Below are 57,671 nucleotides of genomic sequence, written 5' to 3' on the forward strand. Positions count from 1 at the left end.
ACTTCAATAGCGAATATGGCCGCGAGATACCGCAACCGTTCGACCAGCCATGCCTTGCGGTGGGAGAAGTCCCGCAAAGTTAGGGTGTCGAAGCCGTACAGAAACGCTCGGCGGACACACCGGCTGAAGCAGTGATAGACCCCTTCTTGCCCTTCCCGGACGTATTTGCTGCGCGGCAAAGCCATGGTCCACCTCTCTTGACATTACTAACGGCGGACCCATGGAAAGTGCCAAGAAAAAGCCGCAAAAAATTGGGTGTCCAGGTTCTATCCGGGTTCTCCAAGAAAAAGCCGCAAAAAAAAAATGGGTGTCCAGGTTCTTCCGCAAAAAATTGGGTGTCCAGGTTCTATACGGGTTTCAACTCTTGGGATCAAGGGCTCTCATCGAGAAATGGGCGAATATCGAATCCCATGCAGGGCTGGAACGAGAGAAAGGACTTTATCCGAACTGGGCGGAACTGGGCGGCTCCACGGAATTCCGAGGCTATTTGGGAATTTCGCTGACCACGGGAGCAAGCCCGCCTCATTCCTGCCGGAGAGCGACGACCGGCTCGATTCGAGTCGCGCGGCGCGCCGGCAGGTAGCAGGCCAGCATAGTCAGGCTGGCCAGAACGAGCGGCGCTCCGATCATGAGCAAGGGGCCGCTGACGGGCCGATCGAATGTCCGCGCAAGCATGTCGCTGTAAGCAGCAAGAATACGCCACAGCGCGAACGCGCCGCCGAAGCCCAGCGCCGAACCCACGGCCACCAGCGCCGCCCCTTCCCTCAACACCAGCCTTTGTACCTGACTGCCGCGGGCGCCAAGCGCCATCCGAATACCGATCTCTTTGCGCCGTCGCGCCACGGCGTACGCTGTTACGCCTCCCAGGCCAATGCAGGCCAGCAGCATCGCGAATACGCCGAGGATCACGAAGATTGTGGATTGCCAAGCCATGAAAGAGTTCCCGCCGTTAAGGTCCTCTTCGGCCGTGCGGGCGTTAAAGACCGTGAGATCGGGGTGGAACGATGCGAGTTGGCTCCGCACTGCCGCCAGAACGTCGCGGCCCGCCGCGCCGCGCACCAGCACCGTGATGCCCTGCGTCGGATTCTCGCGGAATACAGTTGCCGTAAACGGCAGGAACATTGTGGCTGTTGGTTTCGACTTCAGGGGGGGAGGTGGATTGTCGCGGACAAGGCCCACTACGGTGTAGCTCGTTTCCCTCTCCCGAATAAGGCGGCCAATCGGATTTTCCGAGCCGAACAGCGACCGCGCGGCAGCCTGATTGAGGATCGCCGGTACGGGCGCGCCCTGGTCCGCCGTGTTCCGCTGCTCTCGCGGCTCGAACTCCCGCCCGGCCAGCAGAGGCGCGCGCAGGGTGGCGAAGTAATTGGCGCCGACACGTTTGATGAAGACCGTTTGCATCACTGGCGCGTTCCGCCCTTCGCTGCCGGAAGAGGATACTTGGCCGGCCGGCTGCGCGGCGGCGCTCAAGGAAGCGGCGCGGATTCCGCTGACGCGCGACAACTCTTCCGGCAGGACCTCCACGAGCTTCGCCGCCTGTCCGACCGAGTAACCATCGCGCATCGGATCCAAGGAAACCAGGCCGAGATCCGCCATATCGAAACCCGGGCTGACGCGGGCGGCTTGCAGAAAGGCCGTTGCGACCAGACCGGTGACCAGGACAACCATCAGCGATGCCGCCATTTGACAAACCACGAAGAGATTCCGCAAGCCGAACCGGCCGTAGCCGCGCAGGGGAGCCTGCGAGCCCTCTTTCAGGGCGCGGCCTATATCGGTGCGGACAGAACACAGCGCGGGCGCCAGGCCGGAACCAACGCCCGCAACCATAGCGATGGCCAGCGTCCACCCCAGCGCCGGCAAATCGAGATGGGAATGCAATTGCACCGGAATTGGCAAAGGCGAAGGCATGGACGAGAGTACGCGCATGAAGCAATAGCCCAGCGCGACGCCGATGGCCCCCCCAGTGAAGGACGAAGCACGCTTTCCGTCAGCAACTGGCGCACTAAGCGCGGCCGGCTGGCGCCCAGGGAGACACGCACGGCGATCTCCCTCCGCCTTTCTCCGCCGCGAGCCAGCAGCAGGTTTGCCACGTTTGCGCACACCAGCGCCAGGACCAGCGCCCAAAGAACCACATTGAACGTGTTTATGAACCTTCGCTGCTCGGGAGTGGCGGCCATGAACGTGCCCGCCGGCATAAGCTGCATCACCAGGTCGTGTGCGCGATTCACGCCACGCTCCCGGTCGAAATTGCGGGTCACGGCGTTCATGGCGGCTTCTGCCCTCGGCAGCGTCACACCACGCGCGAGCCGGAATACCACACGGAAAACCTCGCGGTCCGGACTATTGAGCGGATTGCCGGCCAGCTCCGGAGCAAGCGCGACGCCGCATGTCACCGGCACGAACAAGTCTGCCGGGTTTCCGGGCCAGATACCCAGAAAGTCGTTCGGTCCGATGCCGACGATGGTTGCCGGCCGGCCGTTCAGCCGCAGGATGCGGCCCACCGCCTGAGGGTCCGCGGCAAGCTGGGTGCGCCAGAAGCGGTCGCTCACCACTACAACCGGAGACATTCCGGGTTTCTCGGTTTCCGGGCTGAAGAATCGCCCCGCAGCCGGCGTTACGCCCAATGTGGAAAAATACTCCGGCGAAACCAGGTGTCCATAGAACCGCGCTGCTCCTGCGCCTTTATCCGGCGCAAACGCCACGGCGAAAGGCAATGGGCCCATAAGGGCGGTCGCCGCCGCCACTGTTTGGCGCTGATCCCGATAGCGCTCGAAGTAAGGGTATGAGACGGTGCTCCAACGGAAGGTCGCCAGCGCCGCGGGATCGGGCAAGCCTGGAGGGGCACCCACGATGGATTTAATCTCGCTGCGGACTGCGGAGCACATGCCGATGCCGATGGCCACTGAAAGCACGGTCACGGTCGCAAACCCCGGCGACTTGGCAAGTACTCGCAGCGCGTAGAGGACATCCTGGCGAATCTCGGCCAGATACGTGGCGGGCAACCGGATGGCGATGTCGGCGAGCAGCCGGAGCAGTCCCGGCACGCCATACCGCCGCCAGACTTCCGGAATGGCATCTTCGCCCAACCGATCCATGTCCTCCCCATACAGCATTCGGAACTCGTGGGGATACGCGCTCGCCAGACGGCGATAGAGGGCCAGGCAGACGGTCAATGGGATATCCATCAATAAGCCTCCTGCTTGCGCTTTCTCTGCACCATCCGGAGCATCTCTCGCAATCGCTTGCACTCCAGCTCCAGCACGGTTCGTCCGAGCCGCGTTAACTTGTAATAGCGACGGCGCGCGTCGTCCAATTCCGGCGCCGGCCGTTCCTCGGATTCTTCGATCAGTCCCTCGGCGATCATTCGTTGCAGAGCGCCGTAAAGAGTCGCGGGCCAAATGCGCACGGCCCCGTTGGTCCGCTCCAGAACTTCCTGCATGATGCCATAGCCGTGCTGCTCATTCCCAACCAGGGACAGCAGGATGTGGAACCAATTGTTGTGAAGCGGGAGGAAGGCGTCGGGGGTCTTTTCTCTCATTACTAATTTATATATCATGCAATATATATATGCGTCAAGCCCGAGTCTGGATTCGGGAGATCCGAGGACTCCCTGCGAGTAGTCGCCCCGGGCTTAGCGATGCTCCCACCTGGGTTCCGGCCGTATCACGCGCTTATCGTGGAAGCCGAATCCTCAGGGCTCTCCCGAATTCCCTCTTTGGGAACCTCCCGCCCGCCTGACATGGATAATTCTTAATTGACCGTGGCGCCGTCGGAATCCCCCGGCATGATAAGCAGGACGTTCTTGAAGAACATCGGCTCCAGCGCCGCCGCGGCACGGTTGAGCTCCTGCCGGCAGATGCGGGAGTAGCGCTTCATGACCTGCGCCGAGATATGCCCGACCTGGGCGTGGATGGTCCCGTCCGGCAATCCGGCCTCCTCGTCATCCATGCCGGCGGCCAGGACGTTCGCGAGTAAAGCCAGGCCTCGAGATGCGAGAACTTTTTCCTGGGCTCGCGCGGGAAGGCGTTCGCCCAGGTTTCTCTCCAGAGCAATGTGTAGCCGCGGTTCACCGTCTCCGTGTTCTTCCCAATGCACCATCAGCTGGAAAGAGATCATTCCGTTAGGATCCAGAATTCGGGCTCATCTTGCTTGCCGATTGCTTGCCGGTTTGTTTGCTGATTCAGGCGGAAAAGGGCGGAAAAAATGCGGAAAACCTGCATTAGAACCGCGTATCTTGTTGGTTCCATTGATTCTGTACCGAGCTGCTGTCTGGTTTCCAGCTGGTGAGTGAGCGCTACTCCTCGCGAAGCGTGATCGCCGGGTCGAGATGAACCGCGCGCCAGGCGGGCACGAAGCCGGCGGAAAGCGCGATCGCTGCCAGGACGATCGTGGCCGCGGCAACCGTAGGAGGATCCGTCGCCGAGAGACCGAACAGGAATGCGCCGATCGCCCGGCTGGCCGCGACGTACGCTGCCAGGCCGAGCGCCCCGCCGACGAGCGTCAGCACGGCGACCTCCCGGACGACCAGCCACACGATCGACCTGCGCGCGGCTCCGAGCGCCAGCCGGACGCCGATTTCGTGCGAACGGCGGGCAACGCCGAAGCTCGTGAGCCCGAACAGGCCGATCCCCGTCAACACGATGGCGAGGACCGCAAAGAAGACAGACAGGGTGGCCAGCATGCGCTCGCGCAGCAGGCTCTCGGCGATATAGTCGGCCATCGCCCGCGGCTCCGACGAAGCCACCGACGCATCCAGGCGCTTCAACACGCTCCGCACGGTGCCGGCCGACAACGTCTCCCGGCCGGTCATTCGTGCGACGATGTTCATCGTGGCGGGACCCGGTCGCTGGAAGCATGGCAGGTAGATCGTCGGACGCGCCGCGGCGCGCGGCCCGGCTTTCGCATCCTTTGCGATCCCGACGATGCGCGTGTCCGCCGGCATGCCTTCCTCGAACGACACGAACCGCTCGATCGCCTTGCCATCGCCGAACAGTGCGGAGGCCAACGCTTCATTGATCACGGCCACTTTTTCAGCACCGGACACGTCCTGCCCGCTGAAGTCGCGACCGGCAACGAGAGGCATGCCGATCGTCCGGAAGTAGTCGGGACCGACGTCGATTTCATCGTAAGAGATCCGCTTCTCGACACCCGGCGTCGACGCCCAGCTTCCCCCCCCGCCACCGGTGAACGGCAGGTCGCTCGCCAGCGACGCCGCCTGCACGCCTGGCAGGCCGCGGACGTTTTCGAGCAGTTGCCGCAAAAAAAGAGTCTTGCGCTCCGCCGTGCCGGCGGCGTCGGGCAGCTGCACGGAGAAGGCGGACAGCCCCTCGACCTTGAAGCCGGGATCGACGGTTACGAGGTTGTAGAGGCTGCGTGCCAGCAGGGCGGAGGCGCACAGCAGCCCAAGCGACAGAGCAACCTGCACGACGACGAGACCACGACGCAATCGCAACGGCTTGCCCGCACCCGCCTGCCTCGTCGCGCCCGCATAAAGGAGCGGCAGGGAGGAGCGACGTGTCACCTGCAACGCCGACGTCAGCCAGAGAAACAGGCCCGTGGCAACGGCGACCAGGAAGCTGAACACCACAACGCGGCGATCGAGCGTAAGCGACAGGCCGGCCGCGCGATCGCCGAACGGCAACACGAGCGGCAGGAGCCGTACTACCCATACGGTGACGAACAGGCTGGTGATGCCCGCAACCAGCGCGAGCACGAGGCTCTCGATGAGCCGTTCGCGCAGCAGGCGCCAGCGGCCGGCGCCGATGGCGAGGCGAATCGCCATGTCCCGGGCGCGGGCGGCCCCACGCGCCACGAGGAGGTTCGTCACGTTGCCGGCCGCGATGAGCAGCACCAGCGCCACCATCGTCATCAGCAGTTCGAGCGTCAACGTCAGCTCTCGCGTTACCGCCGACTGCGCGCTCGACGCATATCCACCGGGGAAGAGCGACACTTGCAGAAACTCTTTAAAGCGTGCCTTATAGCTTGTCGCGTCGAATGTCTTGGTGATCCGCCCTGCAGCTTCATCAAAGAGCGTCTCGTAGACGCCGCGCAGGTATTTCTCGGCCTGATCTCGAGAAACGCCCGGCGCGAGGCGCGCGAGCACGCTCAGCGAGCTCACTTCCTCTGCTAGGACATCATGCCCGCGCAATGGCGCGACCTGATTGCTCATCGTCAGCGGGACGAAGAGGTCGGGGCCCCTCCCGCCACTGGTTCCCGAGAAACCGGGGGCAGCGACACCGACGATCGTGAGCGGGCAGTTGTTGACGCGGATTGTTCGGTTCAGCACGGATGGATCGCTGCCGAACTGGCGCTGCCAGAATCCGTGTGTAAGCACGACCACGGAATTGCCAACCGGAATATGATCGTCGTCCGGCCGGAGGGTACGGCCGATCGCCGACTTGATTCCCAGCATGTCGAAGTAGTTTCCCGTTACCAGTTCGGCGTCTGCCACCACCGGCGCCGTGCCGGCCAGCAGCGTCGGCCGGAACTCCCGGTGCGCCAGGACGTCCTGGAACAGAGGGATGCGCTTTCGCAGTGTCTGGTAAAGCGGATACGAGACGCCGTGGCTCATTTGTCCATCCGAACGGCGGCCCGTGCGCGACAGCATGCCGCGGCCGGTTTCGACCGGCAGCGACGGCGCGCTGACGATCACCAGCTCGGATGGTTGCGCAACGGGAAGCGGGCGCAGGACCACCTGGTCGAGCAGCAGGAACACGGCGGCATTCGCGCCAATCGCCAGCGCGATGGTGGCCACGACGATCATCGTGAAGCCCGGCGATCTGAGCAGCGAGCGGGCGGTGTGGCGCAGGTCGCGAAGAGCGCCGTCTACGAGCGGCAGGCCACGCCGGTCGCGGTAGACCTCCTTGGTCTGCTCGACGCCGCCGAAGGCGCGCCTGGCGGCCTGCCGGGCGGCATTGGCGTTGAGGCCCTTGGCCTCGAACTCGTCGGCGAGCGACTGCAGGTGGAACCGGAGTTCGTCGTCGAGGTCGCGCTCGGCCTTGTTCCGGCGAACGGCAGCGAGCAGGCGACGCAACAGTGCAATCATTAGCCCTCCTCGCCCGAACGGAGAAACCGCTGCATCAGCGCCACCGTTCGAGCCCAGTCCCGCTCCTCGGCAGCGATCTGGCGGCGCCCGGTCCTCGTGAGCTCATAGAAGCGCGCCCTCCGGTTGTTCTCGGAGGTGCCCCATCGCGCCCGGATCCAGCCGCGCTGCTCGAGGCGAAGCAGCGCCGGGTAGAGGGTCCCCTGGTTGAGATCGAGGAGGCCGTCGGAGATCTGCAGGATGCGTTTCGCGAGGCCGAAGCCGTGCTGCGGCCCCATCGTTTCCAGGGTGCGCAGCACCATCAGGTCGAGCGTGCCCTGCAGCAGGTCGGGTTTCGTTTTTCCTTTTGACATTCTAAATGAGTATTGCGCGATTCCTTTAGCATGTCAAGACGAGTGGAGCGCCTCTAGATAGTCGAATCTCCGGGATAGGGTTCCAATCTCCGGGTAGAGATTTGCCCCGACGCTCTGGTTGAAGGTTACGAGTGATCGATTTAATGATGCTCAATGTGGTCGACATGGTTGATGGCTACTTGCCAAAGAAACGACCCAGAGCTCCCTCCAGTCCTTCTATGGCCTTCGAGCCTACGAAAGCGTGAGTTACCTGGACGCTACGATCGGGCGTGACCCTACCGACAAAGAAGGTCGGCGTTCCTGGTACCTTCAACCTTTCCCCCTCGGCCTCGTCCAGTTGTACCCCTTGGTCGGCTTCGGGTGAGGCTCGGCAGAAATCAGAGCGACCCATATCCAAACCGATCGACTTGGCTGCTCCCCGGCTTGCGATGCGACCACGCACCGTGAATGCGCCGCAGTAGCGGCCGATCACGCAAATGCTAAAAAGAGAGGGGATTGCCGGCCTTGACGAGGCTGGCTGAGGCAGTCCGGGCTCCTGAGTTTTGCAAGACGGCCCCGGTCGCGTAAGCCGAAGTGTGCCCGAAATCGGCACTGCGATCGGGAGGGAGAGCGGGACGGGACGTCCCGCCCCACTTCCCCTCCCGATCCCGCCATCCGTATTCTCCTCCCGCAGGTCGCTTCCCGGCAGTTGCAGCCATCTTCGTCCTGAAATCGGGGATATTGCCGACCCCTCCCCCTCCATGTGCGCCACCCTCTCTCAGCCCCTCCAAAGCAATTGCCTATCGTTCGTTGATACGCCCTGTCGTTGTAGGTCAGTTGGTTCCCTCGGGCTTCGACATAGACGTAAAGGAACTGGGTGCCGTAAGCCAGCCGGTATTGGGCGTCGACCGGCTTCTCGGCGGTGTCGAAGAGATCGACCTGGGAGAATGCCCTGCGCGGCAAACCTCGCAGTCCGGGATCGAGCACGCCGTCGATGACCGGGGCCTGGGCAAGAAAGTCGACCGGGGCGAGTTCCCGGGGGACCTCGTTCAATTTCACGACCGGGAACTGGTTGCCGGACTGGGCCCATGCCGCATCGAAAGATCCGTTGATCGCCGGGGGTGCCGCAGGCAAAGGCGTTTCGATCGGCGCTGGGCTGCGCGGTTCGAAAACGGATCCGCTGCGAAGCGGCTGTTCGCTTTTGGTTGTGCCCTCTTCCGCTGCCCAAGTCGCTTGGGTCCGGACGGCCACGGTGAGTGCCGGACCTGAGAAAAGGATGATGGGGATGATGAGCGGGATTCTCTTTCGGAGACGCATGCTTGTCGCTCTCATGAAAGTAGCATTTTCCTGCCGATCGTTCAGCAAGCGTGCTGATCAGTACGGAAATCCAGATGGAGAAGTTCCGACCAGGTGGTGGCCGCCATCGGCATCCGGCGGCTAATCGCCGATCAGCCCCGACAGCCAGTGCATGATGTTCAGCGCGAGTTGATGGTTATCGATCCCCGGGCGGTTCATGCCGAACTTCATCCGTTGGGGGCCCGCAAGCTGGGCCGACAACATCGCGGCTTCCCCAAGGACTATGACCCGCCCTTTGCCGAATTTCAGCGCTACACCCTGCGCCCGCCCGGCTGCGGAAGTGGTTTTGCCTATCTGGCCTTGGGGGGTCGGGACGACGTCGACTGCGGTGGCCGCCAGTCGTAGGAAGGCGACGCTGCCTTCGGGACCCTTCAGCGACTGGCCTGTAAATACGATCACGTTCGAGACTTTCTCGTTTGCGTCCCGCCCGCGGGTGACCGCATGATCGCCGAGCGATCCGTCGTCGCGATTGTATGTGATGAAGCCTTCGTTGTCGGTTTCATTGTCGTGATTCACGGGGTCGGCGGTAAAACTCTTGCTCATCTCGACTCCGAAACGAAGACTCAGCCGCTCGTTGGCCGCGCCCATCGGGGCGTGGTCGGCGATCAGCAGCAGGTTCCCGCCTGCCTGCACCCAGTCTCGAACCGCGTCGCACTCTTCTTCGGAAAACGCCGCGTTCGCGGCTTCGGGGCTGTTCATGGCCGGAGCGCCGAGGGCATTCGAAATCGCGAGGATCGTGTACCCGTTCAAAACCCCCTTGCTGAACTTCGCCTTGTTTGGCGTTACCTGGTACCCATCGCTGGTAATGAGGTCCGCAAACGGCTTGTAACGTCCGGTCGCCGTGTGGAAGTTATTGTGTGCTTCATCAAACAGCACCCGGGGGTGTGTCGTCGTGTACGCAGGACGCGCTACCTTGCTATCAAACCCCGGGTCCGCCTCCTGTTGGGCCAGGCAAATCATGGCGAACCCGACCCCAAAGACCGCCGGAACCATCTTGGCTAGCGGCGATTTCATTGTTCCCTCCTTATGTTCAGAGCCGGACGAAAGCCGAAGTCGGTGTAACGGAATCCCGGATCAATCGCACTGCGTGCCGCGCTGCGGGTCACCTTCACATGGTGACGCCAGGAGCCTCCTCGGGACACCCTGCGGGTTCCCGATGGGGGGCCGGGAGGATCCAGGCGGGGGCTGGATTTGTAATAGTCCCGGCCATACCAGTCGGCGCACCACTCGTGAACGTTGTCGACCATGTTGTGAAGTCCGAATGCGTTGGGCGGGCCACCCACGATTTCCGGACCACCGTCCGCCCAACGCTTCCCATAGTCCCCGCAATCGCGCTGAGGGCTGTCCCCCCAAGGATAGGCGGTGATCGAACCGGCGCGGCAGGCGTACTCTCTCTCCGCTTCTGTAGGCAGGCGGTATGCCTCGTTCAACGTGCGGCTCAGCCACTCGCAGTAGGCCACGGCATCGTGCCAGCTGACTGCAACGACAGGTTGTTCGGGATGGTCGAATCGGGGCATATTCCATGAAGGCGGCGGCTGTGCGCCTGTCTGCTTAAGGAACATACCATACTCCCGGTTGGTAACAGCAAACCTGGCAAGCCCAAAAGGGGAAAGTTCCACACGATGCGGGGGAGCCTCATCGTCTCTTCCTGACTCGCTGCCCATTAGAAAGCTGCCGGCTTCGAAGAATAACATCACCGGTTTCATGGGTCCAGCATCCATGGTCTTCATGGCCTCCCTGAACCGCCATCCCAATTGGCTTCGACGGACGTTGGTTATTTCTTGCACGAACCCTCGATGGTAACCTCACAAATGGGCCGGACTTGCAGGTCCCGGCTGTCCAGGCTCTCCGTGACGTTCACCAGACGATAGCGCCCGGGAGAATTTCAGCTGCCACAATTGGCCTACTTTTCGATTGCATCGATCAACCGGGTGACAAAGCCGTTCGCATTGGTGATCCAGCGGACGACGGCAACGACATCGTGTTCCCAATCGATGTAGATGATGTTTTCGCCGTTGCCGCGAAATGCTACGGCTGAGACGGGAGCGGCCGGGTACATCTGGCGCGCCGGACGCCCGTTGGTGACCGGGTCCGGTGTGTTCAGGAACCAGTTCATGAAGCCGTAAGCGGTATTGGCCGGGCCCGGTGATTTTGCCAGATCGATCCATTGTTCCGGCACCACTACCCGCCCGCGCCATTTCCCGTTATTCAAAAACAGATAGCCGAATCGCGCCATATCCCAGGCGTTGATGAACATGCCGCCGCCAAAATGGCCTCCCCCGGTTACCGACTTCATGCGGCGGCCGTTGATGTCGACCCTGGCGTTATCGTACGCCTCCCAATGCCATGTGTCCGATGCGCCAATCGGCCTCATGACCATTTCGCGGAGCACGTCGGGAAGCGGGCGCTTCCACATGTGCAGAGCGGCAAGCGCCAGGACGTTCACCCGTGTGTCGTTGTATTTATAGAACGCGCCCGGGTCATGCATCTCGCGGTCGGGCCACTGCTCGGGTTTCTGCCCCGCGGGCGGGCGGTCGGCCCAGTCCGGTTTGTCCCAAAGAGTTCCGGACCAGTCACTGGTCTGACGCAGGAGATGCTCCCAGGTGATCGTTCGATTGTGCTCGGAAGCGAAAAGGTCCACTCCTGGGGGCATGTCGTTTGCGACCGGGCCTTTCAGATTCTTGATGAGCCCGCGTGTGTAGGCCAGGCCAACCACCGTCGATAAAAAGGATTTGGTTACGCTGAAGGTCATATCCGCGCGCTTGGTATCGCCCCACTCGGCAGCCACATAACCATGTCGAATGATGACGCCGTTCATGCCGGTCCGCTCCTGTGCCGGGCCGATCAGCTTGTTGTAGGGCGTTTCGTTGCGAAAGGTGTTGAGGATATCCTCCGCCAGGTTCCTGGTGTTCGGGTTCTGATTCTGAATCGAGAACTGGATCGCTGCTGCCAGCTTCGCCGGATTGAAGCCCAGTTCTGCGGGTGAACGCGCTGTCCAGGATCCCTTGGGCGGGAAATAGCGCGCGGCTGCGGTTGTGGCATGCTGTTGCGCAGGCAGAGGCGCCCAACCCAGAACGGCCGCCAGAATAATCCCCGGAATGGCAACATATCGCTTCATGATATCTCCCCTTATTGAGGGTACACGTACACGGCAGAGGCCACAGGGAATCGCGGCCTCGACCTATCGTACCAAAGATGGATAGTCGAAATAACCTGCCGAGTCGGTGGTCCCTTCTCCCAGGCAGCGTCCCCTTCAGCCTCGGCTATGGAGCCGTTATGTCAAATTTCCGCGTCCGCCAGGACGCTGCAAGCGATCATAACTCTAAACGATCCTGGTGGATACAGGATTCGGGCCCACTTCCGGCAGAGGGTGCGGCCCAGATGCGGGTCAGTTCAGATAAAGGCAGGGGCGGATGCGCGTTTTTGCGGCGGGGTGCGGCTGTCCTTTCATGTACCTTCAGGTGCATGCTTACGGTTCGTCATAGTTCCAGGGGATCGTTTCGAATCGGGAATCGGGAATCGGGGACTGACAACGCCAATCTATGGAGCCACGCGAGATCTGCGATTTTGAAGTCCAGAACTGGCCCTTACAGTCAAAAAACAGACCCGAATCTTGGCTTTAACAAAAGGGAATCTCGCTGCGCCCACAGTGTTGGGACAGGCTGGTGTCTTAAATCCCGAAAACGACCTCAAATCCTGCCCGTAAGCCGTGCCGGGAGGCCCTCAAATCGCATCAATTGCAGGCGCTGCAGCAGCTTACCGGCGTCAGTCCCCGTTTTGCAGATGTTCGGATGATTGAGGGCCGAAGCAGCCTTCGCTTCGCGTTGAAACCGTTCCACGGCCTGACTGTCCTTGGATATGATTTCTGGGAGGAATTTCAGGGCAACAAACCGGCCCAGAGAGGTATCTTCAGCCTTGTAGACCACACCCATACCACCGCTGCCGAGCTTTTCCACAATCTTAGAATGCGATATGGCCTGGCCAATCTCGGGCATGCTGCCCTCCGGTACGGCAAGTCAGGTGAGATTCTGTGTGGTGGAGCCATTATAAATCGGACCGTGCCGTAATGGGTAACCGATTTAGCAGAACTCGACCGTTAGCTGGGTCACCTAAAACTGGCATGTGGTTCAGAAATGGCATTTTCCGGCAAGGAATGACTACGTGCCGGCGGTCATCAGATCTGAATTTGATCACGCGGCAGTGCCCGGCCGCCCCAAAAGAACTGGTTATAGTTTGTTCAGGGCTTCGGCCATGCTCTCCAGCGCCTTCCGGAGCGTCCTGCGCGAGGTCGCAATGTTCATGCGCATGTGGTCCTGGCCGCTGGTCCCGTAGGACGAGCCCGGATTCAGCGCGACTCGCGCGTTTTCCACGAACCAGGTCTGCACGATCTGCTCGGGTGTGACCGCTTTTTCGGGTTTGCTCGCCGCGGCAGCCTTCTGTCGCGCGCCGATTCTCTCGGCTACGGCGGTCACATCGAGCCAGCACAGGTACGTGCCTTGCGGTTTGGCGTACTTCACAAGCGGCATGTTTGCCCCGACATAAGACGCGACGAGATTGTGACTACCTTCGATATAAGGAAGCAGCTGATCCAGCCACTCAGCGCCTTCGGTCAACGCCGCCATATTGGCCACCATGCTGAGCGTTGTAATGTCGGCACGGTTGTTCGCCTTGGCCTTGGCAAGCAGTTCCGGGTTGGTTGAGAAATACCAGCCGTTTTTCATCGCCGCCAGGCTGAACGACTTGCTCGCTGCCTTGAAGGTGAGGCTGTTGTCCACAACCGCCTTGTCGGGAAGGCTTGCGAATGGAGTGTACTTCTGGCCCGGCATCACGAAATCGCAATGAATTTCGTCTGCCAGCACGACGACCCGGTGTTTCAGGCAGATCTCGCCGATCCTCAGCAGATCGTCGGCCGACCAGACGTTGCCGGTCGGGTTCTGCGGATTGCAGAGGATGTAAGCATTGGTCGACTGACTGATGTGACGCTCGAACTCGTCGAAATCAAGCGAGTAGCGCCCATCGGCCAGCCTCATCGGCACGTCCTCGGGCAGCAGGTTACCGTATCGCAAATCGCCGTAGAAACCATCATACGTCGGCGTATTCAGGAGCACCCTGGTCCCCGCAGGACAGAAGGCCTTCAGCGCCGAGATGATACCCGGATGGACGCCGGTCGTGAGCACGATCGTCGCGGCATCGATGGCGAGGCCATACCGTTTTTTGTTCCACGCAACGATTGAGCCGGTGAATTCCTGCGGAATTTCCAGATACCCCCAGTTTTCGTGCCTGCAGCGCTCCGCCAGCGCCCGCGTGATGCACGGGGCCGCGCGGAAATCCATATCTGCGATCCCCATGCCGGCGATCAGGTCCGGACAGTTGAAGTTGCGGATGGGCTGATCCCATTTGACCGAGTTGGTCCCGAAGCGGTTGTACGGCGTGTCGAAATCGAACGATCTGCCGGTTGCGGGCTCTTGAGCAGCAGCTGTTATCAGCGAGACACTGCCGGCAGAGGCGCCCGCGGCAAGCGCCGTTGCCCCGGCGCGTTTCAGGAATGCCCTGCGATTGAACTCAGATTTCTGTGCCATGCGTGCGCTACCTCCAGTGGCCTTGTGAAGTGCGTGAAAGCTGTGCACGGATTTATGGTAGTGAGACCTTATGACATCGATTGTAAGCCGAAAAGATATTACTCGGTATCGGAATCGGCGCTTTTCAAAGATCATGGATCGATACCGATTCCGATTCCGACTTCATTCGAGCATATGGATGGGCAGGGCGTGTTTTGCGCTTTATTCTCGGAACGGAAAGTTCTATAAAAAATCATTTGCGAAGGGTCAATACCAAAGTGCAACGGCCGAACACCGGGACAGGACGTATCGGGGGTAGGAAAATGCGACGAGGCATGCTGTTTATTGCGGCCGGTGGAATCGTCGCCGCCGCGCTCGCACAGACCGCGGTGCGCGATCAGATCCTGCGCGGGACGTCTTTGTGGGAGCAGCGGCTTTCCAGGAGCGCGATTGCCGCGTTTGAGCAGGCGGCGCGGGATCCGTCGGCCGCAGCCGAGGCTCACGAAGCGCTCGGCCGCATTTACGTGTTCAAGGGCTGGCAGCAGGAAGGCGCATTCCCCGGCTGGCACGACCAGCCGTCCCACCGCGAGCGTGCAATAGCTGAACTGAAGGCGGCGCTCGCCGCCGATGCGGATCGTGCGTCCGCAAAGGAGGCTCTCCGCCTCGCAGAAAGCTTTGCGGCAGCGGATAAAGTTGATCCACTGCCTCCCCGCGCAGAAATCCAAGCGCTCGACGCGAAGATCGACTCGTTTCGCGAGCCGGGGACGACGGTCGGTGACCTGATGGCCGCTATCGAAGCCCGGACGAAGGCTCAGGCCGATCCGGCGCCATACTTCACCGGCGCCCAGATATTGATCGATCGCGGCGAGTACGACCGGGCGGTCGCACTGGCGGAGCGCGGCGCGAAGGCGTCGGACCGGTTCATCGACGAGAACCTCGGTGCATATCAGATGCCGGGCAAATCCCGCGGATCATACGCGCGCGGGCAGGCTGCCGCACTCGACCTGGCCGGCTGGGCGCTGTTTCTGAAGAAGGACTATGCGGCGGCCGCGGCCAGGCTTGGAGAAGCCGAGCGGTTGTTGCAGGGCCAGGATTTCACGAATGAATTCCATCTTGCAGAGCTGGCCAACGCTACGAATGCACCCGAGCGGGCGCGCGGATTTTACTTGAACGCGCTGTCGCTGACGGGAGGGCAGCCTCAGCTGCGCCAGAGGGCAACCCAGGCGTTAGCGGCAATCGCCGCAAAGGAGGCCGGCCCAGGCGGCTTCGATGCGTGGCTCGCGGCCGAATTGGCCGGACGCCGCGAGGAGCGCCGTGCGGCCGCGCTCAGGAGCCTCATTGACCGTCGTCTGCCCAAACTGGCGCTCACGTCGATCGACGGCCGTCCATACGACGCCTCGAGCCTGCAAGGCAAAGTCCTGCTGTTGAATTTCTTCGCCTCGTGGTGAGGGGGATGTCGTGCGGAGTTGCCGCACCTGAAAACAGCCTACGAGAAATATCGGAACGACCCTGGAGTGGTGTTCCTGCTGGTGAGCGTTGATGAAGACGGCAAACGGCTGCAGCGCTACCTGGATGAAGCAAAATTCCCATTTCCGGTTGCGCGCCTCCCGTTCGAGCGGGCCGCCCGCCTGATCGGAATCGACAATGTCCCGGCAACCTTCTACGTCGACCGAGACGGTTTCGTCCGTTACCAGGCGGTCGGCTCCGAATCGCACGGCGATTCGCCCCTCCGCGTCACCTGGTACATCGACCAGCTCAAACGCTGAGGCGGATTGGTTTGGCCGCTATGATTTAAGGCAATGCGATCACGAAACCGCGAAACAGGTGCGAACCGAGAAATCCGAACACCCGTCGTTCACATGTGATCGACCACGGCTAGAAACCGTGGCTTTGGCCTGCCCCGCAAAGCGGGGCGAAAAACGCAGGACCTCTTGCATCCATCGGAATCGGTATCGGTATCGGCCTTTTGAAAAAGTGATTTATCGATTTCCATACCGATCCCGATACCGATACCGATTCAGAAAAACAACGGCACGCCGGAACGGCTTAGCCTGTCAGGGTCGCACGGCCAGAGGCCGTCCGGGTTTAGCTATTACTAAATCGATTTAACAATCATTGCTTGCGTAGGCGTTTCTCCCATTGCTCAAGTGTATTCTCGGAGATGCGGAAATCGTGGATTTGGAATTGGCGGTTGAATTGTCCGGCGTCCTGCCTTTCCGCAATCAGCAACTCTGCATCGGCTAACCACAACTGGTCGACTGCAAACGGATAGAGATTGTGCTTTAAGTCAATTTTTAAGAACTGCGTCCAATAGGAAATCGTCGCACCCGGCAAAATCATGTCACGTCCCTGGCTCAATCTGCCACCAGATTTCGTCGCGCCGAGCACCTGTCGGAGTTGACGATTGATCACATAAAAGACGAAATCCCCCTCACCGATGCTGCGGCCCCGCCAGCTGACAATGATATCGTCCGGTTCGCGCGACACCTCTGAAATCTCCATCAATGTGGATCCCGTTTTCAGCCGTGCTCCAACCCGAAGCGGAAGCGAGCCTGTCAATGCGTAGCGATACATCCGGAATTTCATCAAGCCGCTATATGTCCCTAAGCTGGCATCCAACTGTTGAATCTCCTGGTCGGATGGAGAGAGAAGCTGGATCAGGGCTGCACCCGCCGGGGCGGGAAGCCCTGAGTACCCGGGCAATAAAGCTGGCAGCGGCTGTCCAAAAACACCGCCCGCCTGCCCGCTGAAGCGCAAAATGGTGCCCCACGGATATTCCAGGCGACCTGTGAGGCCGGTTGCGACAACCTCCGCATTAGCCGGAATGTTTGTCCTCGTGGATCAAAAACACGATGATTAACATGGAGAGGATCCAAAAGGCGCCGGATCCCAACAGACTGTTGGAGAAAAAGAAAGAGGTCCAGTCTAGAGTCGGAAAGGCAACAGAATGACGGCGCGAAACGGCAATCGTCGTTAACATCGTCAGGTAGGCACCGGCGATCACCAGCAGTGGCCAAAAACGTCGCACATCCTTTTTGAAAATGTGAGCCGCGATGTTCATGCTGCACCTCCTTCAGAGGCTGTGCCGGCTGATTGGCGCGCGAGCAAGATGAAAATTGACCGCAACGAGAGGGGTTTCGTGAAGAAATCAGTCGCTCCGGGAAAGAACTTCGTAATCAGCGAGGCACTGGCGCGCTCCTCATAATGCGTATCTGTGAACCGGACCAAATTGTGCGAGACTTGCAGGTTCACCCAGGCGTGCGGCAAATTGTCTGGAACGCGTGCGTCTTCAGGCAGCGTGACCTCGACTTCACAATGCCGGCCCCGCAGCCGGTCCAGTTCCTCCGAGAGAATCAGCCGGCCGTTGTTGAGAAAACCGATATAGTCGACGAGGTTCTCTATGTCCTCCAGATCATGGGAGGAAATGAACAGCGTCCATTCATCCTGGTCTGCCAGCTCGAGCATGCCGCGGACCAGCTCATCCCGAACCGCTGCATCGAGCCCGCCGAATGGTTCATCCAGCACCAGCAACCGGGGATGGAAAGACAGCGCGGTAACCATGGCAGCCTTGAGTTTCATGCCGCGTGACAGCGACTTGATCTTGCACTCTGGCGGCAGATCGAATTGGCGCAGGAGCCTGCGGCACAGATCATCGTCCCAGGACCGATACAGCGGCTTGCAGAACGAGACTAACTGTGCGACCGTCATCCACGCAGGCAGTTTCTGATTTTCAGAAACGTATCCGATTTGAGCGACTTCAGCTGGCCCCAGACGTCTCGAGTCGACCCCGAGGACCGTGCTGTTTCCTTCGGACGGGTGGATGAGGTTCATGAGCACATGAATGGCCGTCGTCTTGCCGGCCCCGTTTGGTCCCAAAAACGCGTACAAGCTTCCGCGAGGGACGGCCATATCCAAGCCGTGCAGCGCTTCATTCTTGCCGTATCGGTGAGACAGGTTATCGAAACACAAAGCCGAGTTCATGCTTTCTCCTTGCCGGCCTCTACATCGGCCCCCAGCGTCTTCCTTGAGGACAGCCGATTCCAGTGAGCTTCCACCGCTGCCAACAAGTCATCAAGATCCAGGGAAATTCGTTTTGCTTCCACTACCAGCCGTTCGAGATCCTCCTTGAGGAGCGTGCTGCGCTCCTGCGGCAATCCGCGCGGAGCATGCGCCACCACGGTCCCGATTCCGGGGCGCACTTCGAGTAATCCCCTGCGCGTCAGATCGGCAATCGCTTTGTGTGCCGTATTAGGATTGATCTTACAAGCCTGGCTCAGGACGCGAACCGATGGAAACGCATCGCCGGGACGAAGGTGGCCGCAGACTATGCTTTTCTCAACGGCATAGATGACCTGCCGATACGGGGAAAGGCCCGGTTTAAAATCCACTTTGAAAGGCAACATAGCTGTACTAGTACTATTAGTACAGCGTTGGAGTCAAGAAGATTTAAGATGAGCAGTCACCGGGATCATCGGAAAAGCATAAAAGCTCCGGATATCTCGGCACCCCGGCCTTGGTCAGCGTATTCCAGATATGTTTCGCGGCTTTGGGCGTGCCGTCGGCATTCAGGAGATCCGTGTGTGAGACATGAACCACCTTGCCGTCTTGAGCATGAAGCGCCATTGGTTTTGAAGTCCGATAACGGCAGCGCGTTCATCGCGGATGAGGTCGAACGCTTTCTCGAGGCACGCGGAGTGTATCATCTGCTGTCGCCGCCGCGGCTGCCGTCTTATAATGGTGCATGCGAAGCGGGGATAGGATCGCTGAAGACGCGGGCGCATCACGAATCGGCGCGCAACGACCGCCCCGGGGAGTGCACTTGCGATGATGGCGAAGCCGCACGCCTCATGGCCAACGAAACGACGCGGCCGGGCGGCTTTCATGCCCCCACGCCGAACGAACGGTGGCGCATCCGGTTACTGCTCTCGCAAGGCCAGCACCTCGAAGTTGACATATTGCTCCGGACGCTACGGGCCGGCGCCCATCGGGGCGTGGCCCAAAAAGGGCGGCGTGCCAAGGAGTTTTTGTCATCATCACCGCGCTGCAGCGCAGGCAAGAGCTTTGAAGTGCAGGTCGGGCCCGACCAGCCGCATTCGGGCGTGAATCAACAGCGCATAATGGAGTTCTTCATCGAGAATCTCGTCATGCATCCGGAGCGCTTGATCGCGCCGGAAAAAATGAAACGTACGTCTATCTGCGAGGTGACATTATGAAGCTATCAAGGATTTTGTGGGCTGGCGCCGCGATTGCCGCGGTGCCATTGGTCTTGACGCTGGGCGCGCAGACGGCCGGGAGTGATCACGAATCCCATCTCAAAGCCTACGACGCGCACAAGGCGATGACGTCCTCGTCGCCCTTCAAGAATCTCGCGTGGTCATATCTCGGTCCGACGAACGTCAGCGGGCGTGTGGCCGACGTCGCCGCCGCCGATCACGGCGCCTCGCGGCGTCTGTACGCCGGCACGTGCTGCGGCGGCGTGTGGAAGTCGGACGACCTCGGCCAGACCTGGCAGGTGGTGTTCGATCAGGCCGCGTCGACGAGCATCGGCGCGCTGGCCGTCGCGCCATCGAATCCGGACATCGTCTGGGTCGGCACCGGCGAGTCGAACATCTTTCGCAGCTCGTACTCGGGCGTAGGCGTGTACAAGTCGGTCGACAACGCAAAGACGTGGCAGCAGATGGGGCTGGCCGACACCGGCACGATCGGCCGCATCGTCGTCTATCCGACGAACCCCAACATCGTCTACGTGGCCTCTGCCGGGCATGAGTGGACCGAGAACGAGACGCGCGGCGTCTTCAAGACAACCGACGGCGGCAAGTCGTGGCAGAAGGCGCTCTCCATCAGCCGGAAGACAGGCGTCAACGACATCGCCATGGACCCGAGCGACCCGAATACGCTCTATGCCGCGGCGTGGGAGCGGCAGCGGCGGCACTGGAACGATCCGCGGCCCGAGCCGGGCTTCAACGAGGGCGGCATCTTCAAGACGACGGATGCCGGCCGGACGTGGACGCGGCTCACGAACGGCCTGCCGCCGGCGAATGTCCTGGCCCGCATCGGCGTTGCCGTCGCGCAGTCGAATCCGAATGTCGTCTACGCGTTCATTGACAACTACGAAATTGATACAAACGCGATCGCTGGGGCGCGCAATCCGGCAGGCCGGGCCGGTCAGGGCGGCGTCATCAAAGGCAACGAGGTCTATCGCTCCGACGACAAGGGCGCGACGTGGCGGCTGGTCAGCGGGCAGGACGATGCGCAGCGCGCGTTCATGCGTGGGATGTCGGGCACCTACGCCTGGGTGTTCGGCAACATTCGCGTCGATCCGACCGATGAGAACAAAGTGTACGTGCTCGCGCTTTCAGTCAGCATGTCGACCGACGGCGGCAAGACGTTCGGGCCGATCGTCCCGCCGCCTCCGCCGACGGCGGGCGGCGCGGCAGCGCGCGGCGCAGGTGGCGGCGCCGGGCGCGGTCCCGGAGGCGACAATCACGGCTACTGGATCGATCCGAAAAATCCGAAGTTCATGTTGAGCGGCAACGACAGCGGCTTCCGTCTCACGACGGACGGCGGCGTCACATGGAATCGCGCACCGCTGCCGATCGGCACGTGGTTCGACATCGCCTACGACATGGACACGCCGTTTCACGTCGTCGGCTCCGTGCAGGATCACGGCAGCTATCGCGGCGTCGTCGATCTGCGTGGCGGCCGCAGCAATCTGCAGCCGGTCGCGTTTTCGAGCGAAGGTGGCGGCATCGGCGGCGAGTACTGCGAGCACCAGATCGATCCGACCAATCCGAACATCATTTATTCCGAGAAGGTGACCCGCACCGACCTGAGCATTGCGGCCGCGCCGCGCGGCGCCGGCGCCGGTGGACAGGCCGGAGGTCGCCAGGCCGCCGCGCCGCAGCCGGCCGGCCCGCAGCGCACCAAGAACGTTCGGCCCCCGGCCGTGCCGGGTGACGATCCGCTGCGCATGCAGGTGCTCGCGCCGCTGCTCCTCTCGCCGTTCGATCCCAACACGATCTATTTCGGCGCACAGTACCTCTTCCGTTCGCGCAATCGCGGCGACACGTGGGAAAAGCTGACAGGCGATTTGAGCAGTAACGACAAGACGCAGCTTGGCGACATTCCCTACCAGGACGTCATTTCCATCTCCGAATCCCCGAAGAAACAAGGACTCATCTACGCCGGCACCGACGACGGGCATCTGCACGTGACGATGGACGACGGCAAGACGTGGACGGACCTCACATCGAAGCTGCCGCAGAAGAAATGGGTTGCGAAGATTCTCGCGTCGGCGTTCAACGAGTCGACCGTGTATCTCGCGCAGCAGGGCCGCTATGAAGATGACTTCGCAGTTTATCTTTACAAGTCAACGGACTACGGCAAGACGTGGAAAAGCATCGGCAGCAATCTGCCGGGCGGTCCGATGAACATGATCCGTGAAGATCCGGTGAGCGCCAACGTGCTCTACACGTGCAACGACTTCGGCATCTATGTGACGACGAACGGCGGTCAGAAGTGGGACGTGCTCGGCGGCAATCTGCCGTCGGTCAACGTCATGGACTTCATCGTCCATCCGCGCGATCGCGTGCTCGTGGCGGCCACGCACGGCCGAGGCGTCTGGGCGATCGACGTGAGCGGCATCAAGTAAGGTCCGAAGGTTCGAGGGTCTGAGAACTGAACCTTCGAAGGTGGGAACAAATCGGGAACTATCCTGCAGCGCCCATCGCGAACGGCCGTTTTCCAATTTACGACGGGCGCGGAGCGACTGTCCCCTGTGGGTCGACAAAACCAAATCGGAGCCGAATTCCGGATTTACGTGCGGGGAAGCAGGACGACTCCAGAGGGCTAAATGGCCCAGTCCAGCAGATCGGAAAGAAATCACGCCGGGCATCAAGGCCACGGCTCACATACCGATCTCTTTGTTCGGCCTTATTCAGCGGCGATCGAACGATCTCTTCACGCGGCCTGCTGCCAATCGTATCGATGATGCAAGCCACCGATGCGCTGGAATGCAACCAAACGCGCGGCTTCCGGCCTGCAAGCAACAGGTCGCATCGCCGGTGTGTCTTTATAGGACTCGGAACGTGAGGGTCGGCACGGTGAAGAAGTCCATGGCAGCGATGACCTCGCGGTGATTGCGAAGGAAGGCAGCCCAGAGCTTGCGCGCCTGATTCCGAGGATACAGGCGCAGTAGATACCGGGAAACAGTTCGTTCGGAGACGTCAAAGCCGAGCTTGAGGAGCTCACCGTGAATTCTCGGAGCGCCCCTGGTCGAATTCTCGTTCACCATCCGCTCGATGAGACCTCGAAGCTCGGCATCGATCTTGGGCCTGCCGCGACTCTTTGCCTGCGATCGAAGGCGCCAGAACAAACGAAAGCCAGCCCGGTGCCAACCGACAACCGTTTCAGGTTTGACGATAACCAGAACGTTTCTCCACGCAGGCCAAAGGCGGCGGAGCAGGACCCAAAATATGCGATCCTGAATTCGCAGTCGAGGGCGAGGATGTTTTCGCTGGAGTACGCCCAGCTGCTGACGCAGGGCAAGGATTTCGATGCCGAGGTTGTAACGGGAACGAAAAAAAGCGCTAAGGCAGGCAAGGAAACCAAAAGAAAATGGAATCATGAGTTCAGGTTTATAGCATAGCGGTGCACCCCAGCGCCCGCGTTAACTGCTTGAATTTGCAGCCTTATGGGTTATTGGCGACACACAGAGGTGGACGGCCCCGAATTCCGTCTCCTAATAGGTTGCATTGTGGCGCGGCAGCCTCTCCAACAGGATGGGAAGGTACTGGTTAAAGGGCATCCTAGCCTCCTCAAACTCGGCGAGCAGGATGTAGAACGGACGTACCAGGTTCAGTCCTCTTTCGGTCTCATTGGCGACGCGCCTCTCAATGCGCGCGCGAACCTCGGCGTCCTTTGTCCTCGTCACATCGATGCGACTGTCCAGGGCCCGTACCAGGCACTCGTATACAAAAGTGACTTCTTCCTGGTACGTCCTCGCCATCGGCCCGGTCTTGCCTGCATCGAAATATGCTCGCAGCTTCGCGTGTTGCCGGCGGGAGTTCGCCTTGACCAGCGGATTGATGATGTAGTGGAGGTATTCGTGCACGTTCAACGTGTGCGCACTGGCACCGGGGCTCTCAACCGAGTAGTAAAAGCGACCGTATGACGCGCCGATCGCCTGGTAGTGGGAGTCAAGAAGGTTGGGAATGCTGACGAGCACGAAGGAGTCGCTGCGGGTCATCCGAAGGTATTGCCATGTGGAGCTCAGGTCAGCAGCCATGCGGCCGAGGTCGTACAGGCCCAATTCTGCCAAGTAATCCGGTTTTACCGCTTCCCAGACGGTCGGGAGGTCGACCGTCGTCCAGAAATCGTTGAGGATGTCGGGAAATTCACGGAGCCGGCGGGCGGTCTGCGGGTAGCCCAATTCGCTGTCCTGGCGCACGCGCCGGAATGGGTAGTCGGGGGTGAAACTGAGCGCGAAGTCCTGGTAGTGGAACGGCTGCAAGTTCCAATCGGCGTATCGCTTTTTCCAGGCGCTCAGCTTGTCAGGATGTCTCCGCAGGCTGGCCGATACCATTTCGCGGACCCTGGTTCGAACCGGATGCATCGGCATGTTTGCGACCTCTTTGTCGAAACCCACGGCGTTGAGAAACGCCATAACCGCGAATACTCTGCGATCGGCTACGACCATGAATCCCGGGCTCTGGATGAACTCGTCTCCATGAGCCGAGGGCGCGTCAGGCGCCTGACTGGCTGGAAGACAAGCGCACGTCGTGGCCAGGGCGATGCCCACGAGGAATCGATGGCAGCTCCGACGTGTGTTAGCGGTACGCATGTCAACTACTCCGTTGAATCCTCTAACGGCAGCAGCGGGACCGACAGCCCGAATGGACTTTAGATTAAATCCCAGCCAGGGTGCGGCCACCGATCTGGTTTTGAGGTCAAATGTTTTCACCGCGGATTGTATATCAAGTGAGCGCGTCGTCGATGGGGGAAATAGAACAAGTAGCCAGCTGTCTCGAGGGACACTGGCGGCTGTCCTCTATGCCTTTTCTAGCAGGTCAATTTGAAATTCGGGGAAATTCGGGACGTCCAAACCTGGTTCATCTTGTTTTTGACGGGCATCTGATGATTGGAAAACAAGATGAACCAGGTTTGGACGTCCCCGAATTCCCACAGCGGCGGGCGGCGCCACGCGCAGCATGCTCAACGGAGACCGGAGGGAAGGCGTGGAGAGGCGACCGGGGCCGCAAACTCCATCCAGCGGCGCTTCGGCTTGTCCGCGCCGCCGCCGCTCGCCTCGATGTAGCTCCTGACCAGTTCCAGCCCGTAGTTGTAGTTGATGACATAGCGAATGCATGGTAGCAGAGCGACCAATCGGCCTTGCCAGGCATGCGTCTGCCCAAATGACCGGGTGGGGCAGCTAATCTGCCCTGCAATAGGTGTAGGTGCGTCAAAAAAACGGATCCAGACCACCAGCTCAGATGTAGAATCCTGCCTTGGAGGGCGGCACAAGCCCCCAAGTTTACATCGCCTTTTATCAGCAGGTGCAGCCGGGGGGCTTGCAGAAAGGCCGACCGCACAACGGCAGCCAATCCTTCCTATCCTTCGAGCGGGTTCCACATGCCCGCCGCCGTAGTGTAATTGGACATTACGATTCTGCGTGCGCGATAGGCACTCTCGATCTCAGTCCATGCGCCACCCTTCGTCGTCGCAATTGCCTTTCCCGTGTCGACGTCCCAACATCTGATAGTGGATCTGAAGGCCCCGATGCTCGCTGTACACACGACGCGGCCCCCATCGGCGAACCGCACGGATTCGTCTCCCTTCGCTGGCAGGCGACGGACCGTCATTCCACTGTGAATGTCCGTAACGGCGAGTGAAGAGTGTTTGCCCGATGAAAGCTCCCAGGTCTTTCTGGACTCAGACCAGCGCTCAGGAACGAAGCGAAAGACACAGACCAAATCCCGCTCAGCAGACGCATCAAGGATATCCCAATCCCTAAATGACGATTCGGCCTGTCGCTTTTCGAGGGGTTGACAGTCAGATCCAAAAAAATCGAGGGTTAGAGGCCACATGGTGGCGGCATGCTCTGCGCTGACAAAGAAGTATTCATGTCCCTCTGGCAAGGAACACGCAATTCCATCGGGTATGCGAAGCAGGGTCCTGCCCACCATAGTGGACAGGCAACATCAAACAATGAACCGCCGGACAAGCACCGAACATCGGCCCAACACGCGGCGAACAGACTTCGAACAAGAGGCAAAATATGAGGGGCGTCATTGTATTCTCGGCCGAAACCGGAGAGCGTCCCCAGTTTTCCCCTGCAGTTTAAAAGACTTCCGTCGGTCCGACCCCCTATATTAGTTTCCAACGGCGAAACTTCTATAGCAGACTCAGTTTCTTCATCGTTCTAATATGTTCTTTTTGCTGTTTCGGCAGATCCTTTCCTACACGCTTCATATATTGTTCAAACTCTCGCCGAATCTCTTTATGTTGCATGCAAAGCAGAGCGTGCGCAACTATTTCTAGGGCTCTATATTCATCCGTTTTTTTACCATAACGTTTTGCGATGAGGTGGAGGATATCCAGTACTTCTTCCAATTTAAATTCTTTGTTTTCCATTGCTATCCTCCTCCTCCGCTTTGGCGTCGTTCAGGGAGAGGTGTGTCACCTCCACGAATAGGCACGTAGACAGTAACATCGTTAATTCGGCAATATTTTTCTTAAGATCAAAATTTGGATCTGTTTTTTGGCTGCAAGCTGCAGTTTTTGCCATCAGAATCGAAAATATCGCTTGCGATCAACAGGTTAGCGTCGTCAGTCCCCGTTCCGCTCGACTTTCGGGATCCAGCGCGTGAAGGCGCGTCTCGGTGCTGACCGTTGTCCAACCATTGCCTGCGTCATCGACTTTCAGGTTGAAGGCGACCTTTACGCTCCCCGCTTGGTCAAATGAGGCGAAGGCCGCAGGTGACGAAAGGATGGGGTTCTCCCCTGTTGATCGGACGCGGCCTATTCCGCCGAACACCATCTCCCGTTCGTTCCGTTCAATCAGCGTGTAGCCTGAGCGGGGATCCGAAAAGATGGCAATGATCGCGGGCGACGGACCTTTCGGCCGACTCCAACTCCGGCCCATGGCGGCGTTCCGCACTTTCATCAGGGTCGGGTAGGCCGCGAGTTCGTCGATCGTGACTGCCTGCAAAGCCGAGTACGCCCTGGCAAGGGGAGCGTGCACACGGATCTGGTGGTGTTCTACGAATTCATACTGCGGCATCGCCCCGTCCAGCAGGGATGTGCGCTCCGATACCATGGTCGTTGAGGCAGGCCAAAACAGCGCGAGGCCTGCGGCGAAAAAGCCAACGGCAATCAGGAATGCAGCTGCCTTCCTGCTACGGACAAAGATGGTTTTCAGAGGGTGGATCAGGCAGATCAGCCCTGTGATTACGAGTATGAGTCCGGCGTACGGGACGACGCTCGACAGTTTGAGGGGAGAATAATAATGAAGGACTGCAAGCAGGGTCCCGAGAATCCCCGCAATCAAAATCCGGATCAGCCACATCATACGATGCTATACGAAAGCTCGGGTTCTGATGTTCACCCGCCCTAAGCCTTACCAGTAATTCGGCTTCCTCTTTTTAATGTCCTTCATGGCCGCGGCCACCATCTTGCCGAAGGCCTTTTCCGACTGACGGCGGGCCCGCTTATCCTGCTTGAGAGCCAGCTGCCTGAGCTCGCGGCGCTGCTTAAGATAGCTCTCGTAGCGGGCGGCGCCGAGCTCGCCTTTCGCCACCGCTTCCCGGACGGCGCAGCCCGGCTCGTGCGCGTGGGTGCAGTCGGCGAAGCGGCAGCCGGCCGCGAGACCCTCCACGTCCTCGAAAGAGTGGCCGAGGCTCGCTTCGTCGGTCCAGAGCTGAAGCTCGCGCATGCCCGGCGTGTCGATGAGGAGGGCGCCTCCGGACAGGACGACGAGCTCGCGGTGCGAGGTCGTGTGGCGGCCGCGGCTGTCGTCCGGGCGAACAGACGCCGTCCGGAGGCGTTCCTCGCCGAGGAGGCGGTTGATGAGGGTCGATTTCCCGGCTCCGGAAGATCCCAGGAGCGCCGCCGTCTTGCCCCTCTCGAGGAACATCCGCAGGGCGTCGAGGTTCGAGCCGTCGCGGGCGCTCAGGGCGACGACGGGGGCGCCGAAGGCAATGGTGTTCACCTCGGCGACGACCGCCGTCAAGTCCTCCCTGAGGTCGCTCTTGTTCAAGACCATGACGGGCGAGGCACCGCTGTCCCAGGCCGCAGTCAAGTAGCGCTCGATGCGGCGGAGGTTGTAGTCGCCGTCGAGGCCCGTGACGAGAAACACCGTGTCAACGTTGGCGGCCACGACCTGCGGCTCGGTCGCTTCGCCGGCCGTCTTGCGGACGAACGCGCTCCGCCTTTCGAGGACGGCGTGGATCACAGCCCGCCGACGGCCGAAGGGTTCCAGCGCGACCCAGTCTCCGACCGTGGGATAGTCGGCGAGGCTTGTCGTGTGGTGCCGGAAGCGCCCGGATACCTCGGCGAGCGCGTCTCCCGCTTCACCGGCGGCGAGGCTCCTGTCGCGGTGCTGGACGACCACGCGGGCCGGAATGAGGCCCTCGACACGATAAGGCTCGAAAAGAGCCGCGAAATAATCATTCCATCCGAGTTCTATGAGGTTCATCGTCCTTGTTCTCTTTGCCGGGGAAACCGTTTCATGACAGAAACCGAGGGTTGGCTTTTGGCAGGAGGCACGCCCGCCTCATCATAGCACGGAAAAAACCAGCCTCACATTAAGAACCCTGACACGCGTGATTTGCAGTTGGCTTCACGCGGGCGGTAAACCCGTTATACGTTCCCATGGTCCAAATTGCGGTATCATCTTGTGCAAGACAATTCCCGCCGCCCAATCTACTCGATGCGCAGGGCAGTCATCGGATCCACTCGGGCCGCCCGCCGACATGGCAACAAGCAGGCTGCCAGAGAGACGAGCAACAAAAAGGCGATGACTGAAATGATCGTAATCGGATCATGGGGCGAGATTTCATAGAGAAGGGCGCGCAGCAATCGTGTCAGCCAAAGTGATGTGATGATGCCCAACACGATCCCCGTACCGACCGGAGCCATAACCGCACGGATCAGGAGCATTCGTATGTCGCGTGCAGAAGCGCCGAGCGCCATCCGGACGCCGATTTCCGATATTCGCTGGGCCACTGAATAAGAAAGCACGCCGTAAATGCCGACCGCCGCAGTTGCCAGGGCCACCCCGGCAAAGATCAGCATCAGGATGAGGTAGAATCGCGGGGCGTTGGCAATACTTCTATCATGTATCGCATACAATTCATCGAAAGTGGCAGCATCGGTGATCTTGGCCTTCGGATCAAGCGCGCCAACCGTCGCGCGCAGCTGGGCCAGAACCGGCCCTGGATGGCCAGCCATGCGGACTATCAGACTCGCGCCAAACCGAACGCGCGAGAAGGGCTTGTACAACTGGCAGTTGTTCGGCTCTGTAAAAATCCCGGTCTTCACAGGCGCCGCGATACCGACCACGGTCACCAAAGACGAGCTGGAACTGGAATGGAGTCGCCGGCCGATTGCGCTTTGCCCGGGCCAGAAGTGCGCAGCGCAACGGGAATCGATGATCGCTACGGGCGGCGACGATGGGCCATCCTCGGGGCCAAAGTTGCGTCCGGCAATAATGGGAATGCCGAGAGTGGCAAAATAATCCTGGGCCACGAAGAACTCCAGTCCCCTCACACCTTCGGCATCGGACGCGCCCTCCGAGAAATACCGGTCACTGGCATATCCGCGCGCAGCCGGCGTTCCTCGCGAAATGGTTGCAGATTGTACACCCGGCAATCTATGGACAACTGTCTTCAGGTTGTCGTAGAACGAGGACGCCTGAGGCGCCTTGTAGTCCGACGGCAGGGAGATTTCCAAAAGCCATAAGTTCTTCGTGTCAAAGCCGCTTTTCGTCAGGATCAGGCGCGCGAAACTGCCGGCCATGAGCCCGGCGCCAATAAGCAGAACGAGGGCCAGGCCTACCTGAAGGCTCTGAAAAACAAAATGAAATCGCCGTATTCCACGAGTGGTGCCGGCGAGACGACTGGTTTCCGTCAATCCCGGAATTCTGTTGCCGCCGACAGACCTGAATGCAGGAGTCAAGCCACTCAGCAAGCAGGCCAAGATAGTAATCGTGCCCACGAAAGCAATTATCCGGCCGTCCAGTGCAGAATCGTAACCCATGAAGAGCCACTGCAGTCCTATGGGCAGAACTGCAAATATCAGACGTGTCATGAATGAGGCCAGAAGGAGGGCGGCCACTGCCCCGGCAACCGAAAGGACCAGGCTCTCTGTCAGGAAGTGGCGCATCAGACGCCCCTGGCTTGCCCCGATGGCCGCCCGAATGGCAATCTCACGCTGACGCGTGGCGCCGCGGGAGAGCATCAGATTGGCAACATTTGCGCAAGCAATCAGGAATACAAAGCCGACTGCGCCGAGCAGGACAAGCAATGCAGTCCTGGCCTTGGGATCCAGGGAACGGCCGATGCTCGATAATGAAGGAATGCCATTTCGCCTTATTTCCTGGTCGAAGCAGTGAATCCGATCGGACACCAGCACTGCCTCACGTTGTGCCTGATCGATGTCGATACCGGGACGGAGACGCCCGAGAATCGAGAACATATGGCCATTGGACTCCTTCGTCCAGGGCACCCAAGCATCGGGCCTCGAGCCGGGAGGAAACTCGAAATTTCGAGGCATGACTCCGATGACGGTATAGACACGATTGTCGAGCGTAACCATCTTACCGAGGGCTGCAGGATCGGAGCCGAATTCCCGTGCCCAGTATCCGTAGCTGATCAGCGCGACTTGATCCCTCCCGGGAAGTCCATCTTCAGGAAGGAAACTGCGTCCCACCCATGGCTGCACGCCGAGCATGCTCGGAATCTGAGTCGAGATCGAGTTGGTGGAAAACATGCCCACTTTTCCCCGGGTGTCATTCACATTGTGAAAGGCGGAAAAAGGCTCAACGCCGGCAAAAATCTGCCTCTGCGCGCGCCAGTCCTCGATTTCCTCCAAAGAATGCAGCCCAATATAGGGAAATTGGGGCGAACTGCGTCGCGCCCACGAAATCGACACCAATTGGCCGGGATCTCGATAGGGCAGAGGCCGAAAAATGACCGCATCCACCACGCTGAATACGGCCGTGTTGGCGCCGATTCCGAGAGCCAGGGTAACGATGGCGGTCGCGGCAAATCCGGGGTTGCGGCGCAGCGAGCGGAAAGTATAGCGCAGGTCCTGCCACAGCGATTCGAGGAACGCGATGGTGTTCATGCGATAGATCTCCTCACGAACGTATGTGCCATTGCCGAATTTTTTGTGCGCCGCACACCTGGCTTCCTCGGGAGACATCCCGCGCGCAATGTTCTCGTCGGTCTCAATGTCGATGTATGACTGGATTTCGCGCGCCCGTTCGTCATCCCAATAACGACGCCGGAAAAATCGGCTCCATCCCATAGGATTACTCCGTGGCAGGCCGGAGGATTCGATTAATCGCCCGGACCAGCAGATCCCAACGACTGATGTGCTCCGCCAGTTGCTTTCGTCCCGCAGGCGTCATCCGGTAATACCTTGCCTTGCGGTTGTTCTCAGAAGTACCCCAGAACGAGGAGATCCATCCCCGATCCTCGAGCCGGTGAAGCGCCGGATAAAGCGAACCGTGCTCGACTTGCAGCACGTTTTCCGACTGGCGTTCGATCGCATGCGCGATGGTGTGGCCATGAGCCGGCCCCAGGACCAGCGTCTGGAGCACGAGCAGGTCAAGGGTGCCCTGCAGCATCTCTCCCTCAATGGGTGGTGTTCCTTTTTTGGGCATGCGTCGAGCATACTCCAAAAGATAATCTACCGAAACAAAAAAGGCACTTTTTCTGATATTGGCGGCATTAATTCCGTTCAGGGGATTTCTTCAGAAGCACATCTACTCAGGTGCTAATTGCATTTCGTGCGGTTTCGGGCCAAGTTGCGTTCATCGCATCTTATTAGCAGCGGAGGGGCCTGCCTGCAGGGGGGTGCGCCCGGAGGGTGAGAACAGTAGCCGGCTTGTCCTTCCTATGTGCTGGACGAGCTCCGCGCCGCAACTACCCGCGGAGGATGTTTCGTGGATACGTTCTGGCAGTCAAGCAATTCGCAGAGTATTTCGGAAAGTCTCCAGAAAAACTTGGCGCCGATGATGTGAGTTGTTTTCAGCTGTACCTGCCGACATAATCTTAATTATTCCCAAAATAGTCGTGTTCCGACCCCAGTAGTAACAACCGAACTCTTTCAGATTGATAAGCATCTGATATAGCATGAGCTGCGGACTCGAAATTGCGTAACGGGTACGCCGCTCGCTGATCAAACATCCGGGTTCATTCTTCGTCCGAGGCCATGGATATGGACGCATGCAAGCCATCATTCAGGTACATTCGAAAGATCTCCGCAGCCGCAGCTTGTATGTTGCTTTTCGGAGCGTTTCAAATAGTGTGGGGCGCCGAACAGCACGTCGATGCCCGTCGGGCAGCCAGGACAGCGGCGGCCACCACCGCTGCTATGAGGCATTCGGCGCAAGTTCTCGGCTCTGCTGCGCGACAGTTTGGACCGGGCGTGCTTTCCTCGACAGGCGACACGGGAAGATTGCGGATGCTGGCGCGAAATGTGCCGCCGCTTTCGCCCGCGAGCCCACATGACATGGAGACCATCGCGCGCAGGTTTGTCCTGGCACATGGGGATCTGCTCGGCGCCGATGACGCCTGGCTTAGAAACCTGGAACTGGTTGCTCTCGACAAGTCGGGACCCAATGCGCTTCTTAAGTTCCGGCAGCAATGGGCCGGCATACCGGTTTTTCAGGACGGCCTGCGCGTTCACGTCTCTCCTGCGGGTGAGGTGATCGAAATTGATTTCGATCTCGAGTCGGTTCCTCTGCCGGCAGGCCTACCGATGGCCCAGTCCCGTCTTGCGGCAGATCAGGCCCTGCTTCGATGCGTGGAAGATTTTGACACTCCCCGCCGGAACCTGCGCTCTGAAATCATGACGGCCGGACAAGGGGCGCAATATCGCACGAGGCTGAGTTTTGGACCGAACGCGGATCAGGTATCGGCCCAATACGTGTGGTTCCCCGTGGATGGCCTGCTCCGGCTGGCCTGGCACTTCGACGCGGCCTCCGCAGATTCTCAAACTTACTTTGAATGCATAGTCGATGCCCAGGATGGAACCCTTCTTTATCGGGCCTCGATTACGGATTTCGAAATCAGCGGCCTGGTGTTCGATTCCTCCAGTCCCCAACCGACCGCAACTCCCGGCCTGCTCCCGCCCATGCCGAATCCGCCTGTGATTGTTCCAAGGACTCTGCGGTCATTCTCCGGGGATCCGATTGCTTCCCCGGCGGGCTGGGTCGGCGCCGGCAACCTGACGATCGGCAATAATGTGATCGCCCGGGAGGACAAGACGGGCGATGGCGATGCCACCCTTGGGGTCCCGGCCGCCGCAGTCAACGGAGTTTTCGGCTTCGATCTACAGCTCGGCCCGAACGCACCGTCCCCCGCAAACTATACGGATGCCGCCGTGACCAACCTGTTCTACTGGGGCAACGTGGCACACGATTATTTCTACAATCTCGGATTTACCGAAGCTGCCGGAAACATGCAGCAATTCAACTTCGGCAGAGGTGGCTTGGAATCAGATGCGCTGAAAGCAGACGCGCAGAAGGGGAGCGATTTGACTCCGCCTTTCCTCGGTTGTGCCAGCATGAGCACTCCGATCGACGGCAGCAGCCCGAAGATGTTGACGTCCATCTGGGGGCCGACGGCTGGGCCTTATGTGGATTCCGCCTTCGACGCGGAGGTGATTCTGCACGAGTACTCTCATGCCGTATTTCGACGTCTGGTTGGATCCAGCTGCGGAAAGCAATGCGGCGCCCTGAACGAAGGCAACAGCGATTTTTTCAGTCTCAACTACTTCGTGCCTGCATCGGCGCCTGTGGATGGTGACTATATTGCAGTCGGCTATTCAAAACAGGATTTTGCGCACGGAGCCCGGTCGCGCCCGTATTCCACACGATTTCAGGTCAACAATCTCACATACGCGGATTTCGGGAAAATTTTTTCTACCGGGCCCGAGGTCCATGCAGACGGCGAGATCTGGATGGAAGCCATGTGGGAACTGAGGGCGAGACTCATCACAAAATTCGGTTACGAGGAAGGACGCCGGCGCGCAGCCCAACTCATGATGGACGCGATGAAACGCTCCCCTTCGGATCCGTCCTTCGTCGACATGCGTGATGCCCTGCTCGGCGCCGATCAGGAGGACCAGCAAGGGGAAGATATCGACCTGATCTGGGAAGCCTTTGCCAGACGCGGCCTCGGCTATATGGCAGTTGGAGGAGACGGCTCAAACGCAATGGTCATGGCTTCTCAGGATCTCCCCGCCGCTCTGGCAAAAGTGCGTTTCAGGGAAGGCGTCCTGTACCCGGGAGATTGGGTGCGCGTCTACATTGGGGACAGCAATGAGCCGAATCCTGTCGTCACACTGCGCATCGAGTCCTCAGGCGGAGACAGTGAAACGCTCTCACTTGCACGTTCGGGAGCGCTATTTCAGGGGATGGTGTTGACTGGCGGGGGCGCGCCGGCATCGAACGACGGCATCCTGCAGGTTGCTCCGGGGGATGTCATCCGGGCCATGTATCATGATCCTGACGACGGTTCCGGCCTCGCCGGCGATGTGGTTGGAGAAGCCGAGATCAGAGGTCACTACACCACGGAACTGCAGGCGAGCAACATTTCTACGCTCAATGAGAGGTTGACGAGCAGGGGCGACGACACCAACCTGAGATGGGATCTCGGATTCGCATTCCCCTTTTTCGACCGGCTGATCAGTTCCGTCAATGTGTCCACGAACGGGCTGATCACGATTGGAGCGCTCAATAACAGCGGCAACAACTCGGAATCTGCCCTGGCAACCATGACGGCAATTGCCCCATTTTGGATGAACCTGCGCACTAACGGGAATGCCATCGCAGCCGAAGGTCTCTATGTCTCGAACCCCAGTTCCCCGACTCCCACGAGCATCCGGTTCAGATGGGCGGGGGAGACTGTTCGTAAGGACAGCCAGGGGAACCTGATCGCCGGCATTCCGGTGAATTTCGCGGTTACGCTTTGCAACAACGGCGAAATCCTGTTCGAGTATGGCGATGGCAATCACGGCGTCACTCCGACTGTTGGAATATCGCGGGGAGACGGGATGTCCATGCAGATCTATTCCCCATATAGCTATAGATACTCGACCGGCCCAAGAGATCTCAACAACGCTCAGGCTGTGCACTGGCTCTCCGGCAGCAAGGTCACCAGCACCATTTTCCCGTTTCTGAGGACGACCGCCACGCAATACACCGGCTTTGCCCTCGTCAACCCAAACCACCAACCGCTTGATTATGTTTTTTCGGTACATTGGAATGGAACTGCTTTTGGAAAGACCGTGCAGGACGCGACCCTCAGCGCTGGAATGCAAACTGCGTTCGTTGCCCAGCAGTCATTTCCTTTTCTGCTCCCGAGTTTCAGCGGATGGGCCGAGGTAAAATCGACCGATGGCCGGATGGGGTCGTTTTCCGCCTGGGGGGATCACGCCGGAACTTTTCTGAACGGAGCACCCGCATCGACATGGCTGTCAAAGGAGTTGGTTTTTACCCATACACCGGCGGGCAGCGGGACAATTCCTGGAACCTCTCTTTACATCATCAATCCGGGAGATGAGACAGCCAATCTCAGCACTCGTTGGTCCGACGCGGGGCAAACCGCATCATTCACCACGACGCGCACCTTGGCGCCGGGCTCGAGCCTGGCCGAGGATCTATCTGCGCTGTTTCCAACCTTGCCTCCTGACTTCAAGGGCGGCTCCATTCGTGTGTCATCCGACACGGAGATTACGGGAATCGTCGCATCAGAAGCAGCAGGCGCAACAGCCTTGGTCGCGGCGCAGAAACCATCCTATGCCACAACGCTCTACGCGCCGCAATTTGCAAACGGCAACGCAGGCGGCATCGCTTATTTCACGGATGTGAACCTGGTCAACAGCTCAGACTCGTTGAGGACGGTTTCGATCCAGCTGCTGGGCGACGACGGGTTCCTGGTGCGCGGTGCCGGGATTACGAATCCGCGAACGGTGATGCTGGCTGCCGGTGGGGAGCTGCACGTGCGGGGAGATGTGTTGTTTGGCCTGCCCGACCCCGCAGGCCCGAGTTCCCCGGTGCAAGGTACGCTCGTGATCAATGCCGACGGCGATGGGCTAACCGGCGATGTCAATTTTGGAGAGGCGCTAACCGGTCGTTTTTCCGCCAGCCTGCCGCTGGATCCGGCTCTCCACTCGGATCTGGTCTTCGCCCAAGTCGCCGAAGGCCTGCCGGGAGGAGCCGGCGTGTCCTATTACACAGGCGTCGCCCTGTTCAATCCCAACCCATCGGAAACCGAAGTAAAAATCCAAATGTACACTCAGAGCGGTCTTCTCGCAGGAACGACCGTTGTCGAATTGCTCCCCAATTCCCGAATTTCCTGGACCGTTGGCCAGCTCATCCCTGGAGTAACTCAGAACGGTGGCCATCTCCGAGTAACCTCCATGCGCGGGCCCATCACGGCATGTGGAGTCATGGGCGACGCCGGAATGAACTTTTTGATTGCGCTCCCCCCCCAATTCCAGGATTCTGAGTCTGAAGTGCGCCCTTCAACGGCACTCAAGCGGCTCCAAAACAGCGGTCGAGGATCTCCCTACTGGCGGTAAAACCAGAGATGCTCCCCGGAAACAGAAACATGGGGACGTCCGACCAATTTCCTCGAAAACTGGTCGGACGTCCCCGTATTTTCCTGATCTACGAGCTTCTGGAACCTGATTCCGGATTTTGTCAAGAACCCCGCCGACATGTCGGTGGAGCAAGCACAGCTCTTGCGTGTGCAATCATTCACCTCGTCGGAAAAACTTCAGCCTTGACAATACGACAGATGTCGTCGTATCATAACGACAGATGTCGTCCTAGTGATTCACCGGAGAGAATTATGAGTCCATTGTCGCTGCCCAAACTGACCGATGCGGAATTCGAAATTATGGCGATTGTATGGGAAGAGGAAGAAACGACCGTCAATCATGTATGGGAAACGATCAACCAGAACAGACAGGAACCTCTATCCAGAACCACGATCCAGGTTCAGATGAATCGTCTTGAGCAAAAAAAATGGCTCAGGCACCGCGTGCTCGGAAGAACCTTTCTTTATTCTCCTACCCGCAAGAGAGAAAAGACTCTCGAGACTCTCGTCGGAGATATTCATCACAGGTTCTTTAAAGGCTCCAGTCCCGACCTGGTGAGGTGCCTCTTCAAAAGCGTCAGAGTATCGAAAGCCGAAATTCAAAAACTAAAAGAGATCATCAGCAGTCAGGAAGGAGAATCGGAATGAACTGGCAGACCGTTCTCAGTTTCTCGGGCTCAGCAGACTGGATCTTGCTGACCGCCTTCCACTCGCTCTGGCTGTCGTTTGCCGCCTTTCTAATCATGCGCCTCCCGAAGTTCCGGTCTCCAGTTGTCCGGTCAACCTGGTGTACTTGCACGCTTATCCTATTGCTCGCTTTGCCGCTGATTACCTGGTCTATCCCCCGGCTTGCTGTTCGCGCCCAGCCAACTCCAAAACCTGCCGTCGAAATGAGTACGGCAAATGTCGAGACCCAACCGCCTCTTCTAAACAGGCTGCTGGATATGAATACGCCGTTGCCTCAGGTACGCATAGGCCGATGGCAAGCGCTGATGAATCAATTCGGATTTCTCTGGCTTGCAGTCACGCTGATCTGTGTGGGACGGCTTCTCTGTCAATTGGCGTTTTTGAAGGGGTGCGGCACAGGCCTGCAAGAGATACACGATGGCAGGATATCGGCCGTTTTAGTAGAAAGTACCCATTCTTTTCGTTTTCGCAAAAAACCACGCTTTTTCGCCTCCCGGAAGCTGACCTCTCCCATCTCCACAGGGATACAGACACCTTTGGTTATATTGCCAGCCGGTCTCTATCAGAGTATCGGTGATAAAGAACTCCGCGCGATATTGCTGCACGAACTCGCGCACATCTATCACCATGACCATCTACTCGGGCTGTTGCAGCGGATGATCAAGGCGTTGTACTGGTGGAATCCTTTTGTTTATGGCCTCTGCAATTCTTTGTCCGTAGCGCGCGAGGCAGTAAGTGACAACTATGCGATATCGGGAATGGAAAGCGCTGCGAGCTATGCCAGGCTTCTTGTGAGTCTGGTTGAGAAAACCTCTCTGATCAGCCGCATGCCATGCACGGCATGCATGGGAAGCCCTTATGAATCGCTGGAATCAAGAATCAGGAACATTATTTCCAAGGAGAGAGATATGCGGGTAAAAACAAACAAACGCATGATGGCGCTGATCCTATTGACGACAGTTTTGCTCTGCGTTGTTGTTGTCATTGGCAGTCAGGTGGCAGTCTTCGGAGTTGGGCAAGCATCTCCTTCCGGACTGAAAGCGGATGAACCACAGGCTGCTTCAACGTCGGGGAAACCCATGAAAGATGACGGCACAATTATGGTGTCAGAGAGACTTTCAAAAAGACTTATCCATAAAGTTGACCCCATCTATCCGGAATTGGCCATCAAGGATCAGGTTCAAGGGAAAGTGATACTCCAGATAAACGTGAATGAGGAAGGACTTGTATCGGATGTTCGAATTACCGCAGGGCATTCCCTTTTGAATGACGCTGCAATCACGGCTGTGAAGCAGTGGAAATTCATCCCGTCTCTCATTGGTGGCAGCACTGCTCCGGGGGCCGGGAAGCCTGCCCCGCCTCCACCTGAACCGGTGCCCGGGATGGCTGTAAAAGGGGTGCCGTTCACGACCACCATTACGATCGATTTTCGCTTAAACAAGGATAAATCCCCGAAGATTATAATCTCCGGCTCCTGAACACCCATAACAGCGGATTGTCGTCCTATTCGTTCTCAATGAATGAATCGGTACATGGCAGAAACTGGCTGGTTGTTGGAAGGATAGGTAGGATCAGCTGCCTTCGCTCGTACAAAACAGGTTCCGCGTTTCGCACCGCGCTTGAAGAACGGCTTGCGCGCAGGCGCTTCAGTGGCATGGAGCAAGAAATCAACAGGCGCTGTCACCATTCGAAAATGTCTGCAGACCTATTGCACACGGAACATCGCAGGAGCTACAACTGTCCGCGCATCGGGATTGCAGTAGTCGTAGAGCAGCGAGGGCGCTGATTTTGCCTTCATGGCGAAGCGCGGCCTGAAATTGAAACTGAAGCCGGTGCCGCCGGCACGCGGCCAGAGGTAGGCTACGATGCGGTCCGGCAGAATATCGTAGTGGCTCAGGGTAAATCCCGAAGCAGCCACGGCGCTATCCAGAGATAGGCGGTCCACATCGGCGCCGGGTGGCAGGCCGATCTCTGCGACCATCATTCCATAACCCCTGAAGCCCACTCGTTCCACATCCACGCGACACGCGTCCGTTTCCCCGATCTTTGCATTGGATTTGTCGAAATTGACTTTTAGCCGCAGAAGGTCGGGCCCGGCCGGAGGACGCATCGTCCAGGGCACATAATAGCTGGCTGAAAGCTGCGCCTGCGCCTGGCTTAACATACCAGGAGCCCGGAGCGTTATCAGGTGCTTCCCCGACGAGAGAACTGAGGCCAGCCCGATGCGGATCGGGCCGGTGATCTCGCTGCCAGGCGGCATCGTAACTCGGGGGACAGCTTGGCCGTCTACCATTACATCGAGGAATCCCCCGTTACCACCCATGGCCGCCGGTTGAGCAGCCGCAAGGATCGCTTGCAGCACCCTGACGGTCGCCTGAGTCGAATGCCAAACTCCAAAACGATCCTTGTTACGCAGCAGGAACAGCATGCCGCCATCAAGCATGAGCTTGTCCCCTGGATTGCCTCCTTCGGCAAGCGCTTGCACTGCCAGCGCGCTTGTCTCAAGGCGGCCTGCAAGTCCCCAGCCATAGAAGGGTGTGTTGGTTTCCAGGTTCCAATAGGTAGACCCGGCTTCTGTCCGGGCAAGGTTACGAAGGCGTTGGAGGGCTTTTGCAGAGACCGCGGAATCCTCCGTATGTAACGCCGCCAGCGCAAGAGCCGCAATTGCATAAGGCTCGTCGTATTGGCCCGAGCGCTGCGCCAGATATTCGATGGCCTTTGTCACTCCTTGGTGTGCATCCTCGCCCGACAGTGTCATTGCAATGAAAGCCGTCTGGTATACGGTCCGCCGCTCATCCCGCTGCTTCTTCCAATCGTATGCCGGCCAGCTCCCGCGTTGATCCTGCTGCCTGATGAGCCAATCCTGCGAGTTCTTGACCAGCTGGTCGTCCATGGTCACGAACTCCCTGGCGTCTTTCAGGAACGAGACGGCATAGGCGGTGAGGCTTGGGTCGGCGTCACCTCTTCCCCAATAGCTGAATCCGCCGACGGGTGCCTGGTACCCCAGCAACATATCAACGCCGAGTTGCAGATTGCGGCGTGCCTTCGCCTGCAGCGGGTGATCCCCTTTTGCCATTCGTTGAAGATAGCGCAAAAAAATCAGGTTGGGGTATGCGGCCGAAATGGCCTGCTCTGCGCAGCCATACGGACGCTGCAGGATGCCTTCGATACTGTCGATCACTTGTGCGAGCAGGTTGGGATAGATTTTGAGTTCGGCACGCGCCGAGCCTGGAATGGCGTTTGCAGGCACGGTCAATTCCAGCACGGCGTCGCCGGAAAATACTTTGTTCACGGTTTCGGCAATTTCCTCCCCGTCAGGATGGACCGACACGGGTTTCTCAACGGCATCGCCGCCAGCGGACGTCGTAGCCGTCACGCGTTGCCGCGCCTCAGGCAGCGCCGCAACGGCTTTCAGATGGAATACAGCATTAGCGGAAGTCCCGGCCGCTAGCGGGAGTTTCTGTTCTCCGGGGCCAAGGAGTTGGAACCAATTCTCCGGCTTCATGGCAATGTCCGCATCCAGCGCTTGATCGAGATAGTTACGGATCGTCACCGGCAGCTGAATCTCGTCCCCTTGTGTGAGAACACGCGGCGGGTTATGGTCGACGAAAAACGGTTGGAAGGCTTTGACTTCAGTGGTTGTGGTGCCGATCTCGCCGTTTTCGGTTGAGCCGATCACGTCAACCTTCCAGGTAGTGATATTGTCGGCAAGCTTGAACTTCAATTCGGCTCGACCGTCTTGCCCGGCCTCTACGGATGGTTGCCACAGCAGAGTTTCCGGGAAGTATTCGCGCAGTCTTGGCGTCGATTGTGCAGGTCCTGCCCCTCCGGTGAGCGTTGCTGCGGTAGTCTGAAGCACCGTGGGCGCTGCCATTACGGTAACCGTCTCCATGGCGCCGCCAACCAGCAAGGTGATGTCGACTACGGTGGACTTCGCCGCAACGACCCGAACTTCGCGTATAAGGGCTATTTTGAATCCGGGAACCTGTGCTCCCACATCATATATTCCGGGGGGTAATAGTGATAACGCATATCGCCCATCCTCCCCCGTTACCACTTCATAAACGAAATCGACGTTGGTGCCTTTCGTACAGATAGCCCTGATACTTGCGCCCGGGATGACACCACCGGACTGATCCATGACCAGGCCTGCGATTGCCCCTTTAGTCGACGACTTTTGATAGTTTTCCTGCTTCAGAGCGCTGTTCTTTCCGGACAAAGCTGTGGAAGGCTGTTCAAATCTGGCGAGGACAAAATCATCCTTCGTTCCGGCAATACCATCAGGACCGGCACTGCGGACCTGGAGCACCAAAAACCACTGAGTGACCGGAACGATCTTGGTTGAGCCGGCCGGATTCTGCGAAGTAGTCGCCTGGGGTTTCTGAATATCGGCATATCGGGCTATCCGGGTAAAACTTACGTATGGATCGTGCCCCCAGGGGTCCTTTTTGAGCACGACTTTGCCGAGTCGAAGCAGCCGGTTCCACTCTTTTTCGTTTGCCGGAAAAACATCGGGTTGAGTCAGAAGCGCAGCGAGCCTGGCATATGTGTCCTTGTAATAGGATCCGCTGACTTGATCCAGCGTAAAGTCGTCCTTCGTCTTGAATGTGCGATCGGGCCCCGCGCTGGTGAATGTCAGATCTGCCATCTCATCCTGGATACTGAATTCAATCAGATAGGGAGTACCCCAGGGATCGCGCAACTGATCCAGATCAATTTGATTCATGGACAATGCCTTGCGGGCATCCTGCTCCAATTGCGGGAACGAGGGAAGTTCGTTGAGGAGAGTCGTGATCCGGTCGTGCATTTGCTGAAAGTATTTCCAGGTTATTTTCCGAGCCTCAATATCGTCATCGTTCCCCGGCACTTTATCGGGACCCGCGCTGGTGAACTCAAACCCTTCGCGATCTCTCTCAATGACAAATCGAATGACATAAGGACTACCCCACGGGTCCCTGGTCTTATCCAAATCGACTGCGGCTTCGGTCAGCTCTTGTTGTAAGTCTGAGAGGTTACGCGGATATCGGTAATCCTTCTTGAACCGGGCGTTGAGGGCATCCTGCAACAGTTTGAATTGTGAGTCAAAAAGATGACTGAAGGCACCGTCGAGATCGTTTTCATAGTCGACGCTATGCTCCAGGTTCGCCCAGTACCCGTCGCTGGCGAGCATAACCTCAGCGAGCATGTCCAGATCGGCGGGAAAAGGCTGAGAGCAATCGAGCCGGTAAAGATCCCGCCGTGTCATGCCTCCCAAGCCGTCCGATCCTGAATTGCGCCAGAACCACCCCCAGCCTCCGTAGCCGGCCGATTCTTGATCCGTGCGGGCTCTTTCTCCCACAGCGGCGTCTACAACCGCGATGCCGAAAACCCCATGTGCGGCGACCCCACTCGGCAGCCGAGCCTGCAGACTGGCTGTGGCTTCCTCGCCGGGCCGATATTCGTTCTTTTCCGTGCGTACTTCCAATTTGAGCTCGCGGTCCGCCGGGAAAAGGACGGTGCGCGCGCCGCCTTCGGAATATTCCCTCCCAATAACTGCAATCGTGATTTCATGAGCGAAATCCGCTTGCCAGGGGATTGTGATTGCAGCCCGTTTTGTGCTCAGGTTGAGCCATTGTGAAACAAGCGGTCTCCATTCGCTCAAAACCTGGAGCACTGCCGTCGAGAGCGGCGCATCCGAAGTCACCTCGACCCGGATGGACTCCCCGGGACGATACAATGACTTATCCGTGTGTACACTGATATGGCCGGCGTAAGAATAGACCGTCTCGTTGAAGTGTCCCTGCGCCCCCCTGCCGTCATCTGCAACGATCTGTAGTTTATTTTGTCCTCCGGGGACGTCAATGCGCGCCACGCCGTACCTGTTGGTTGCTCCCGAGCCAATCCCGTTCACCGTCAATTGCGCCGGTGCAGGAGTTCCGTCGGCATAGGAAGTTGAAACGAATTTCCATCCGCCCGGGCTCTCAATCAGATAAATATGAATCGCTTCCCTGGTGATGCGGATATCGAACCGGCGCTGCTCGGTCCGGCCGCTTGAAGGATCTCGGACGTAGGCGGTAAAACTCAAGTCCTTGAATCGCAGGTGCTCCGTGCCGGTAAGTTCTTCGTGGGCATCTTGAAGCGCCAGCCTCGTAATGCAATGGCCTGTCGAGTCCGTCTGTCCTTCGTATTTCTCTCCCTCTTCAATGTCCCATTTCTGCGAACGATAATCCCACGTGCGGCTGTTTTCGCGCACAACTCGTACCGGCGCATTTGTCACCGGCTTTCCGAAGAGGTACTCCGCGAAGACATCGACCGAGGCTCCTTGGGTCGGGAGGTAGTAGAGGCGATCCGGTTTTGCGGTCACGCGAAATTCGGGTAATTCATAACGGCTTATCTTTATCTGGCGGGCGTCATTGAACCCATGCAGATCATCGCCCTCATCGGATTGGACACGTATTTCGTAGTCCCCGAGGCGGCTGTTTGCAGGTATTTGCCAGTCAGCGGAAGTGACCCCGAAGCGGCTCGTCACCAGGCGCGTAACAAAAACCCCGGTGTCGTCCGGGTCGTTGATGCGCAATCTTATCGGCATATCGGCAGCAGCGCGATGGGACGTATCGAAGCAGAGCAGCCGAATGTGCAGGACCTGCCCGGGTTGATAGATCGGCTTGTCCGTCTGGATGCTTATTTCGATATGACGGTCGATTTCCCTGCTCACATCGACAGTCTGCAGAAAATCTCCAAGCCGGCCGCGAATCTCGAAATCAAGTTCGCTGTCATCGTATTTTTGGAGGGGCTGAAATTCGAGATCGGCGAGACCATTAATGTCACTGACGGCATGAAGAGTAATTGGAGACGGATCGAGATTGAGAGAGGCCTGCAATGCGACGCCGGCGACCGGCTTTCCGGAAACCGGATGCACCGCCGTCACCAGGACATGCAACGGATCTCCCAGCCTCGCCAGCGGGCCCAACACGGCCCGTAATTCGAAGACATGCGCTGCAATGTGGGCCAGCGACAGGGTGCCGGCAGTCTCGCCGCCGTCGGTAAGGAGATGATAGCGCAGCCGATACCACATGGGCTCGTTTCCGGTTTTGGACGGAATCGGAAATGGAATTGTTGATTCACTCCTTCCCGGCGGCACAGAAATTGAACGCTCGAGCGAGGAATCCGACTCGTCTTTTTCGTTCACCCATTCGAGTCGAATGCCCGCAGTTACCGGATTGGGAGAAGGATTTTCAAGCGCAAGTGCCAGCGCAGACTGGTCATTCTCGAGTATCACTCTGGTGGCATGTTCGTCGACGCGTAAGCCGACCGGCGATTGCAGCAGCGAACAGGATGAGAGCAACGAAATAAAGAAGACACCCAACATTTGGCCTCCACACCAGGCAACCGGCCATCGGAAGATCAGTAATTTGCTTTCCCTGATATGGGCAAATTAGCACCGGTCGCGGAGGAAATCAAAACCATCTCGAATAAGGCAAAGTGCTTCATCCCATCCACGACCTGTTTCGACAGCGCATCTATGGCATCGCCTGCGGCTATGCCGACTGCAACGACGCTGCCCGTCTTGCCAACGATCCCGTTCAGAAACTCCTTCTGGATCGTGATCCGATCAGATGAGAATCATGGCGATGCTGAAAGCCAGTTTCGCGAAAACCAAGATCCGGATTTGTCTTGACGGCGGGTTTGCCAACCCCGAGCTTCTCGACTACCTCGAAATGGAAGAGGTCGAATACGTTCTCGGGATGGCGAGCAACGCCAGGCTGCTCAAGCGCGCTCGCAGGCTGATGGGGAAGGCGCGCATAAAATCCCGTACCACCGGAGCGACCGAAGATGTCTTCGGTGACACCCTCTACGCAGCCAAGAAATGGTCTCATCGCCGGCGGATCATCATCAAAGCCGAGGTAGCCCGGGAAGACGGACGCAAGCCCAGGGATAATCCTCGATTCGTTATTCAGATCAGAAAAAGCTTTTTGGCCTCGCTTATGCCCATTCATGAATTAATCGGGCTAACGCAAACCCTGTTGAGCCGAGTTGCCTTTCGACCGGAACAGAGCACAAATCCCGCACTCTCCAATGTCAATTTGTTTATAATCGGATTCGCGCGCTTCAAAAGATGGCGAAAGCTGGAAACAATCCTCAAATTTGATCTTGGGGCAGGGAGAGGACGAGATGCACCTGATGGATCAGAGGATTCTCGGTATCGCTATTCTCCTTCTCTTGGGCATGGTGGTCATTGCCAAGCGAGCGGCCTCCGGGTCTGTCTTGGACAAACCAAAAGGGAGCCTCCTGATCCAGCTCGTCAACATCTTCAACCTCTTCTTCTTGTTGATTGTCAATCCGGCCGCCGCTGTGCTGCTGATCTTCCGCCGACTAGAGGCGATCGATCCCACCCGTATTTTGATTGACGCGCCTTCATCATTGGTTGCTCTGGAACTGGCAGGGTCGGTTTTTTATGTGACGGGATTTCTCCTCATGGCGTGGGCACTCCTCAGCCTGGGGCGCAATTACCAGTTGGGGGGAACCGCCCCGCGAGACACCGATGAAATGATCATCGCCGGGCCATACCGAATGATCAGACACCCGATGTACGCCGCGGCGTTGAGTATCTCATTCGGGCTTACCTGCCTGGTTCAATCGTTTGCTTTCCTTTCGGTGTTTTGCATTTATCTCGTGTTGATTTTCCTGATGATTCCATTGGAGGAAGAGGGCTTGCAGCAGGCATATCGCGAGAAGTTTGTCGCCTATAAGCAAAGTACAGCAAGACTATTTCCATTTGTTTATTGATTCAGGCTGATAAGAGGACGCCGGGAGGATTGCCCATGAAAGTCTTGACGGTGTATGCCCATCCGAATCAAAAGTCATTTTGCGGTGCCATTCTCGAGAAATTCACCCAGGGATTGCAGGCGGCAGGCCACACAAGCGAGGTCGTCGACCTGTATGCGATCCGATTTGACCCGGTTTTCCGCACGGCGGACTTTGCCAGTTACATCAATGAGGGCATTCCGAAGGAAGTGCTCGAACGGATGAATCTAAAGAAATATGTTCTGGACAATGCGGGTGGGCCGCTAAAGAGGTTTCTTGCCTCGGCATGGTTGCGTGGCAAGGATGACACGGCCATAGCAAAATTCATTCACGAGCACAGGCCCAAGGATGTTGTCGAACAGTGGGAAAAGGTACGGCAAGCGCAAGGCCTCGTGTTTATCGCGCCTGTATTTTGGCTTGCTTTCCCCGCAATCCTCAAGGGCTGGTTCGAGCGGGTCTTTTCTTACGGTAATGCTTACGCCCTGACCCCTGAGGGCTGGGACGGCCATGCAAAGGGCCGAGTGCCGTTGCTTCCCCACGAAAAAGCCCTGGTCATCAGCACGAAGCACTTTGGAGAGGAGGATTACAAGGTCTACTGGGAACTGCCGATGTCCCGAGTCATTGACGACTGGGGATTGCGATACCCAGGTGTAAAGCGGGTAGAACATGCCTATTTCTACGGCGTGTCCTGGGTGGATGACTGCACCAGACAGAGTTATCTCGAACGAGCCTACAAATTGGGTAAGAACTTTGCCGAGTCTTGATGGAGGCGCTCATGGCCATAGTCTCAGCAGAGACGTCCAATGCACACGAAAGCCGCTGGACCTCTGGCCCGGCGCTCGTACTTTACGTCGCCGCAGCTGCGCTTGCCCTGCAACTGCTGACCGCCTTTCGCTACGGCATCTTTCGCGACGAACTCTACTACCTCGCCTGCGCTGAACACCTCGACTGGGGATATGTTGACCATCCGCCGCTCACGCCCCTTCTCGCGTTCCTAGAACGTCACATCGGTGGAGAATCGCTGCTCTCAATCCGTTTTCTGCCGGCCGCAGCCTTTGCCGTTACCGTGTGGCTTGCCGGGCTTATTGCACGTCAGCTTGGCGGCGGACGGTTCGCTCAGTTGATTGCTGTACTGGCGATTCTGCTCGCCCCGACATATCTGCTGTTTTTTCACCTGATGACAGTCAACGCATTCGAGCCACCCCTTTGGATGGCGGCGGCCTACATTGTGATACGAGTGATCCAAACGGGGAATCAGAAGCTCTGGTTGTGGTTCGGCCTCATTGCCGGCATCGGCATCGAGAACAAGTATGGCATGCTCTTTTTCGGTTGCGGCATAGCCGTTGGGCTGTTGCTGACGCGCACGCGCAGTGCTTTCCGTCGACCGTGGATCTGGGCGGGTTGTGCAATCGCCCTGGCGATATGGCTGCCAAACCTCGTCTGGGAATTCCGCCGCCACTGGCCCTTCTGGAACTCATGCACAATGTTCGCGCCAGCGGACGTGATGTGCAGTTGGGCCCCGTGGCTTTCTTTGCTCAGCAAGCGTTTTTCCTGCTACCAGTCAGTCTGCCGATTTGGCTCGCAGGGCTGTGGTGGTTCTTCTTCGGACGCGAGCGAGGATCAGGCATTCGGGGCCGTTACGCCGCACTCGGCTGGACGTTTGTTGCCGTATACCTGCTGTTCTACTTTCTGCACGGAAAGGTTTACTATCTGACGCCGATCTATCCCATGCTGTTCGCCGCCGGCGGCGTCGCCCTGGAGAGATGGCTCGCTTACCGCGCACCGGTTGGTTGAAGCCTGCGTACCTGGCCGTGCTGGTCGCTTTTGGAGTACTGTTTGTACCGCTCACCCTGCCGGTGCTTACTCCCGAGGGTTTCATCGCCTACGTGAAAGCGTTACACATTCCCATGCCGGAAGTTGAGCACCAACGGATGGGCCCGCTGGGTCAGCAGGTTTACGCCGACATGTTCGGTTGGGAGGACATCACTCGTGAGACGGCGCGTGCCTACTACAGCTTGCCGGACGACGTGCGTGCCAAGACCGCCATTACGGCCGCGTCGTTCGGCGAGGCCGGAGCCGTCGACTTTTTCGGCCCGAAATACGGATTGCCCAAAGCAATCAGCGGTCACCAGACATACTGGTACTGGGGTCCACGCCAGTTTACCGGCGAGAGCGCCCTCATGCTCGGCGAAAGGCCGCAAAGGGTGCGCGAGCTCTGCGAGAATCCCGTGGTCGTCGGCCACGTCGGCCATCAGTATGCACGGGGAGACGAAAACTTCGACATCTACTGGTGCCGCCCCATGCGCCTCAACCTGCAAAAGGGCTGGCCGCTCGCAAAGCACTGGGATTAGCCGTCGCACCCGTTTAGCCCATTGAATCTCGCCAAGGGAGTGATGAGTGCCTGGGAAAAGATCTCAGGCCATTCGCCGGACGGATCTGGTTGGATAGGGATCACCAGGTCTGCCTGCAATCGATGCCCACCGGCAGTTGGTAAGCACTCCCGCCCGCCCACTGCTTGGTTGAGCCTGTCCTGTCAGTCTTCTGAATCCCGCCCCACTTTGCGGCGAGTGCGAGCGAGTGGGACGGCTCACGGCCACAGCGGTCGTGGACCACATTGTTCCTCACAAGGGCGATTCCAGACTTTTTGGGGATGAGTCGAATTGGCAGGCGCTTTGAAGGCGCTGCCACAACCGGAATACGGCTACGACCGATGGACGGTGGGGATGGATGCGCGATCTCACTCAGGCCAGGGGGAGGGGGGGCCAATTCTCTGGGCCAAAGCGCCGTAGACCGGGCGCGCGGGGATTTTTTTGTGCCGTCAAAATGAATAGGGGGGAGGGGTAGAATTGCTAAAACCCAGTAAAAATGCGGCTTCCGTGGTGGTTAGGGAGCGAATTTAGCCCTTCCAGAGGCCTCCAAAACCCCTCCGGAAGGCTCCAAAATGCCTCCAAATGGGTTCGAAAACAGCAACCGGGCCGGCCTCCGCGTCGAAAATGCTAGAAATCTGCCAGGGATCAAGCAGATGACCATGAAAATTATCCTGATTTTATGGACTTTCCTTCGAAAATAGCTCCACCGAGGTGATCCGATCCGGCGCTTTCGCCGGCAGTCTCGCCAGCGGCAGGGACATCCTGGCTTTGGTCGATCATGACCGAACGCGGATCCTCGCGCGGACGCGTAGCGGCAGTCTCAAGCTGACCGAAGACAGCAACGGACTGCAATTTGAATTATCCGTCCCTGCCACGCAGCCCGGCCGGGACGTGCTGGCGCTGGCCGAACGCGGCGACCTGGGCGGCATGAGTTTCGCGTTTACCGTGCCGAGGAACGGCGAACGCTGGACCGGCCGCAAGCGGGAGCTGCTGGCCGTGGACCTGCACGAAATCAGCGTTGTGTCCGCGTGGCCGGCATACGAAGGGACTATCGTGGTCCCGCGATCAGCAACGCCGCGGCTGAACGTGGCATCCCGTTACCTGGAGACAATCTGATGAAACTGCTGAAACGCATTGCAAACCTTCTGGACCCGGAACGGCGCAGCATGTCGAGCCGGGATCCCGTGCTTGCGCGAGCGCTGGGCAGCCTGGACATGGGTGGATACCTTGTCAATCCGAGGACTGCCGAGAACCTGTCAACGGTTTTGGCTTGCGTGGGCGCGATCAGCTCTGGAATCGCATCCCTGCCGGCCTACGTCTATCGCAACGTCGCGAACGGCAGGGAGTTGGACGATAACCATGCTATCGCGCGTCTGATTGCTTCTGGACCGAACCAGCATCAAACGTGGGCCGACTGGTGCGAATGGACAATGGCGAGCGTCCTGCTGCGTGGCAATGCTCTTTCGGAGATTGTCACGGACGGCGCCGGCGCTGTCGTGGGCCTGCGGCCGGTTCCGTGGGAGTGGGTCGCAGTCCAGCTCCTGCCAAACGGCCGTCTGGTGTACGACGTATCGGAAGTAACCAGCATCTACGGCGGTACCGGAGGAACGCGGCGAGTGCTCCAGGATGAGGTGTTCCATTTACGGGACCGCACAGACGATGGCCTGATCGGTCGCAGCCGACTGCAACGCGCTGCGGCCGTGGTCCAGGCAGGACTCAGCATCCAGACCTTTGCCAATTCCCTGTACGAGAATGGCGCGAATCCAAGCGGAGTGCTGGAAATCGCGGGCAAGCTGTCGCAGGAAGACTTCCAATATCTCGTGCAACGATTCCGGGATGTCTATTCGGGACCGCAACACGCGGCGAAGGTCATGGTTTTGGACCAGGGACTTACGTGGAAGCAAGTGTCCGTCAGTCCGGAGGACGCCGAATTCCTTGCTTCCAGGCAATTCACTGTTGAAGAGCTGGCCAGGCTGTTCAACGTCCCACCACCGATCATTGGTGATTTGCAGTACGGGACGTTCAGCAACGTCGAAACCCTACTGCGTTGGTTTGCACAGAACACGCTGTCTCCCTGGATTCGCAAAATGGAAGCGGAATTCACTCGCAGCGTGTTTGGCGCGTCCAGAACGCATCGGCTGGAAATCGACCTTTCCGGCCTGATGCGCGGCGATCCGGCGCAACGCTGGGCGGCATGGGAAATCGCAGTTAGGAATAACATTCTGACCGCTGATGAAGTAAGGCAGGAGGAAGGCTGGAATCCACAGTCAGTGCAGACGGTTGATTAGTATGCGTACAGGCCACTCTACGCTCCGAACGTGATTTCGCCGCGCGTGGCATGCTCGGAACTTGTACCTCCGTTTGGTGTCAATCCATTAGAATAGAAGCTCGCAAAGGAACGCTCGATGAAAATCAAGTACTCTCTCGTTTCTATTTCACTAATTTGCGGATTTCTGTCTTATGTTCTGACTCATTCAAAAGCATCTGTGATTGAGTCAGGCATCCACTTCGACAACATCGACGCTTGCTGCGGCGTAACACCTAAAAGCCATAGATCCTTAATGCCGGGTGGACCGGCGCCCTGGGATCAAAAACAAATAAGTCTCCCGCCCATCCATCTTGTAGGTGCGTTTGGCGGTCCGGGCAGGTCAGAAATTGTTGTACGACAAATAATAGGGCCGGACAAGGGAATCAACTATGTGACTCGTGATCATGGTAACTCATGGACGCGAGCTGGCTGGGATCAGATCGGCACGGTGTATCATTTTCGTGCATCTCCAATCGGTTGGACCAACTGCATCATAGCCCGCGCGGATTCACGGATTATCTGTGAAATTGCAAAAGGCCCTCATGATGCGGATTTCTGCATTTCCCTTGACCGAGGTAAAACCTGGAGCACTGTTCATCCAAAGTTGCAGGGAGGTGGACACCTTGGAAAGTGCAAGATCTTTGACACCGGCTTACGTGACCCTTCTCGCGTCTATGCGGAAATTTCCGCGCCGGACAATTACGGAATAGCCGAATCAAGCGATTACGGTTCCAACTTCAAACTTTTGCCCTACAGACAATTTGAGAGTCGGGCCAATCCGGCTATCATTTTCAGGATCTCTGAAAGGCCCAATGATCGGGGACTTTTTTTATCGCAAGACTCCCGATCTATCGGGGTACGGTTAGACGGGATGAAATCGTTTTTCGAAGGGCTGTTTCAGGATCTTTCACGTCCTGGAGAGGTTCGAACATGGCAGACGAAGAAGTCAGAGGACGAGTTGCCTTACTATGACCGAATCCAGGAAATCGAGACAGACCCTCTTGACGAGAGGATCTTCTATGCGTTCCATCAATTCAGAGGCATTGCTAGGACTGCCGATGGCGGCAAGACTGCTTCTCTCCTTCCATTAGCTCTCGACAAATACTTGGAGGTCGAATCATTCGCAGTGGATCCTGCAGATGGCAAATACCTATATGCCATACTGACCTCTCGGACCTTTTATCGATCAACAGATTACGGTTGCACCTGGAAACCGCTCAGGTTTCCATGATATCTCTGCTACCTATGTGCTACCTTTTGGCTCTTTTGGAGATTTGCCGATTCTGTAAGTCTTTTGTTTTCTGGTGGGCCCAGCAGGACTTGAACCTGCGACCCGCTGATTATGAGTCGGTAAATTCCGTACTTTCTGCACTTTCCAGCAACCACGAGAAACAACATTTCATCCAGGCATAATGCTGGATAAACCTTTGATTCCTTTGTAGAATAAGGACTCGTGAGCGTTCTCATTGTTTCATTGCGTTATAGGAACTTTGTTTCTTGAAGTTAACGACAGTTGGAACCCCGGTGGAACCCCAGAAAGTTGCAGGTCGAAAACTAAGGACCTCCTGATTCGCGAGATAAAGGGGAAGAAATGCCAATAATCAACTTCACGGTGAGAAAATTGGACAGCCTCAAGCCGCAGGCGACCCGTGTCGACTATTATGATGCTTCCCTGCCCGGATTTGTATTACGCGTGACCCCCAGCGGCGAAAAGGTCTTCTCGGTGCTGTATCGCATTGGGGGTTACAGAAGGCGCTATACGCTTGGAGGATTCCCCGTGCTGCAGCTCGTTGACGCGCGTGAGCGGGCAAGGGATGCCCTGGAACTTGTGCGGCGCGGCATCGATCCAGTCGAGGAGCAGAAACGACGCGAGGAAGCGGAGGTCGCGCGTCGCGTAGAAGGGTTCACCTTCGAGTTTTTGGCGAAGAAATTCCTGGGAGAACACGTGAAAAAACTGCGCTCGGCGCGAGAGGTCAGGAGGTCTTTCGACCGGTACCTCCTGCCCCAGTTTGGAAAAACCAAAGCCAGGGAGTTAAAAAGGTCGGCGGTGCGCGACTATCTGGACAACATGGCGAAGACAAGACCTGTGATGGCAAACAGGTGCTTGGCCTATGTACGCAAGATGTACAACTGGGCCCTGTCAAAAGACCTCGTGGAAGTCAGCCCAGTCTCCGGAATACCGCGCCCTGGAGCTGAGCGGAAGCGGGACCGCGTCCTGTCGGAAGCTGAAATCAAGGCGATCTGGAAAGCGCTCGACAAAGAGCGGCTAATCCCGGCCGCCGCATTCCGGCTCCGTCTGCTGACGGCTCAGCGAGGGGGCGAAGTGCACTCCATGCGTTGGAGGGATATCGACGGTGACTGGTGGATTATTCCGACGGAGTTTTCCAAAAACAAGCTGAGTCACCGAGTCCCGCTTTCGCCGCAGGCACAGAAGATCATTGATCAAGTCCAGTCGGCCACGGACTTGCAGGATGCGAAAGCTGGACGGCCTCGCAGCGAATGGGTATTTCCAAACCCGGCAAACAGGGCTGAGCACGTCGGAGAAATGCAGAAACTAGTGCAACGGGTCCGCCGGGCCTCAGAAGTGTCCTTCCGGGCACATGATTTCAGACGTACGGCGGCAAGCATGATGGCAGGAATGGGCGTGCCCAGGTTGGTGGTCGGAAAGATCCTGAACCATATCGAGACAGGCGTTACCAGTGTTTACGACCGCCACAGCTACGACAAGGAAAAACAGGAGGCGCTCAATGCCTGGGGCGCCCGGCTCTCCCGAATTGTAAGCGACCTGGAGTTGGTCGGGATGAAAAACGATCAGGCATAGGATGCTGACTGCGACGGTCCTCCGTCAGCAATGAGACGCCGAAATATTTCACGCCTCAATGTTGCGCATAAACGTTCAAAAGACTTGAACCATTATGTAGATCAGAGACAAGCCGAACGAAGATCACCGCACCTCTTTGGACAGCACCCGATATCTTCCCTCATTCCTGGCGGTTTGGCAGCCAAAATGACTGAGTTCAGACCACACCAGAGATTTTCGAAAAAAGGTTTCAATCAGCCGGGGAAAAAGGTTTAAGATAGCCGGGCATGTAACTTAAAATCAGCCGGACATCAAACTTAAAATCAGCCGGCTGCAGCCGATGGCGATAGCGATATGGAAACTCATAAATTATACCCCCGCTTCGCGTCAAAACGCTTGAAGGAGGCTCTTGCCGACACGCCCGTCGTTCTCATTCATGGTCCGCGCCAGTCAGGAAAGACCACGCTTGCCCGGGGATTAGGCGAACCGCTGGGATATTCCTATTTCACCTTCGACAATCCTGCCCTCACGCATGCCGCAGAGGCTGATCCGACCGGTTTTGTGGATGATCTGCCTGAGCGAGCGATCCTTGATGAGGTCCAGCGCGTTCCCGGGCTTTTCTCGGCTCTTAAGATCGCAGTCGACCGTCGACGTGTGCCGGGCAGATTCCTCCTCACCGGATCTGCCAACATTCTGCTTGTGCCGAAACTCTCGGAATCTCTCGCCGGGAGGATGGAGGTCCTTCGCATTCATCCGCTGGCGCAATGTGAGATCGCCGGTAAGGAATCCGGCTTTATCGATGGTCTTTTCGACGCATCATTCAAAATAGCAAATGTGGAGCGTCTCGGGAGATCACTCCCGGAACTCGTGGCTGCCGGTGGCTATCCCGAAGCGCTTATTCGTACAAATTCAAAAAGGCGCTCCGCATGGTATCGCGAGTATATAGACGCTTTGACGCAGCGGGATGTGCGCGAACTGGCTCGCATCCGGTCTCTCGACGTTTTGCCGCCGCTCCTGGAACGCGCCGCAGCACAATCCTCGTGCCTGTTCAACATAAACGAACTTGCATCTCCGTTCCAGTTGAGCTATCCGACCATTCGCGAATATATCACACTGCTGGAACGGGTTTTTCTGATTGAAGAACTCCGCCCTTGGCACTCCAATCGCATCAGCCGTTTGATCAAGACTCCCAAACTGCATCTGGGCGACGCTGGGCTCGCCTGCGCCCTTCTGGGCCTCGACGCGGCGGGACTTGCAAAAGACAGAGCCGCACTCGGCATGCTGCTTGAGACGTTTGCATTCCAGGAGCTTCGACGGCAGGCAAGCTGGCATGAGGATGACATCCGCTTCCATCATTTCCGCGACCGGGACGGCTTCGAGGTCGACATCGTCATGGAACGCCGGGGCCACGAGCTCGCGGGCGTCGAGGTGAAGGCCTCGGCGACCGTCACTTCGGCCGATTTCCGCGGGCTGCGCAAGCTAAAAGACGCCGCGGGCAGCCGTTTCAACGCGGGAGTGGTGCTGTACGACGGCGAAGCCATTGCAGGATTTGGCGACCGAATGTATGCCGTGCCGATCCGCTTGTTATGGGAGCTGAGATGATGGCGAAGGAGACGGAAGGAAGGTCGGCGCCCTCCTCTTGCTTTCGGAATCCTGGATCCGTTGACAACAAATCGTTTTTCACTCCGACTGGAGGTGATGATAAGATCGTGATCGAACCAGTCCGGCTAGCCTGATCAGCGAAAAGCGGTCGCTTCCCGAACCGCCTGCCGGGCCTTCTCAAATCGGGACCCAAACGGGAAGGTGGGAATGGGAGCCCCTCCAAAACTCTCGGCGAAAATTGTCGTGCTCCTGCAAGAGATTATTATCCGGGGTGCTGAGCAGATTTACGAGATTCAGAAAAACCGGGCTCCCCATTGGAACAGACTCTACCCTTACGATGGTCCGATCGTTACTTTCAGCTTGAAAGCCGGCCTGCTGCAGGTCAAGTCTTGCAGAGATCTTGACATTGCCTCTTCCCCTGAAGGCTGGAACACTCCGGCCTTGCACGAGATCGAATCCGCGCTGGACGATTTCAACCGTCATTGTCGGCATCTGGGCACGGATCCAGAAGAGGACCTTGAATTGATCAGGAAATATCTGTGTCCCACAACTCTGCGGATCCTGCGCGCGCTGGATGAGAGCTACGGCTTTTTCCCTGGAAAGGATCCGAATTTTGTTTTGATGGCTGTCCGGACCGCCGGATTGTTTTATAAGGATCAAGAAACCGGACTGGGACTCTTCGGAAAAAACGTCAGCTTCGTCGAATACTACACATCGTTGGATCTCCTCAGGGCAGGTGCCAAGGACGAGCTCAAAGGCGCACGAGATCTTGAAATGAAGGTCCAGGAGTTCCATCTCGCTCTCGCCGGGATGGAACGTGAGGCAGCGCGGAAACAGACGGTAGTCCACAACCACACCCCAAGCCGGGCAAAGGTCAAACCGGACGGAAGGCTTCCGAAGAAGGAACTGCCCAGACTTGAGGAAATGGATATCTCTGCCTATCTCGACGGCGCTCCACTGACAGACAGGCAAAAGGATTGCGCTCTCCTTAAATGGGGGTACCGCCTTTCGGACACGGATATCGCCCAGCGTCTCGGGATTTCCAGGGCCACGGTTCAGGAGCATTTGGAAGCGGCGAGGAAAAAGATAGGCTACACCCAACAGAATGCCAAGCGCGGCAGGGGCATCAAATCCACGACTCGCGATTGAGGGTCCCAGTACCCTGCACTACCCTGCACCGTAAAAACCCTGCACTGATTTTCTTTAATTTTTTACTCCTGCGAATTCAATGACATAGAGCGCCCCAATACCCTGCACACCCTGCGCGCAGGGACTCTTGTCGAGGAATCTGTGAAACCGAATGAGCAGAACCGAACCACAGAAAGGCGACAAGAAATGACAAGAATCCTGAGAGAACGAGAAGTGAAACACATGACCGGATTATCCAGAGTCACGCGGTGGCGGCTCGAGAGGAGAGGGGAGTTTCCAAAGAAGGTGAAACTGACGGAGCGCTGCGTAGGCTGGCCGGAGGCAGAAATCATAGAGTGGCTGAAGGCAAGGGCGGAGGAGAGATAATGATCGAGAGCCAGCCTCTCCCATCTTGGGAAACAATCTTTCAGCAAGTAGGCGAACGGGCGCCACGTCGGCGCCGCGCACGGTGTCCGATCCACGGCGGCGACAGTCCCACATCGATGTCACTGAACGAGGAAAAGGGTGTCTATTTCTGCCATGTCTGCCATGCCTCGGGAGACAAGGTGGACTTCGTGCGCCAAGTCCAGGGCACCGATTTCAAAGGAGCTCTTGCCTTCCTGGGGATCACAGGCCCATGCAAACCTCCGCGGCCGGATCCGAAAATCGTCAGGCGGCGCGAGGCACTCGAAAGCGTGCGCGAGTGGTGCAGGCAAACCGGTCGGCGCCTGCGAGATCAATATCTTATGAGACAGCGAATCGCACGCTACGCCGGAGAGAAACTGGCCGTGGATCCAGAAAACGCTCTCGGCTGGAAACTGCTCCGGATCACAAGCGACGGTGAGACGAAGATTGAGTACCTTCTCGATGAGATCGACCTCTGCCGCACTGACGCGGAACGGCTTCGGGCATGGAGGCTCTACCACAATGATTTCTGAACCGGCACTGACTGCAAACGAAATCGAGGCGCTGCAAGCTGGACTTGGACCGGAGCCGGATGAGCGCCCTGCGTCCGGAAAATACACGGCAGCGATCTCGGGTGGATTCCGCGTAAAAGACTCGGGCGTCTGGCTGGTCACCGATGAGGATGACAAACCGGATATTTGGGTTTGCGGCCGGCTCGAAGTCATAGGGCTTACCCGGGACCGCCGCAACGAATCCTGGGGACGGCTGCTTCAATGGCGCGATGCGGATGACCACCTGCATTCATGGGCCATGCCGGCGACTGCGCTGGCCGGCGATGGTGGCGAGTTGAGAGCCAGGCTGCTCGACGGCGGGCTGTCGCTGGCGCCGGGACGCAAAGCACGGGAAGCGCTGGTCCGCTACCTCTCCGAATCCCGCCCAACCGTGCGCACGCGGTGCACGACCCAGGTGGGTTGGCACAGCGGGTCCTTTGTTTTGCCGGACATGACCATTGGCCTGGACCAGGAAGAGGTCATCTACCAGAACGAGAGCGATTCTCTACTGCGGCAATCGGGGACATTGGACGACTGGAAAGAAGCCGTCGGGAAATACTGTGTTGGGAATTCGCGATTGATATTTTCCGCAAGCGCGGCGCTCGCCGGGCCACTGCTGAATCTGTGCGATGAACAGCCGGGCGGATTCCATTTTGTCGGCGGTTCCTCGACCGGCAAGACGACCGCGCTACATCTTGCCGGCTCTGTCCTGGGCGGCGGGGGAAAAACAGGTTTTCTTCAGTCCTGGCGTTCCACATCCAATGGCCTGGAGTCGGTCGCCGAAGCCCACAACGATCTCACTCTGATCCTGGACGAATTGAGCCAATGCGACGCCAGAGAGGCCGGCGAGGTTGCCTATATGCTCGCCAACGGGCAGGGGAAAAACCGGAGCAAAGCAGCCGGAGGCCTGCGCCGA

Annotated in this window: 52 protein-coding genes (1 of these 52 running past the window's edge); 24 read left to right on the forward strand and 28 right to left on the reverse strand. The window is 58.3% G+C overall.

Annotation, left to right across the window (positions count from 1 at the left end; all coding sequences use genetic code 11):
- The 14 genes from LAP85_20810 to LAP85_20875 form a co-directional block, all read right to left on the reverse strand.
- Window positions 1–185: transposase (locus LAP85_20810; GenBank protein ID MBZ5498845.1), on the reverse strand; the 185-nt coding region annotated here is incomplete at its 3' end.
- Window positions 186–522: 337 nt separating this feature from the next.
- A complete protein-coding gene (locus LAP85_20815; GenBank protein MBZ5498846.1) occupies window positions 523–1,827 on the reverse strand; it encodes an ABC transporter permease in 1,305 nt (434 codons plus the stop codon).
- Window positions 1,767–3,185, reverse strand: coding sequence for an ABC transporter permease (locus tag LAP85_20820; protein ID MBZ5498847.1), 1,419 nt, complete (start codon window positions 3,183–3,185; stop codon window positions 1,767–1,769). The genes LAP85_20815 and LAP85_20820 overlap by 61 nt, the downstream gene beginning before the upstream one ends.
- Complete coding sequence (locus LAP85_20825; protein MBZ5498848.1) at window positions 3,185–3,538, reverse strand: PadR family transcriptional regulator; 354 nt, start codon at window positions 3,536–3,538, stop codon at window positions 3,185–3,187. Before LAP85_20825 ends, LAP85_20820 begins: the two co-directional genes overlap by 1 nt.
- A 212-nt stretch (window positions 3,539–3,750) precedes the next feature.
- Window positions 3,751–4,116, reverse strand: a complete 366-nt coding sequence (locus tag LAP85_20830) for a hypothetical protein (protein MBZ5498849.1) — start codon at window positions 4,114–4,116, stop codon at window positions 3,751–3,753.
- Window positions 4,117–4,294: 178 nt separating this feature from the next.
- Window positions 4,295–7,045, reverse strand: a complete 2,751-nt coding sequence (locus LAP85_20835; protein ID MBZ5498850.1) for an ABC transporter permease — start codon at window positions 7,043–7,045, stop codon at window positions 4,295–4,297.
- Complete coding sequence (locus tag LAP85_20840) at window positions 7,045–7,395, reverse strand: PadR family transcriptional regulator (GenBank protein MBZ5498851.1); 351 nt, start codon at window positions 7,393–7,395, stop codon at window positions 7,045–7,047. Before LAP85_20840 ends, LAP85_20835 begins: the two co-directional genes overlap by 1 nt.
- Before the next feature lie 175 nt (window positions 7,396–7,570).
- Window positions 7,571–7,837, reverse strand: a complete 267-nt coding sequence (locus LAP85_20845) for a DsbA family protein (GenBank protein MBZ5498852.1) — start codon at window positions 7,835–7,837, stop codon at window positions 7,571–7,573.
- Window positions 7,838–7,863: 26 nt separating this feature from the next.
- Window positions 7,864–8,691, reverse strand: coding sequence for a hypothetical protein (locus tag LAP85_20850; protein ID MBZ5498853.1), 828 nt, complete (start codon window positions 8,689–8,691; stop codon window positions 7,864–7,866).
- A gap of 120 nt (window positions 8,692–8,811) precedes the next feature.
- Window positions 8,812–9,744: a hypothetical protein gene (locus LAP85_20855; protein MBZ5498854.1), complete on the reverse strand. Its 933-nt coding sequence runs from the start codon at window positions 9,742–9,744 to the stop codon at window positions 8,812–8,814.
- Window positions 9,741–10,460: a formylglycine-generating enzyme family protein gene (locus LAP85_20860; protein ID MBZ5498855.1), complete on the reverse strand. Its 720-nt coding sequence runs from the start codon at window positions 10,458–10,460 to the stop codon at window positions 9,741–9,743. The genes LAP85_20855 and LAP85_20860 overlap by 4 nt, the downstream gene beginning before the upstream one ends.
- Before the next feature lie 173 nt (window positions 10,461–10,633).
- Window positions 10,634–11,848: a serine hydrolase gene (locus tag LAP85_20865; protein ID MBZ5498856.1), complete on the reverse strand. Its 1,215-nt coding sequence runs from the start codon at window positions 11,846–11,848 to the stop codon at window positions 10,634–10,636.
- A gap of 571 nt (window positions 11,849–12,419) precedes the next feature.
- Window positions 12,420–12,725, reverse strand: coding sequence for a hypothetical protein (locus tag LAP85_20870; GenBank protein MBZ5498857.1), 306 nt, complete (start codon window positions 12,723–12,725; stop codon window positions 12,420–12,422).
- Between the two features lie 231 nt (window positions 12,726–12,956).
- Window positions 12,957–14,309: an aminotransferase class I/II-fold pyridoxal phosphate-dependent enzyme gene (locus LAP85_20875; protein ID MBZ5498858.1), complete on the reverse strand. Its 1,353-nt coding sequence runs from the start codon at window positions 14,307–14,309 to the stop codon at window positions 12,957–12,959.
- A gap of 302 nt (window positions 14,310–14,611) precedes the next feature.
- Between LAP85_20875 and LAP85_20880 the strand changes: the two genes are divergently transcribed.
- On the forward strand, window positions 14,612–15,736 hold the full coding sequence (locus LAP85_20880) for a hypothetical protein (protein MBZ5498859.1): 1,125 nt from the start codon (window positions 14,612–14,614) through the stop codon (window positions 15,734–15,736).
- Window positions 15,737–15,754: 18 nt separating this feature from the next.
- A complete protein-coding gene (locus LAP85_20885) occupies window positions 15,755–16,054 on the forward strand; it encodes a TlpA family protein disulfide reductase (protein ID MBZ5498860.1) in 300 nt (99 codons plus the stop codon).
- 346 nt (window positions 16,055–16,400) lie between these two features.
- Here the strand turns inward: LAP85_20885 and LAP85_20890 are convergent, their stop codons facing one another.
- Genes LAP85_20890 through LAP85_20905 form a run of 4 tightly spaced genes read right to left on the reverse strand, consistent with a single transcriptional unit; the run spans window position 16,401 to window position 18,691 of the window.
- Window positions 16,401–17,045 (reverse strand): hypothetical protein, encoded by a 645-nt coding sequence (locus tag LAP85_20890; protein ID MBZ5498861.1) that lies wholly within the window; start codon window positions 17,043–17,045, stop codon window positions 16,401–16,403.
- A 58-nt stretch (window positions 17,046–17,103) separates the two neighbouring features.
- Window positions 17,104–17,349, reverse strand: coding sequence for a hypothetical protein (locus tag LAP85_20895; protein MBZ5498862.1), 246 nt, complete (start codon window positions 17,347–17,349; stop codon window positions 17,104–17,106).
- Window positions 17,346–18,269 (reverse strand): ABC transporter ATP-binding protein, encoded by a 924-nt coding sequence (locus LAP85_20900; protein ID MBZ5498863.1) that lies wholly within the window; start codon window positions 18,267–18,269, stop codon window positions 17,346–17,348. The genes LAP85_20895 and LAP85_20900 overlap by 4 nt, the downstream gene beginning before the upstream one ends.
- The gene (locus tag LAP85_20905) at window positions 18,266–18,691 is read right to left on the reverse strand and encodes a GntR family transcriptional regulator (protein MBZ5498864.1); all 426 of its coding nucleotides are present in this window, start codon (window positions 18,689–18,691) and stop codon (window positions 18,266–18,268) included. The genes LAP85_20900 and LAP85_20905 overlap by 4 nt, the downstream gene beginning before the upstream one ends.
- A gap of 177 nt (window positions 18,692–18,868) precedes the next feature.
- Between LAP85_20905 and LAP85_20910 the strand changes: the two genes are divergently transcribed.
- Together LAP85_20910 and LAP85_20915 are read left to right on the forward strand one after the other, a co-directional pair.
- Window positions 18,869–19,501: a transposase family protein gene (locus LAP85_20910; GenBank protein MBZ5498865.1), complete on the forward strand. Its 633-nt coding sequence runs from the start codon at window positions 18,869–18,871 to the stop codon at window positions 19,499–19,501.
- Complete coding sequence (locus tag LAP85_20915) at window positions 19,498–21,939, forward strand: hypothetical protein (GenBank protein ID MBZ5498866.1); 2,442 nt, start codon at window positions 19,498–19,500, stop codon at window positions 21,937–21,939. The genes LAP85_20910 and LAP85_20915 overlap by 4 nt, the downstream gene beginning before the upstream one ends.
- Before the next feature lie 420 nt (window positions 21,940–22,359).
- Here the strand turns inward: LAP85_20915 and LAP85_20920 are convergent, their stop codons facing one another.
- A complete protein-coding gene (locus LAP85_20920; protein MBZ5498867.1) occupies window positions 22,360–22,662 on the reverse strand; it encodes a hypothetical protein in 303 nt (100 codons plus the stop codon).
- Between the two features lie 132 nt (window positions 22,663–22,794).
- Between LAP85_20920 and LAP85_20925 the strand changes: the two genes are divergently transcribed.
- Window positions 22,795–22,935: a hypothetical protein gene (locus LAP85_20925; GenBank protein MBZ5498868.1), complete on the forward strand. Its 141-nt coding sequence runs from the start codon at window positions 22,795–22,797 to the stop codon at window positions 22,933–22,935.
- A 93-nt stretch (window positions 22,936–23,028) separates the two neighbouring features.
- On the opposite strand, the gene LAP85_20930 is transcribed toward LAP85_20925, so the two are convergent.
- From LAP85_20930 to LAP85_20965, 8 genes are all read right to left on the reverse strand, one after another.
- Complete coding sequence (locus LAP85_20930; protein MBZ5498869.1) at window positions 23,029–24,129, reverse strand: hypothetical protein; 1,101 nt, start codon at window positions 24,127–24,129, stop codon at window positions 23,029–23,031.
- Window positions 24,130–24,500: 371 nt separating this feature from the next.
- Window positions 24,501–24,671, reverse strand: a complete 171-nt coding sequence (locus tag LAP85_20935; GenBank protein ID MBZ5498870.1) for a hypothetical protein — start codon at window positions 24,669–24,671, stop codon at window positions 24,501–24,503.
- Between the two features lie 224 nt (window positions 24,672–24,895).
- Window positions 24,896–25,108: a hypothetical protein gene (locus LAP85_20940; protein ID MBZ5498871.1), complete on the reverse strand. Its 213-nt coding sequence runs from the start codon at window positions 25,106–25,108 to the stop codon at window positions 24,896–24,898.
- Between the two features lie 571 nt (window positions 25,109–25,679).
- Complete coding sequence (locus tag LAP85_20945) at window positions 25,680–25,919, reverse strand: hypothetical protein (GenBank protein ID MBZ5498872.1); 240 nt, start codon at window positions 25,917–25,919, stop codon at window positions 25,680–25,682.
- 178 nt (window positions 25,920–26,097) lie between these two features.
- Entirely contained in the window at window positions 26,098–26,856 is a 759-nt protein-coding gene (locus LAP85_20950) for a hypothetical protein (protein MBZ5498873.1), read from the reverse strand.
- 48 nt (window positions 26,857–26,904) lie between these two features.
- Entirely contained in the window at window positions 26,905–27,981 is a 1,077-nt protein-coding gene (gene rsgA, locus LAP85_20955; protein ID MBZ5498874.1) for a ribosome small subunit-dependent GTPase A, read from the reverse strand.
- 227 nt (window positions 27,982–28,208) lie between these two features.
- Window positions 28,209–30,815 (reverse strand): ABC transporter permease, encoded by a 2,607-nt coding sequence (locus tag LAP85_20960; protein MBZ5498875.1) that lies wholly within the window; start codon window positions 30,813–30,815, stop codon window positions 28,209–28,211.
- 4 nt (window positions 30,816–30,819) lie between these two features.
- Window positions 30,820–31,173 (reverse strand): PadR family transcriptional regulator, encoded by a 354-nt coding sequence (locus LAP85_20965; protein MBZ5498876.1) that lies wholly within the window; start codon window positions 31,171–31,173, stop codon window positions 30,820–30,822.
- An 803-nt stretch (window positions 31,174–31,976) separates the two neighbouring features.
- Here LAP85_20965 and LAP85_20970 point away from each other — a divergent pair.
- The 3 genes from LAP85_20970 (at window position 31,977) to LAP85_20980 (ending at window position 38,286) form a co-directional block, all read left to right on the forward strand.
- Window positions 31,977–36,101: a M36 family metallopeptidase gene (locus LAP85_20970; GenBank protein ID MBZ5498877.1), complete on the forward strand. Its 4,125-nt coding sequence runs from the start codon at window positions 31,977–31,979 to the stop codon at window positions 36,099–36,101.
- Window positions 36,102–36,373: 272 nt separating this feature from the next.
- Window positions 36,374–36,769, forward strand: a complete 396-nt coding sequence (locus LAP85_20975) for a BlaI/MecI/CopY family transcriptional regulator (protein ID MBZ5498878.1) — start codon at window positions 36,374–36,376, stop codon at window positions 36,767–36,769.
- A complete protein-coding gene (locus LAP85_20980) occupies window positions 36,766–38,286 on the forward strand; it encodes a M56 family metallopeptidase (protein MBZ5498879.1) in 1,521 nt (506 codons plus the stop codon). The genes LAP85_20975 and LAP85_20980 overlap by 4 nt, the downstream gene beginning before the upstream one ends.
- A 227-nt stretch (window positions 38,287–38,513) precedes the next feature.
- Here LAP85_20980 and LAP85_20985 read toward each other — a convergent pair whose 3' ends face one another.
- On the reverse strand, window positions 38,514–44,156 hold the full coding sequence (locus LAP85_20985) for a carboxypeptidase regulatory-like domain-containing protein (protein MBZ5498880.1): 5,643 nt from the start codon (window positions 44,154–44,156) through the stop codon (window positions 38,514–38,516).
- 113 nt (window positions 44,157–44,269) lie between these two features.
- On the opposite strand from LAP85_20985, the gene LAP85_20990 reads away from it, so the two are divergent.
- From LAP85_20990 to LAP85_21065, 16 genes are all read left to right on the forward strand, one after another.
- On the forward strand, window positions 44,270–44,407 hold the full coding sequence (locus LAP85_20990; GenBank protein ID MBZ5498881.1) for a transposase: 138 nt from the start codon (window positions 44,270–44,272) through the stop codon (window positions 44,405–44,407).
- A 5-nt stretch (window positions 44,408–44,412) separates the two neighbouring features.
- A complete protein-coding gene (locus tag LAP85_20995; protein ID MBZ5498882.1) occupies window positions 44,413–45,195 on the forward strand; it encodes a transposase in 783 nt (260 codons plus the stop codon).
- Complete coding sequence (locus LAP85_21000) at window positions 45,140–45,574, forward strand: isoprenylcysteine carboxylmethyltransferase family protein (protein MBZ5498883.1); 435 nt, start codon at window positions 45,140–45,142, stop codon at window positions 45,572–45,574. The genes LAP85_20995 and LAP85_21000 overlap by 56 nt, the downstream gene beginning before the upstream one ends.
- Window positions 45,575–45,609: 35 nt before the next feature.
- Complete coding sequence (locus tag LAP85_21005) at window positions 45,610–46,356, forward strand: NAD(P)H-dependent oxidoreductase (GenBank protein ID MBZ5498884.1); 747 nt, start codon at window positions 45,610–45,612, stop codon at window positions 46,354–46,356.
- A gap of 11 nt (window positions 46,357–46,367) precedes the next feature.
- On the forward strand, window positions 46,368–47,306 hold the full coding sequence (locus LAP85_21010) for a glycosyltransferase family 39 protein (GenBank protein MBZ5498885.1): 939 nt from the start codon (window positions 46,368–46,370) through the stop codon (window positions 47,304–47,306).
- A gap of 49 nt (window positions 47,307–47,355) precedes the next feature.
- Window positions 47,356–47,943 carry a hypothetical protein gene (locus tag LAP85_21015; protein MBZ5498886.1) on the forward strand — a complete coding sequence of 196 codons (588 nt, stop codon included), beginning with the start codon at window positions 47,356–47,358 and terminating at the stop codon, window positions 47,941–47,943.
- Window positions 47,944–48,133: 190 nt separating this feature from the next.
- Window positions 48,134–48,268, forward strand: coding sequence for an HNH endonuclease (locus LAP85_21020; GenBank protein MBZ5498887.1), 135 nt, complete (start codon window positions 48,134–48,136; stop codon window positions 48,266–48,268).
- Between the two features lie 404 nt (window positions 48,269–48,672).
- Entirely contained in the window at window positions 48,673–49,077 is a 405-nt protein-coding gene (locus LAP85_21025; protein ID MBZ5498888.1) for an HK97 family phage prohead protease, read from the forward strand.
- Complete coding sequence (locus tag LAP85_21030; GenBank protein ID MBZ5498889.1) at window positions 49,077–50,249, forward strand: phage portal protein; 1,173 nt, start codon at window positions 49,077–49,079, stop codon at window positions 50,247–50,249. Before LAP85_21025 ends, LAP85_21030 begins: the two co-directional genes overlap by 1 nt.
- Before the next feature lie 117 nt (window positions 50,250–50,366).
- The gene (locus LAP85_21035) at window positions 50,367–51,500 is read left to right on the forward strand and encodes a hypothetical protein (GenBank protein MBZ5498890.1); all 1,134 of its coding nucleotides are present in this window, start codon (window positions 50,367–50,369) and stop codon (window positions 51,498–51,500) included.
- A gap of 360 nt (window positions 51,501–51,860) precedes the next feature.
- Window positions 51,861–53,090 (forward strand): tyrosine-type recombinase/integrase, encoded by a 1,230-nt coding sequence (locus LAP85_21040; GenBank protein MBZ5498891.1) that lies wholly within the window; start codon window positions 51,861–51,863, stop codon window positions 53,088–53,090.
- Between the two features lie 333 nt (window positions 53,091–53,423).
- Complete coding sequence (locus LAP85_21045; GenBank protein MBZ5498892.1) at window positions 53,424–54,671, forward strand: ATP-binding protein; 1,248 nt, start codon at window positions 53,424–53,426, stop codon at window positions 54,669–54,671.
- 207 nt (window positions 54,672–54,878) lie between these two features.
- The gene (locus LAP85_21050; GenBank protein MBZ5498893.1) at window positions 54,879–55,820 is read left to right on the forward strand and encodes a helix-turn-helix domain-containing protein; all 942 of its coding nucleotides are present in this window, start codon (window positions 54,879–54,881) and stop codon (window positions 55,818–55,820) included.
- Window positions 55,821–56,006: 186 nt separating this feature from the next.
- Window positions 56,007–56,186: an AlpA family phage regulatory protein gene (locus LAP85_21055; GenBank protein ID MBZ5498894.1), complete on the forward strand. Its 180-nt coding sequence runs from the start codon at window positions 56,007–56,009 to the stop codon at window positions 56,184–56,186.
- A complete protein-coding gene (locus LAP85_21060; GenBank protein MBZ5498895.1) occupies window positions 56,186–56,737 on the forward strand; it encodes a hypothetical protein in 552 nt (183 codons plus the stop codon). Before LAP85_21055 ends, LAP85_21060 begins: the two co-directional genes overlap by 1 nt.
- Window positions 56,727–57,671, forward strand: the 5' portion of a protein-coding gene (locus tag LAP85_21065; protein MBZ5498896.1) for a DUF927 domain-containing protein. The gene runs 837 nt beyond the window's last position; only the first 945 of its 1,782 coding nucleotides appear in the window; its start codon is at window positions 56,727–56,729; the stop codon falls past the right edge of the window. Before LAP85_21060 ends, LAP85_21065 begins: the two co-directional genes overlap by 11 nt.

This window comes from Terriglobia bacterium (assembly GCA_020072565.1).
Classification (GTDB): Bacteria; Acidobacteriota; UBA6911; order UBA6911; family UBA6911; genus JAFNAG01.

Bases quoted from the DNA above. Each gene is read 5' to 3' on its own strand.
- LAP85_20825 (MBZ5498848.1), bottom strand. From the start codon at position 3,538: ATGAGAGAAAAGACCCCCGACGCCTTCCTCCCGCTTCACAACAATTGG.
- LAP85_21015 (MBZ5498886.1), top strand. From the start codon at position 47,356: ATGGCTCGCTTACCGCGCACCGGTTGGTTGAAGCCTGCGTACCTGGCC.
- LAP85_20960 (MBZ5498875.1), bottom strand. From the start codon at position 30,815: ATGGGATGGAGCCGATTTTTCCGGCGTCGTTATTGGGATGACGAACGG.
- LAP85_20970 (MBZ5498877.1), top strand. From the start codon at position 31,977: ATGCTGGCGCGAAATGTGCCGCCGCTTTCGCCCGCGAGCCCACATGAC.
- LAP85_21010 (MBZ5498885.1), top strand. From the start codon at position 46,368: ATGGCCATAGTCTCAGCAGAGACGTCCAATGCACACGAAAGCCGCTGG.
- LAP85_20975 (MBZ5498878.1), top strand. From the start codon at position 36,374: ATGAGTCCATTGTCGCTGCCCAAACTGACCGATGCGGAATTCGAAATT.
- LAP85_21035 (MBZ5498890.1), top strand. From the start codon at position 50,367: ATGAAAATCAAGTACTCTCTCGTTTCTATTTCACTAATTTGCGGATTT.
- LAP85_20985 (MBZ5498880.1), bottom strand. From the start codon at position 44,156: ATGTTGGGTGTCTTCTTTATTTCGTTGCTCTCATCCTGTTCGCTGCTG.
- LAP85_20860 (MBZ5498855.1), bottom strand. From the start codon at position 10,460: ATGAAGACCATGGATGCTGGACCCATGAAACCGGTGATGTTATTCTTC.
- LAP85_20930 (MBZ5498869.1), bottom strand. From the start codon at position 24,129: ATGCGTACCGCTAACACACGTCGGAGCTGCCATCGATTCCTCGTGGGC.
- LAP85_20865 (MBZ5498856.1), bottom strand. From the start codon at position 11,848: ATGAAGCGATATGTTGCCATTCCGGGGATTATTCTGGCGGCCGTTCTG.
- LAP85_20820 (MBZ5498847.1), bottom strand. From the start codon at position 3,185: ATGGATATCCCATTGACCGTCTGCCTGGCCCTCTATCGCCGTCTGGCG.
- LAP85_20915 (MBZ5498866.1), top strand. From the start codon at position 19,498: ATGAAGCTATCAAGGATTTTGTGGGCTGGCGCCGCGATTGCCGCGGTG.
- LAP85_20875 (MBZ5498858.1), bottom strand. From the start codon at position 14,309: ATGGCACAGAAATCTGAGTTCAATCGCAGGGCATTCCTGAAACGCGCC.
- LAP85_20945 (MBZ5498872.1), bottom strand. From the start codon at position 25,919: ATGGAAAACAAAGAATTTAAATTGGAAGAAGTACTGGATATCCTCCAC.
- LAP85_20980 (MBZ5498879.1), top strand. From the start codon at position 36,766: ATGAACTGGCAGACCGTTCTCAGTTTCTCGGGCTCAGCAGACTGGATC.
- LAP85_20905 (MBZ5498864.1), bottom strand. From the start codon at position 18,691: ATGTTGCCTTTCAAAGTGGATTTTAAACCGGGCCTTTCCCCGTATCGG.
- LAP85_20900 (MBZ5498863.1), bottom strand. From the start codon at position 18,269: ATGAACTCGGCTTTGTGTTTCGATAACCTGTCTCACCGATACGGCAAG.
- LAP85_20925 (MBZ5498868.1), top strand. From the start codon at position 22,795: ATGTTTTCGCTGGAGTACGCCCAGCTGCTGACGCAGGGCAAGGATTTC.
- rsgA (MBZ5498874.1), bottom strand. From the start codon at position 27,981: ATGAACCTCATAGAACTCGGATGGAATGATTATTTCGCGGCTCTTTTC.
- LAP85_20995 (MBZ5498882.1), top strand. From the start codon at position 44,413: ATGGCGATGCTGAAAGCCAGTTTCGCGAAAACCAAGATCCGGATTTGT.
- LAP85_20895 (MBZ5498862.1), bottom strand. From the start codon at position 17,349: ATGAACATCGCGGCTCACATTTTCAAAAAGGATGTGCGACGTTTTTGG.
- LAP85_21060 (MBZ5498895.1), top strand. From the start codon at position 56,186: ATGATCGAGAGCCAGCCTCTCCCATCTTGGGAAACAATCTTTCAGCAA.
- LAP85_20870 (MBZ5498857.1), bottom strand. From the start codon at position 12,725: ATGCCCGAGATTGGCCAGGCCATATCGCATTCTAAGATTGTGGAAAAG.
- LAP85_20830 (MBZ5498849.1), bottom strand. From the start codon at position 4,116: ATGATCTCTTTCCAGCTGATGGTGCATTGGGAAGAACACGGAGACGGT.
- LAP85_21050 (MBZ5498893.1), top strand. From the start codon at position 54,879: ATGGGAGCCCCTCCAAAACTCTCGGCGAAAATTGTCGTGCTCCTGCAA.
- LAP85_20815 (MBZ5498846.1), bottom strand. From the start codon at position 1,827: ATGGTTGCGGGCGTTGGTTCCGGCCTGGCGCCCGCGCTGTGTTCTGTC.
- LAP85_21045 (MBZ5498892.1), top strand. From the start codon at position 53,424: ATGGAAACTCATAAATTATACCCCCGCTTCGCGTCAAAACGCTTGAAG.
- LAP85_21005 (MBZ5498884.1), top strand. From the start codon at position 45,610: ATGAAAGTCTTGACGGTGTATGCCCATCCGAATCAAAAGTCATTTTGC.
- LAP85_21040 (MBZ5498891.1), top strand. From the start codon at position 51,861: ATGCCAATAATCAACTTCACGGTGAGAAAATTGGACAGCCTCAAGCCG.
- LAP85_20850 (MBZ5498853.1), bottom strand. From the start codon at position 8,691: ATGCGTCTCCGAAAGAGAATCCCGCTCATCATCCCCATCATCCTTTTC.
- LAP85_20855 (MBZ5498854.1), bottom strand. From the start codon at position 9,744: ATGAAATCGCCGCTAGCCAAGATGGTTCCGGCGGTCTTTGGGGTCGGG.
- LAP85_21030 (MBZ5498889.1), top strand. From the start codon at position 49,077: ATGAAACTGCTGAAACGCATTGCAAACCTTCTGGACCCGGAACGGCGC.
- LAP85_20840 (MBZ5498851.1), bottom strand. From the start codon at position 7,395: ATGTCAAAAGGAAAAACGAAACCCGACCTGCTGCAGGGCACGCTCGAC.
- LAP85_20950 (MBZ5498873.1), bottom strand. From the start codon at position 26,856: ATGATGTGGCTGATCCGGATTTTGATTGCGGGGATTCTCGGGACCCTG.
- LAP85_20835 (MBZ5498850.1), bottom strand. From the start codon at position 7,045: ATGATTGCACTGTTGCGTCGCCTGCTCGCTGCCGTTCGCCGGAACAAG.
- LAP85_21055 (MBZ5498894.1), top strand. From the start codon at position 56,007: ATGACAAGAATCCTGAGAGAACGAGAAGTGAAACACATGACCGGATTA.
- LAP85_20880 (MBZ5498859.1), top strand. From the start codon at position 14,612: ATGCGACGAGGCATGCTGTTTATTGCGGCCGGTGGAATCGTCGCCGCC.
- LAP85_20965 (MBZ5498876.1), bottom strand. From the start codon at position 31,173: ATGCCCAAAAAAGGAACACCACCCATTGAGGGAGAGATGCTGCAGGGC.